This is a genomic window from Peribacillus sp. NPDC076916 (assembly GCF_050269675.1).
Taxonomy (GTDB): Bacteria; Bacillota; Bacilli; order Bacillales; family DSM-1321; genus Peribacillus; species Peribacillus aracenensis.
This window is the reverse complement of record NZ_JBNNIU010000008.1, coordinates 120932-167676: the sequence shown is the minus strand read 5'-3', so window position 1 is coordinate 167676 and position 46745 is coordinate 120932. Positions and strand designations below refer to the sequence as shown.

Genomic DNA, 46745 nt, shown 5'->3' with positions numbered 1-46745 from the left:
GCTACTCTGCCAATTCTGGCAGCTCCTGCTGTATGTGAGCTTGAAGGTCCAATCATGACGGGACCGATTATATCGAATGCAGATCTGTATTTCATTGTGTAATGCCCCTTTTCTGGCAAAAGTTTTGTTTAACCGTCTTCATTATGCCGCTTTTTGTTCTTCATTCACCCTTATTTCCGAAACGGTCCTGATCTTATAATTCTTGAATACGATCGAACCAAGGAAACCTACCGTTGCCCCAACAACTGCACATATCCCAGCAGTGATCGTCACTTTTACTGGATCATTGAAACCGTACATAACTGCCAACCCTGCGATCGGTGTTGCCGTCCCTGTTGCATTATTCACTAAACCAAACATGGCCACAACCACTCCAGCAGCCGCTCCGCCAATGAAATTGGTGGAATACACCGGAATGGGATTGGCAGATATGATATCCGCTTGTGTCAATGGTTCAATCGCAACCGCAATTGTAGTACTTCTGTCTCCAAATTTCAAGCGATCGAACAAAACAAAGTTCATGAAAGATGATCCGAATACTGCAAGTGCCCCAATTGCCATAGGAAGTCCTGTCAATCCAAGCATTGCTGTCAAAGCCATCGAGCTTAATGGTGCAGTGGCGACGACCGTTATGACCCCTCCAAGAATGATTCCCATCAAGATTGGATTACTGTTTGCCGTTTCCTTAATGATTCCACCGATATTCAAAAGCGTTGCATTGACCAAAGGCGTTAAATTCTCACCAATAAACCGAACGAGCGGTGCTGCAATGATGATTGTAACGATTAAATCCAATCCAGCAGGAACTTTTTTCTCGATCACTTTCACAAGGAAAGCCACAAGATACCCTGCGAAAAATCCAGGCAACAAACCTAAACCTGCACATGAAACACCAAGTAATAGAGCATATACGGGAGAAACCCCTAGTGCTAATGCAACAAGTGAAGCCGCTGCAACGCCTCCCATGCTTCCTGCCGCATCCCCTACTTCCCCAAGGAATTTAATATTGAATAAATCCCCTCCGACATACCGCTGAAATGCTTCCACTAGAAAAGCGGCAACCGCTGCATTGGCAAGAGCACCCATTGCTTTCATCCCTTTTGGGGCTTTAAAACTGAATAATGAAAATAAACCAAGTACCAATAATAATAAGGCCGTTCCTTTTAAAATTTCCATTAACGCATCTCTCCTCTTAGTGATTAGTAAGTATACTTTGACCTAATATTTAAATCGAACTACTAATTCATCTGCAATTTTCCGATAAAAGAACACTCATCGGTCCTTTGTTTTTGTTTCGTAGTTGGCTGTGTCTAGTTCTTCAATCAATTAAGAATCTCTTACGAAAAATAAGGAATAGAATTAAATTCACTATTATTATTTTAAGATAGTTTTATTTCATCTAACAATGTAAACCCTTTCATTTATTTTCTCATATTAACATATATCAGTACGCATACATACAAATATTTTAAATTTTTAAAGCAGAATTAATGTTTGATTTTTCAGTATATTACAATAATTAATAAAATTACTTACAACAATTAAAAATAAAAAAAGCAGCCATTAGGCTGCTTTCTCTTCTATCTCCGATTTCAACTCGCCTTTTTCTCATCGATGGATTTAGCGGCACCCCAAATTTCGGATGCCCATTCAGGATGGTCGATGAATGGATTGCGGTTATTTTGCCAGTCATGAATGACGTCATTGCGATGGCTTTCGAAATCGTCGACAGGATCGAGTTCATTCCATTTCAAAAGTGTCGATAACTTTCCATGAAGCGGCTTCGGATACGTATTGACTGTATCGGATAATTCAAGATCCAGCTCGCCGTTTCCTTCATATCGGACGGCCATGTAAAATAACATCCTTGCTATATCGCCTTTAACATGATCTGGCGGCTCCCATGAATCTGAATCAAACTTACATTCACATCCACCATATGTTTGACCGCCCTCGTCGAAATCAAGGTGTCCCCGTTTACCATTCACTGTCACATCAGCGGGACGGAGGTGATGGAGGTCTGTCCCGGGACCTTTGCTTGTCCCAAAGTCACCGTGGGACTTTGCCCAAACATGTTCACGGTTCCATTGTCCGGCATTGCCCCCATTCGCGTTCTTCGAGATGGATTTTCCGGAGTAAAGCAAGATGACATTCTGTTTGTTCACCGGATCTTCATCCGTTTCTTTAAGAGCATTCCACACTTGATCATAAGATAACATCGTATGACCCTTAATGATTGAGTGCAGAACCGCTTTCAATTCCGTTCCCGTTTTTCCTGCCGCCGTTTCGTAATAAGCTTCAAGCGGCATATCATTCGATACGGTCAACGTAAAACGGGCAACCACTTCCGATTGCTGGTCCTCAGCCTTGACTGCGACAAGGTATGTTCCAGCTTCATTTGCAGGAAGCGTTAATGTCTGGCCTGTGACTGTACCGATAGTGGATGAAAAGGTAAGTTCATCTCCATCTGGATCTGAGAAGTGCTCACTCAAATCGATGGTGACCTTGGAACCTGCTTTCACTTCTAGATTATCCAGTTTTTTCGTTACGACTGGCGCATGATTTTCTTTAGGGTCGAAAGGGGAAGCAATCGCTTCCCCCTTCGAATCAACAAACTTGATATTCGATGTGTCGACACCTTCTGTTACCGACCATTTCTGTACGTTTTCAGCGCCCCTGATTTCTTTTACATTGGCGTTATCGATGATGACTTCCTTCACCGCCATGCCTCCAAAATCAATGATTGCGCCTTCCTTATCAGGTTTTATCGTCACAGCAGCATTCTTCAGCCCAAGGCCTTTGAGTACAGCATATGAACCTTTTAACCAGATACCTTCTTCGATGTTGGATGTTTCGTCAAGATCGATCAAAACACTAGGTGAAGCAATCGTAAGTCTTTTTGTTTTAACGTTTGTTACATTATACGTTTTTTCCGGAGCAGGAGTTTCGACTCCGCCTGATCCAGATAAAGAGGTTGAGATCAGTACAGGATCATGATCGCTGGCCCTTCCATGAGCTTCCATGAAGGATGAGTTAATATGGACAATATCGACTTTTGTCGCCGAGGCCATATTATTCGATACAAGGATATGGTCCAGTACTTGTGAATTGCCTTGATATGTGTAAGAATAACGTTTTTCAAAAGGGACTTTCTCGATCATATTGGTTAAATCATTGCCCTTTAATGTTTTAAGCGGTGCCGAAAATTCAAAATCATTAAAGTCTCCAAGCAAGACGACATTCGCTTTGGCATCCTGTGACTTGATATCACTGACAAACCGATTGACGATGGAGGCAATTTGAAGCCTTTGCGTTTCACTTGATAGGACAGGAGGCTGGTTTTTGCCGAATATAGGCTGGTCACCGCCCTTGGAATTAAAATGATTGGCCACAACCACTACGCTTTCGCCTTTAAATTCGAATTGAGCGGCTAAAGGCTTTCTGCTTGAAGTGAAGGCGGGATTGGCAGGCTCGATTCGACCAGGGTTCAAGGTAAGTTTTCCATCTTTGAAGGCAACGGACTGTGTTGCCGTTCCTTTCGTTCCTTCAGTCAATTTGACACGGTCGGCATTATATAAAAAGCCTACACGGATATTCCCGCCGGGTGCCCCGCCATCAAGTTTATCTTCTGGAGCAATATCGATGTATTGATATTGCGGTCCGCCCAGCTCTTTTATTTTGTCGGTTAACTTCTTGGCACTTTGAGCAGAATCCGTTGTCCCGCTATCCGTTGCCCCATCATTATCTTGCATTTCCGTTACGCCGATGATATCGGGTTTTTTAAGATTGGTAATGATGGATGTTGCGATCGTTTCGACTTTAGAGTTAGCTGTTTGAGTGGAAAAATTCTCGATATTATAGGAAGCGATCGATAGCTTATCAGCATCCTTTTCTAAGGATGTCACTTCCCGGGCCGTACCGCCATCCTTTAACGCTGGCAGCTTGGCTTTATCCGTCACTACCCTATAGTTGCTATATCCATAGCTGATGACACCCGTGACCGATCCATCAAAGAAATCACCCGTTTTCGCTGCAAATGATTCATCATTGATATCCAGGGTAATTCTTTCAGGATTGAAATCCGTTTCCGTTATTTTGACGCCCCCAACCGCAGTCGTCGTTTCCATATTCCCTGGAATCACGACCAATTCACCATAGTCTTGAGGAGCGACCACTTTCGGGTTATATACTTGGACGAGCATTCCTTCCAGACTCTCGTAGAAATCGATGCCGTCTTCGCTCGGATTAAAATCTGTCAATCTATCATCATCGATGTTCTCGGACGGCGGAATGACATCTTTCCCAATGATGATCGGTTCTGGCATAGCTGCAGTGCCAAGCTTTTCAATCGTCGTATTGGTCAATTCAGTTGTCGGCAGATCCGTCGTTTTCATTTCAGCGTATCCTTCGATATACCACTCGGCGACTTTACCTGCCACTTTGACATGATCTCCCGCTTTCAGACCATGTGCTTTGTTGTACACAAGTATTCCCTCGGAAGTCGTTAAGTCCTTATCCGGGTTGGGATCTTGCATATAAAAATTATTCGCATCCTTTACAGAAGTGACGACACCTTCCACACCTGAGACGAGTTGATTTTCATATGATGAAAAATGATTCATCCCCTGAATGTCACGGATCTTCACTTCATTGGTTTTGGTAACGGTATAGGCAAAAGTGAAAACTTCCGATGTCTTATCGTTGACAGCGATTGCCTTGATGACAGTATCTTTCGTTAAAATGATCGGCTCTGTGTACAAAGCACTTGAAGACGTCGGTGCGGATCCATCAAGCGTATAATGGATTTTCGCTTCTTTCCAGCCAGATTCAAGTGATATTTTTGTATTTTCACTAACCATACCAGGGAAAATATCCGTGTAAACGGCTGGTTTGTTCACCAATTCATAATCTTCGATGCCACGCGGCTTCAACTGATACGTGTCATTGAACCTCGACCCGATCCCGGTTACGGAAATGACATCCCCCACTTTAAAGTTCCTCACGAAATCTTCATAAGTCGAACCGGTCCGGTTATCATGGCGAACGATAATAGATTTCCCTTCAGTATCTTCCGCCTTGAATTCGAATGTTCCGTATGTTCCAGATGGCGCCAATTCTGTAATGGTCGCTTTTTCAATGGTGACCAGCTCACCTTGTGTTTCCTCATTGACGCCAGATGCATCAATTTTTTGGATTTCAGGAAGTTCATTTCCGGAAGAAACCACTTTAAGGGAGGTTGGTTGGATTTGCAATTCCTTATTATAAGCGGATACTTTCCCGATTAAAGTAACCTTATCTCCTTGCTTTACATCTGCAGACCACGAAGAACCATAAACATATAGGCCACCCGTTTCATCTTGGATATAAAAGCCTTTTCCTCCCCAATAACCAAGACCGGTGGTGACCACTCCATCGACCTGCACTACATCTTCAGTATTCGTGCGCGCCTCGGCAATGGAATCCAGAACCTTCACATCAGGCTGTTCAGGAGTTGTTCCTCCATCAGTGATGATCGTGTAATCCGTTGCGGATTTCAGGCCGGGAACTGAAAAGTACTTTTCAAGCTTCCCCGTAATCGTCACCTGCGCTTTAAGTAATTCCGGATGTTCGACCAAATTCAAAGCCGTTCTGATATTTCCGGCTGGAAGCTGGACAGGCATGATTTTCTTAACATCTTTTTCATCCGGACTATCCGCAATACCTATGTTCGTACTTTCAGTAAAAGGCGATGTTTGCTGATAGCTTGTACCGCTTTTAGCTGTACCGACGATATATCCCTTCACCGTCGCTGTTCCGCTGTTATTATTAATCGCTTCCATTACCGATATTGTTCCTTCTGCTTTTGCAGCGGCTGCATTTGGCAAAACCGTTGACAGCACGATCAGCATGGCAAAGAAAAGCTTACTTATCCCGTTCCTCTTCAAGATCTCAACCCCTCCAACTTTTTTTCACAGGCTCAGGAATCATTTGAATGCCGCTTAAAAAATGGTTTCGCCATTCACCGTGACACCGCTCATGCTCACGGTCTTACCGTTAAGTCCCGATAAGTCCAAATTACCCTCGACTGTAACCTGTGAAAAAGTAAAGTTATCCGGAGGAGTTCCTGTTAATGTAAGATTCCCTTTAACGACTGCATTTTCCAATGAAGCGATATCCGTGATGTCTACAACTACATGACCTTCATGCGTTTTTGGGGCATCAGCCGTTCCGCCAAAGTCTTTGGCCAATACGACAGTCGGGTCTGTATTGCTTCCGGCAACATCTTTAATGCGTCCTTCAATGCTTGGATCGACAGTTTTCAGCCCGCTTACATAATCCCGTAAATTCTCCCAATCAGCGAGTCCGATATCCGTCACCCTTCCTTCTTCATAAGCCTTCTTGAAGACGGTGAATCCATCTCCGCCCTTGGCTGTAAAAGCATTGGTCGCCACGACATATTCCTTCGTTGCATCCAATTCGGAATATGTGCCATCTTGTCCGAGAACTTCAACCTTTGTGACACGACTGCCTGCTTCCTTAGAACTGTCGTAGCTGAATTTCATTCCGGAAACATGCAGGAAGCCGCCATTTTCCTTAGGTGCGAGGCTTACACTATGCTCTAATGCTTCATTGATTTCTGCTCCCGTAAGCTTCATCGTCGCTAACGTATTCCCAAACGGTAAAACGGTCAGGATTTCGCCTAAAGTGATATCGCCTTGATCGATGCCAGCGCGGATGCCACCGCCATTTTGGAAGGCTATGACCGTATCCTTATTGAATTCTTTCGCTTTACTTAGCATTCCATCCGTAATTAAATTGCCCAGTTCCGTTTCATTTTTACGAACACTCGGCTTCGTTTCATCCCCTGCATCACGCGGCGATTCCAAGGCTTTCACAGCTGTTGCACCAGTCTTCGTTTCCTTCAGCTCCTTAATCTTCGAGGAGTAAGTTTCGAGCAATTTTGCCGCTTCGGCATCATCCTGTTTTTCAGAAAGCTTAATCAGCTTACCGGCTTGTCCGACAATCTTGCCATCCTTATCGAAATTCACATCGATCGTTCCTAAATAGTCGCTATACTGATATCCTTGAACGATGACAGTCGGCTCTTTCGTTTTCCCTTTATCATCTTTGTCAACAACAACGGGGGCGTCTAACTGCGTATGGCTATGTCCGCCCACGATCACGTCGATGCCCTTGACCTTGGCAGCCAATGTTAAATCATTGTCATAAGCCGCATTGTCATCGTAGCCGATATGGGACACAGCAACTATCTTATTGACTCCCATGCCTTTGAACGCCTTGACCGCTTTTTCGGCTTCTTCAAGATAGTTTTCGAATTCTATACTTCCAGGACTTGAAATATCTTTCGTCTCTTCAGTTGTAAGCCCGAAGAACCCTACCTTTTGGCCATCCACTTGTTTTACGATTCCATTGTATATCTTCCCTTGCTCTGGCTTACTTGAAATCAAGTCCGAGAATAGCCCCTTGAACTTATCATCTTTGGAGAAGTCCACATTCGAGCTGACAAATGGGAACTTTGCCCCTTTAATGAAGTCAGCCAAAGCTTGATGCCCTTCGGCGCTTGATCCCAAATCAAATTCATGATTCCCGAACGTCATGACGTCATATTTCATTAAATTCATGAAGCGAAGATCGGCTTGCCCTTTGAATTCATTGAAATAGAGAGTTCCCGAGAATACGTCACCAGCATCCACCAAAAGAGCTTGCGGCTTACTCTTGCGCACTTCCTTGACAGCCGTCACCCTTTTTGCCACATTGTCCAAGTGGGCATGCGTATCATTCGTATGCATCAAGGAAAGGGTGATCGCCTTCGCTGGATTTTTCAAGGCTTCTTCGGCTGCAGCGACTTTCTTATCCGCCAAAGCCATTTTCGAAAGGAATTCCTTTCGGTCCGACTCCTTGATTCCATTTAAATTAATGGCTGCTTTCGCCTTTTTAGCAGCGTTTATCTGTTCTTTCGTTTTAAGTTCCCCATTGGCAAGAGCTACATAGGCATTGACCCGCTTTGCCACTTCTTTTTTCTTTTCAGCATAGACCGCTTCATCATACTTACCTTTCACTTCTTTAACATAGGCGTGTATGGCTTTTCCGAGCTTGGATGTTTTGCTGACCTTTTTCAACTGCGAAGAAACGGTTTGCATCCGCTTGTCCGCAGTCTTTAAATCACCCTGCTTCACCAAGTAGGCAGCCTTTTCATAGTAGTACGGAACTTTCAGGTCGCCGTTCAAAGCTGTTTTGGTCGATTTGGTGAATTTATCGTATAAGAGCTTTTCGATTTTCGCACCGTAAACAGTATCTTTAATATCTTTATCTGCCTTTTTCACGGCTTTATCCAGTGCCTCGTATTGAGTTCTGATATCAATTGATTTCTTGGCAAGGATTGCATTCGTAAGGGCGCCAATCGATTTACCATGTGCAGCTTTTGCTTTCTCAGCCGCTTTAAATCCTTTTACATATCCTTCAGAACGAGTGATGTACTTATCATAAGCTTCGATTTCTTTATATTTGGCATCTTTTTCTTTTTTGCTTAACATTGATTTTTTAATGGTAGTATTGATGTCTTTTTTTGCTTGTTTTGCAGATTTGATTTGTTTTTCAACAGTGGACACTGAAGCGAGTTTAGAAGTGTAGAAATAGGTATCGAATGGTTTTTTGATGGCTGCCTTGGCCGTTTTGATTTTACTATTCAGGCTAGTGGCAGCATCAGAAGGTGCCGGCGCTACCGCTACGATCGTTGTCGCAGCCATTATGGTAGCGGATGCAATTTTTACGATTTTCTTTTTCCCCATTATAGTTAATCCCCCCATAAGTTATATACTGACATAACTTTCTGCTAACTTATCCATATAATTTACACACTTTTCCAAAAAATGAATCCCGACATATTTACTTATCCATACACAAATCCACCCTACTTTTTTCCTCTAAAGATCCGTGTATCTCCTATATTACAACAATATAATCCAGTTTTAAAACAAATTTACAATACTACACGGAATATTAACAGAATATTATCATTGCATTCACCCTAAAATACCCATTATTCGATAGATGATATATCAAAAAAATGTTTTAATGGTAAAATAGTTCTATTTTATCTAGTGACCACTCATGGCCTTTATATCTGTTTTGTCGAAAAGCAAAAAAAAGAGAGAGATTTAAATCTCTCCCAGACTGTAGGGGTCTCGGCTAGCCAGTTTAATCGGCAGGAGTGTCTCAAATTTCTAAGCAGAGGCAACGTTACCCCTTTTTTTAGGTTGGATAGTATAAGATCATGCTTAGTCGAGTTATTGTTTCCCCTGAATTATGGTAGGCATGCGGTCTGTCAGCCTTGAATCTGATAGAATCACCATTCCTTACTGTATATTCTTCGTTATTTACACGTACAGTCAGTTCCCCTTCAAAAACAGTTATGTACTCTTCCGTTCCTTCCCTATGCGAATCGGAACTTAAGAATCCACCTTTTTCTATCTCGACTGAATATACTTCAAAGCGCTTCTCATCTTCAAAGGGGAAGTGGGGATAAACTCGATATTTGCCGTTATCTTCAGATAAAGTTTGAATTTCACTTTTTAAAACGATTTTTGTATCCGGCTGCGGGCTATTTATTAATGAAGAAAATGAAATCTTCAATCCATTGGCTATTTTCCAAATGGTTGTAATCGTAGGGCTCGATCCTCCCCTTTCTATTTGTCCGATCATCGTTTTACTTACTCCAGTTAATTCTGCAACCTTTTCAAGACTTAATTTCTTACTTTCCCTGATGGCTTTTAAATTGTTAGCAATAATAAAATTTATTTCTTCCATAAAAATGCTCCTTATTTACAATATAACGCCGGCATTGTACAATAAAAAGAAGTCGTTATAATGTCACTTTCGGTCATTATAGCATACAAAGGAGAGTCAACCATGCATTTACTATCTTTTTTGTTATTTGTTTTCGTTACAAGTTTCACTCCAGGTCCAAATAACATCATGGCAATGTTATTTGCAAACAAGTACGGGTTAAACAAGACGATTAAATTTTGTTTTGGGGTAGGTGCCGGTTTTTTTGTAATCATGTTATTGTGCAGTTATTTTAATGTGTTGCTTGAAAATTTCATCCCGAAAATTGAACTTATCATGACTATCCTAGGTGCAATCTATATGCTATATCTGGCCATAAAAATCATTTCAAGTTCAAATAAAGTTAAGGACGATAATGATGACAAGAACAACAGTTTTATAGCGGGCATGCTTTTACAATTCATAAATCCAAAAGGCATTCTTTATGGCATCACGGCAATATCGACCTTCATCCTGCCTTACCACTCTTCAAATTTCAGCTTACTATTCTTTTCATTATTTCTAGCTTTTGTCGGTTTTATGAGTACGTTCTGTTGGAGTATGTTCGGTTCGGTTTTCCAAACGTTTTTATCAAAGTATAGAAGTCAGTTTAATGTTGTCATGGCTTTGTTATTAGTGTATAGTGCCATTTCGATACTTGTACACTAATTAAGAAGGAGCGCCGAGTTGTAGCCAAAAGAGATTCCATCTAAATCTTGAAACTAAGGTGATTGGAATGGAAGGTATGAGACTCCTGCGGGGAAAACGCGTCCAGGGGAGGCCCCGCGCATGCGCAAAGGCTAGCCAAGTTATTCGGCAGGAGTGTCTCAAATTTCTTCAATCCATTGAGGGTTGACAGTTGAAGGGATCGGTAGTTTTTTCATGCCTCCCCCTGCATTAAATGTTTAAGCTCCCTTCGAATATTGTCACGGCATGGCCGGAAAGTTTAACTGTGTCTTCCTTTACTTCAACCTTCAATCTTCCTCCTCTTTCCGATGCTTGATAGGCCGTGAAAATACTTTTGTCCAGTTTTCTTTTCCAATATGGTCCTAGGCAACAATGGGCCGAGCCCGTTACATGATCTTCGTCAAGGCCTTGGGCAGGGGAAAAGAAACGTGAAACGAAATCATATTCACCGCTATCCGATTGACTCGTTACAATGACACCCCGAATCGGCAATTGGGCAATGGAATCTATATCCGGCTTTATATTCCTTACGATTTCCTCTGATTGAACTTCGACTAGATAATCCCATTTGTTTTGTCCAACATACGCAGGCACAACCCCTAAAGCTTTTATCAGCAATTCAGGGGCAGCGGTCTCCTGCTCGATTAATGACGGGAACTCCAATTGAACCATTCCATCAACGAACCTTGCAGTGAGAAGCCCGCTTTTCGTCTGATAGACAATTGGTCGATCTCTTGGCACGTATCCTTTCCCCCACAAAAAGAAAGAACTTGCCAGCGTCCCATGTCCACAAATCGGGATTTCAATGGAAGGTGTGAACCAACGCAACTGCCATTCAGCTTTATGAAGGTGAATGAACGCAGTGACAGGCATATTAATCTCTTTAGCCATTCGCTGCATCCACTCGTTGTCAGTTTCCCCGGTAAGAAGGCAGACAGCAGCAGGGTTTCCTTTAAAAGGTTGATCTGTAAACGTGTTAATGATGGTTAATTCCATTAAATGTGCCTCCAGTAAGTAATATTCTAGTTTCCTAATTCCACAATGATGAGCCCATTTCCTTTAGGGAATTACCATTCCCTTGTTTTTAAAGAGTTCTCTTTATCTCATTAAAATGAAAAAGACCACCATTTGGCAGCCTTTTGGATTCTATCATTCATAAGTTTCAATTTGGCGCTCTCGATTAAACCCCTTTATCGACTCAGATTCCAAATTATTTTTATCGTTGTTATAAAAAAACCACCCCTCACTATATTAATTATGTGTAATCCACCTTGCTGTAAAAAAACATCCTACCGTTTCCGGACAATAAATGTATCCCCAAGCAGTTCCCAATTCTGGGGAAAAGGATAACCAAGTACCCAATAACTGAGACCCCTTGACCTGTAAATCTTCACCAGATCGAATTTTGCTTTAGCACTGCGTGCGTCCTCAAACCAAACTTCATGTGTGCGTCCCTGATTATCTTTGTACCTATAATAAGGTGATTGGGCTGTCTCGTCATATTTTATTTCTACATTATATTGGACGGCGCGTCTGATAGCTTCCTGCATGTCGAAAGTCTCTGCTTCCTGCCCCTCTTCATGAGGAATAAGCCAGTCCCGTGCATAAATCTGAAATCCTATGAAGATTTTATTTGTTGGTATAGCCGTTACGGCATAGTCAAGGACACGCTTTATTTCATTAATGGGAGAGATTGCCTGTGGCGGCCCTTTTCGGTAACCCCATTCATATGTCATCAGCACTACGAAGTCGAGCAGCCGTCCGTGAACTGGATAATCATGTGCCTCCACTAATAATCCCTTTTGATTGGCGCCAGTTTTTGGGGCAAGGGAGGATGACACAAAGTAGCCCTCAGGATGCAATCGATCCACTGCTCTTTGGAGAAAGCGATTATAGAAATCACGGTCCTCTGGTGCCACACTTTCAAAATCGATATTCAATCCACGGTACCCTTTATTTTTCATCTTTTTTATGACGTTGGTTAATAATTTTTCCACTAAACCTGAATCGGAAAGTATCGTATGCGCAAGCTGTGTTCCCGCTTCCGTGGCGGAAAAATTCGTTATGCACATCATGGGTATGACGCCAGTTGCCTGTGCCGCCCGTATCGTCGGGGTGTCATCTATGACTTCTAAGCTGCCATCTTTCCTCATTCTATAACCAAATGGACTTACGTAGGTCAAATCGTAGGCTACATCACGTACCTGCTCCGCCCCGGCTTGCCCGTAAACGTTTGTAAAACCATTTACCTCAATGATGGGCTTTGGTTTTTGGGGAATCCTTATTATCCGTCCGATATGAATATTGGACGGATCTGTAATCCGATTCATCTGCATAATGGCTTGAACGGTCGTTCCATAATGTCTTGCTATATCATAAAGAGTATCCCGTTCCCTTACGGTATGATAAATAACCGGAATGGTTAGTCTCTGCCCTGGATAGATAGCAGAAGGGTTTGTGATGCGATTCGATTGCATGATTTCCTGTACCGCAGTTCCAAACTGATTTGCGATTTCATTTAGAGTATCCCCTTGCTGAACCCTGTACTGCAGATAAGGTTCAGGAATCAAAAGTGCTAGGCCAATCACCAGCTTATCTGGATTTTCAAGGCCATTGACCCGAACAATCCGGTTGGTACTGACACCATATTGCCGGGAGATTCCCCACAAAGAATCCCCCCTATTCACCACATGGATTTTCACATGCACTGCCCCCCTTTCCTTCAAAATATTCCCTTCATTTTATTCCCTGGATAGCCCTAATATGTTTTTTGCGTTCAACATTCCAGTATTCTTAGTTTTTTCGCTCTTATTGCGTATCATTTTTGTTCCCCATTGTGGCCCGGATTCTTTATCTAAGAAAACAAGGGAGTACTTCAATAGAGGAAAAGAGGTAAACAAATCCCCAAAGACAGGGACATTGCATCAGTCCGACAAAGAGATGTTACATGCAAAACTGGTGATCATTGACTAAGGATAATCTAGTCTGGTTTTTAAAGAGTTCTCTTTCTCATTAAAATGAAAAAGACCACCATATGGCAGTCTTTCTTATTTCAGTGGTTTGCCATTCACCCAACATTCCTTGTCCATATTTATTTCTTTATGAACTCTGATTCCAAACGATTGTTTACGTTTTTATAAAAGTCCGGTAGTTCTTGTAGTGCATTCCGAAAAGTTAATAGGATATTATCGATTCCGATCGCTTGAAGTTCCTGGATTTTGATTGCAACCGATTCGTAACTGCCGATTAGCCCTGTCCTGAACCCAGTAACAAACAATCCTTTGTTACCTCTATTAAACCGTTAGAAAACCCTCACATCAAAATAAATCAACATCTCAAAATACACACCCTCTTTTACAGCCTTATAACTAGCTCCTAAGCTACAAAATAAGAGGTGTGTACCTCTCCATTGAAGAGTATGATAAACGCACCACAAAGGGAAACCACAGCCTGAAATACCCCCTTTTAAAACAATGATCCACCAAACCAAAAGCCAATTGGTATGGTATAATTACAGAAGGGTGAATTTTTGTTTCAGGAGGTTACATAATGACGATCAGCAGCATCATATTGGTGGTTGGTGCAGTCTTTATCGGCGCCTTGATGCGGACGATGTTCGGGTTCGGTGAAGCTATAGTCAGCATGCCCCTGCTTGCCTTACTTCACATTCCGCTTAATACTTCGGTTTCCCTGATTGGGTTGGCAGGTCTTACCGTTGCCTCACTAACCGTCGTTAGCGGATGGCGTCATATCGAACGTTCGGTATTAATCAGGCTCGCGCTTGCAACGGTCATCGGCATACCAGCCGGCCTCGCTTTGCTCCATTACGCACCTTCGATGATCATTACTTCTGCACTCGGTGTTTTTTTGATGGCATATGGAGGATACTCCCTTCTTAAGCAAAAACTTTTCCGGGCTGTGGATAAACCGTTACTCACCTCGAAAGGTTGGGTATGGCCGTTCGGTTTCGCGTCGGGAGTCCTTGGCAGCGCCTATAACTTTAATGGAGTGCCGGTCGTCGTCTATGGAACTTTAAGAAGATGGAGTCCGGATCGATTCCGCGGAACATTGCAAGCCCATTTTCTTATATCCGGAATCCTTGTCGTGACGGGGCATGCGCTAGGAGGACTGTGGACAGCCGATTCATTAATTCTCTACGTTTATTCCATTCCTGCCATATTACTGGCGACAGGTCTCGGAATCTTCACGAATAAGCGGATTCCTGCGAAGAAATTCGAAAGCTATCTATTCTTTATCATCATTGCGCTAGGTGTACTATTATTGCTGCCCAATGGCTGAAAACCAATAAAAGCCTGATTTCTCATTGAAACATCGAGAAATCAGGCCTTTTGCAGGATTAATAGACTCATGGTTGAATCGTCAACCCCGGATGTCCCGTTTGTTATATCCGATAATGCCAACAGTCAATAATACGATGGCCATGATGGTAAGTATGGACACTTTCATGAAGTCCAAATCTTCAATAGGAAGTTTCGGAATATGGCCAAATGGTGTTAGTTTACCCATCCATTCCGGAAATTGTAGCATTCCCCCTAAATAAACGACTAAGATTGAGTATGTCAAGTAAAGCCAAGTCAAGCCAGATAATTTCGGTGCAAAGCCAATAAACAGCACACCGAGACCAATCATGATCCACATTGCAGGCAGGTAGACCATTGCTGCGCTATATAAAGTCCCGAAAGCAATCCCTTCATCCATCACCAAATTCCCGACTGCCCAAAGACCGATTGCAGCAAGCGTAATCATGAGAAAACCGGCCAGGATGGAGATGATAAGATAGCTGCCCATAAGCCTTGTACGTGATACAGCGCGACTCAGTAAAAGTTCAGTATGATTCTTTTTTTCTTCCCCTTTAAGCTTTAACATCGCCATTAAAGGCGGAATGGTGCAAATCATGGAGATGACTGACATCAACATCGTCAAAAATTGTTCTGTCAGCGAATAGCCTTCAACAGGCGTCAATAGTTCGGCCATCATTTCATTTTTTGCAAAAAAGGATTCCAAATCACCTAAAACGGAACCGTAAGATGCTCCCAAAACGAACATCCCGGCTGCCCACGCAATTAATCCTATACGCTGAAGCCTTAGCGCAAGGCCAAGCGGACTTTTTAAAAACGATGAAGCATATTTCCTGCCTGGCTTAGCCGGTATGAATCCAGCTTCCAAATCCCTGATGGCATTTAAATATAGAGATAGGGCAACCAAAGTGATTGCCGCACCGATCGTAAGGATGATGGGCCACCAATAATTTTTCACATATACTTCTGAACCTAGAACCCAACCCAATGGAGAAAACCAGGAAAGAGTTTCATTGCTAACGTCCCCAATCGCCCGAATAAGATAGGAGAGAAGCAATACAGTGATGGAATAACCAATCGTACCTCGCGCACTCTCCGTAAGCTGGGCAAATAATGCCGTTATCGCCGAGAAGAAAATACCTGTTGCCCCTAAAGCTGCTCCATACATAAGGGAACCTTCCAAATCCATGCTTTCAATTCCCAGAGCATACAAACCGAAACCCATTATTATCGCGATCAATGCATTCGTTCCAAACGATACGGAAATGGTTGCATATAAATTGGCCAACCGGCCAGCCGGCAAAGAACGGATCATTTCGATACGGCCATCCTCTTCATCTGTGCGTGTATGGCGCGTAACAAGGAAAATACTCATTATCCCCACGGCCATAGCGGTTAACAGTAACATTTGATGCGCCATCATCGCTCCGTTTGTATAGTCATCCAGGCCGTAACCTTTCCCCACCATCGCAGTCATTGCAGAGTTCTTCATCGTTTCTGCAATGGTTTGCCTTTCTAGCCCAGTCGGATACAGATCGGTGAAAGCCATCGCAACCATAAATGAAAGGACGGATAAGGAAATTATCCAAACAGGGATCCGAATCCGATCTTGCCGAACGATGAATCGGGAGAGTCTTCCTGTATTATGATAGGACTGGTTCGCCATTATAACGCACCTCCCGCCCCAGAATCAGAAGTCTTCCTTTCACCTTCATAATGGCTCATGAATAGGTCCTCCAATGTAGGCGGCGCGCTTTCCAATTTCACAATCCCAAACTGGCTTACATACTTCATGACATTATCCAATTCATTTATATCCACTTGGAATGAAAGTGCCTGATCTTTCTTCACGATATCCCGAACACCGATTACATTCCCTAAAGCAGGGATAGGTTGCTTCGTTTCGACAAGCAAGCTTGTTCTCGTTAAATGACGTAACTCATCCAATGATCCCGTTTCAATTATTTGTCCTTGCCGAATGATACCCACTTTATCGCATAATCTTTCCACTTCAGAAAGAATGTGACTGGAAAGTAATATGCTTTTTCCTTCATTTTTCGCATCCATCACACATTCCTGAAAAACCCTTTCCATCAATGGATCTAAACCTGATGTTGGTTCATCCAATATATAAAGGTCGGTATCAGATGAGAAAGCAGCAATCAAAGCAACCTTTTGCCTGTTCCCTTTTGAATATGTCCCGCATTTCTTGGAAGGATCCAAATCGAATTTTTTTATAAGTTCTTCTCGTCTGCTTTTATTGTTTGCCCCGCGTAATTCAACAAATAGGTCAATAACTTCCCCGCCTGTTAAATTGGGCCATAGGTTCACATCTCCTGGAACATACGCGATCCGCTTGTGAATTTCAACGGCATCTTTCCATGCATCCATGCCAAAAATCTTCGCTTCCCCATCCGTTGCTTTTAAAATCCCGAGCAAAACACGGATCGTTGTTGATTTTCCAGCACCATTAGGACCGATAAATCCAAACACCTCGCCTTTATTCACTTCAATGTTCACCCCATTTAAAGCGGTAAACTTTCCAAACTTTTTCGTTAAATCCGTTGTTTTCAACACTGACATTCCTCATCCACCTCTTCCTCATTGGATTAAATACGAAAGAAATTATGAAATATTTTAAATGATTTAGTTCATAATATATAAAATAAGAATTCCTGACAATAGTTTATGAACTTATTTTATTGTTCTATTACATATTTTTAATTAAACTAAAGTTGAGGTGAAATAAATGGACGGGTTTCAACGCCGCAGGGAACAAAAAAAACTGAATATACTAGAGGCTGCCTTAGCTTTATTCATGGAGTATGGCGTCCAAAAGATTTCTATTGGGGAAATAGCAAAAAAAGCAAATGTATCTCAAGTAACGATATATAATTACTTCGAAAGTAAGCATAACTTGATTCATGAGGTTTTTATTCATTATACAAATAAGGCCTTGGATGAATTTGAACAAATACTGGCCAGCAACATTGCTTTCCCTGAAAAAATAAAGCAGCTGATGTTCACGAAGAATGAAACTGCGAAACACATTCATGAAGATTTTTATCAATATTTAATGAGGGAATATACTTCCGGAGTCAATTATATGGAAAAAATATATACAGAAAAGGCTCTGCCACGCTTCATTGATCTGTTTAACCAAGGGAAGGAACAAGGATATGTCGACCGGAATTTATCCAATGAAGCGATTTTATTTTATATAAAATCGCTGAATGAATACATCCAACGGGAAGAGGTTTATCAAAGCATCCTGCCTTTGACTGAAGATATCATGAAGATTTTGTTTTATGGGATAGTTGGAAAAAATGAAAAATGAACCATAACCGCGGAATTAAAGAGGTGGTGTGAATCGATAACTCCAATTCACACCACCTTTTTAAGTCAATGTTAACAGTTTGGCAGTAGTATAATTATACTTCTCGATTGATAAATCAAAAACGGCTCCCGCTTTTAAAAAGACCGTACTTTCAACGATTAAAGTCGGATCTCCTGGCTGCAAGTCCAAAAGCTTGGCATCATCCTCATTTAGTTTTTCACACGAAATGATTTTATCTGCAAACCCGATATTCAACTTCAAATCCTCGACAATATATTCATAAATGGAACCATTTGCGATTTCTTTATTTAAGATGGGGATGATGTCTTTATTGAAAAAGGACTCTTCTATTACAATGGGTGCACCATTTAAGTATCTAACCCGTTTGAGGTTATAGATTTTCGTTTTTACCTGGCATTTCATTTGTTTGGCCAATTTTTCATCAGCTTCTATCAGTTCTAACTTTAACACTTTACTTTTCATTTCATCATTCGGAAACACTTTGGTTAAGCCACTCATATCCCTCATCGAAATGCAGCCCGGTCTGGTAAATTCCCTTAGGAATATGCCGCTTCCTTGCACTTGATAGATATAGCCCTGCTCAACCAATATATTGATCGCTTTTCTAATGGTATTCCTGCTGACATCGAACCTCTTCATCAACTCTTCTTCAGTAGGTAACTTAGTATTTAATGTATATTTTCCTTCTACTATTTCTTTCTCCATTTGTTCTACGACCATTCTATACTTTACATCCATATTTCCATATACCTTCCTCTATACATAATGATTTAGAACAATACTTTAGATTGAATGATAGGTTTTCTTTACAATAGTTTATTTTATAACGATTGTAAAGAAACCTCTGTTTCTTTCAGACTGTACTTAGCCTGCATGTTTTTTATTTAACGTTCCGATTGATTTTCAGAAATCCGCTCCCTTTCCGCCGGCTGGCTGCCAGGCCTCATCAAAGCAAGCGCCTGTGGGGTCTCGGCTAGCCAGTTATTCGGCAGGAGTGTCGAAAATTTCTTCAATCCAATAAGATTTACAGTAAAAAAACATCAAGGATAAACTAGTCTAAAACTTGGTTCGGAATAGACCAGCCTACGGTTTTTTCTAGAAAACGTTCCAGTTGATTTTCAGAAATCCGCTCCCTTTCCATCGACTGTCTGACAAGCCTCATCAAAGCAAGCGCCTGTGGGGTCTCGACTAGCCAGTTATTCGGCAGGAGTGTCGCAAATTTCTTCAATCCTTTGAGGGTTACAGTAAAAAAACATCAAGGATAAACTAGTCTTAAATATAATTCGGGATGAGACCAGCCTACGGTTTTTTCTAGAAAACGTTCCAGTTGATTTTCAGAAATTCGCTCCCTTTCCATCGACTGGCTGCCAGGCCCCCTCGGCGCAAGCGCCTGTGGGGTCTCGACTAGCCTGTTATTCGCAGGAGTGTCGCAAATTTCTTCAATCCAATAAGGATTACAGTAAAAAAACTTAAGAATGATTATTCTTAAAATCATGGGCGGTCCGGGAGTGCCTGGAGAGGAAATCAACGGTTTATTCTTTATATCAACTAAAAAAAGACATCCAATCAATTAAAGATAGGATGTCTCTAAATCTATTGAATTCAACTGTCTCCAGCCATGCAGTTGTTTATAAATCCTTCATTCTCTTTAATGTGTAAACAAAGTATTCCCAGTTGTTTATGGTCGACGGGATGCTTAAGTGTTCTTCAGGTGTATGTACGGAAAACATATCCGGCCCGATTGAAACAGTATCCAACCCTGGTATCTTATCTATGAATACACCACACTCGATCCCTGCATGCACAGCGATGATTTCAATATCTTCCTGATATTTTTCTTTGTATGTCTCTTCAAATAATTTCTTGAGTTTCGAATCAGGATTATAGGGCCACTCGGGATAATCCGCGTCAACCAATAGTTCGCACCCAAGCATGTCGGCAATTGCCTTTGCTTGCGTGACCATATTATATTTGATGCTTTTGACCGAACTCCTGATTTCACTTTCGAATATCATTTCCGCTTCATTTGTTGTAACGACCCCTAGATTCGTCGAACTTTCCACTAATCCTTCTATTCCCATGCTCATTCCTTGAACGCCATGCGGGATTACCAGTAAGGAGGAAATGGCTTTAGTCAACGTCTCTTCGGAAAAAACATTTGAAGAAACCGTTTCGATCTTTTCAAACCTGATCAATACCTCAGGGTCGGAAGATTGCAGTTCATTTTTAAAAGTATTTTCCCATTGTTGAAGTCTCTCCGTTATCTCCTGAACATCTTCTGCATGAATCAGTACAGTCGCCTCTGCTTCACGAGGAATGGCATTCCCTTTCAGCCCCCCGTTCATTTGCTGTATGTAGCAAGGGAAATCTGCCGTAAGTTCATGTAATACTCTGCCCAAAAGTTTATTGGAGTTCCCTCTTTCCTTATGGATGGACATACCGGAGTGTCCGCCCTTCAACCCTTTAATCCTGATGTTATAAGATACAGCATCAACAATGGAAGCTGATTCCCATCCGATTGGCAGGACCTGCCGCACGCGTATTCCTCCCGCAGAGCTGACCAGCAGCTTTCCATCTTCCTCCGAATCGATATTGATCATCATTTTCCCTTTGAAGTGAGCCGGATCCACGGCAAGTGCACCGTTCATTGTCGTTTCTTCTTCAGTAGTTATGACTATTTCAAGAGAGGGATGCGGAATATCATTTGCATCCAATAATGCTAAAGCATACGCAACAGCCACTCCATTATCCGCCCCCAATGTTGTATCCGTCGCATACAACATGTCTCCCACAATCCTTAATTGAAGCGGATCTTTCTCGAAATCATGAAGCGTACCCTTGTTCTTTTCGCAAACCATATCCATATGCCCCTGGATAATGACGGTAGGTGCACTTTCATATCCAAATGTGGCAGGCTTTTTGATAATCACATTCAGCGCTTCATCCTGGATCACCTCCAGGTTCCTATCCTTAGCGAAGTGAACCAGATAGTCACTGATCGCTTTTTCATTAGCCGATCCTCTCGGGATTTCGGATATCGCTGCAAAATAATGAAACACCGGATGGCTCGATAATTCTTCTAACGTGCTATACATGAAAAAACATCCTTTCATTTAAAATATTTGTACTGCCTCTCATCCCTTTACTTTTCCAGGACGGAACACGGCCACTCTTGTGAACAATGGATACAGAACGTACCCCAGATAAACACCAACCATATTCAAGATAAGGTCATCGACATCCAAACTTCCGCGCCGAAAAACAAACTGACAGATTTCGATGGCCGAAATCGAAAGTAATGGATAAAGAAATTTCCTTTTTGCGGAGGGCTCCTTCCCTTCCCTCGACAACAAATACAGCCCAAATGGAATGAACAGCCCCACATTGGCGCTAAGGTTATAAAATGACACAAGCCCGTTCATATCGTTCGATAAATATAAAAGAATCGTAGAAAAAGGGACCAAATTATACGAATATACCTGCCCTTCTGGTCGAAAGAACAGCAAAACCAATAATGATAAACTGTAGCCAAAGAATGCGGCCTGCCACAAAAGGCGCGAAATTCGGACCGTTTCACCTCGAAAAAAAAGAACCGCAAACGAAACGAAAAGAAGTATACAAAACCAGACAACGATGATCACCAAAGGATTCAAATATAATCGGAGCTGAAGGAAAAAAGGCAAACCGCACAAAAACAATGCTTGCGACAGCAAAAGGGAAAGCATGACCGATTTTAGGGACATATAACTCCCCCCTTCTATTTCTTACCAATCCTTGCATGTCCTTATATCCTAGGACAACTTTAAGAACCCGTCAACAAACTGCAGAATATAAACCTGTCACTTAGAAAACTGCCAGTATGTTCGTCAAGAGGCAGCTTTTCAAGGCTAATGGATTGCTTGGAATGATTCATTCGCATGTTTTAGTTCTCGCCCAAACTATGTGATTCTCTCCCCAGCCTCATTCCACTTCAACCATGATTTGCGTCAGGTAATTTTCATACCCCTTTACCGCGACTTCATCCAAGATGTATTCTTCGTATGCAAACGACTTGAGGTTCAAGTTTTCACTCGCCATGAATTGTAAGATTCTTTCGTACGTTTCGGAGATATTTTTATAACTGCCTTTATGATAGGCAACAACATAGAATCCCTTCGGTTTTGAATAGAATTTGGGGGCTGGGTGCCTTTCCATGACTTTCGTGTACAAAAATGAATAGTCATCATGATTCCCGTCGATGATGTTTTCTTTACTAATCATGGCCCCGATAGGGAATCCTGTGTAAAATTCATTTTCATTACAGAAATCAATGAAGTCAGAAGTAGATTTTAAGAATTCGGCATCAGAAGAGTTCAGGATGGATTCACTAAGGAAGAGCTGTTCTTCCTCCTGAAGTTTCAAGGTGATTTGAGAGTCATCCATACAAATCGCTTTTTCAGTGAGGTATATTTTCGTTTCAATGATCTTCTGCACTCTGTGAAGGTTCTTTATCTTTTTTTCCAATTCTATGGTCTTTTCTTTGAAAAGTTCAATTAGTTCCATAGGTGACCTGTTAGTAAGAAACCATTTGATCTCTTTCAAAGGCATATTGAATTCTTTTAAAAGCGTGATGACCGAAAAAACTTCGAATTGTTGATAAGAGTAATACCGATAGCCCTTTTCGTTTTTTAAATCAGGAGTAAGAAGCCCAATCTCATCATAATGAATGAGCGTTTGTTTTTTTACATTGCATAATTTGGCGAATTCGCCAGTCGTAAAATATTTGCCTACATTTCCATCGGACATCACGATCTCTCCTCTTGACTATATGGTAACCATATACCTTAGTGTATTAATATATCATGATAACAAAACGGATAACCAGGTGCGAAATGAGGAAGGAAAATAAATGATGAAGACCACTATACATGAAGTCTCGAACGAAAATGTAACGGATATTTTGAAATTGCAAATAAACGAAAAGCAAAAGGCTTACATCGAAACGACTGAACAATGTTTAAAAGACGCGAAGGAATGTAAATACTACAGACCAGTTGGGCTTTATTCGGATGATATCTTGGTTGGTTTTGCGATGTATGGCTTTTTCCCTGGGGAAGGCGAAAATGGCAGAGTGTGGTTAGACCGCTTTTTCATTGACGCTGAACATCAGGGTTTCGGGCTTGGCAGTATCTTATTGGAGGCTTTAATAAAAAGATTAATAGAAGAATATGATTGTCCTGAAATTTATTTAAGCATAGTTGAAGATAATCAGGCCGCCCTTCATTTGTATAAGAAATACGGCTTTGCATTCAATGGCGAATCAGATTATAACAATGAAAAGGTCATGGTCAAAAAAGTATAGGTATGATAATAGCTAGTCCTTTTCAACTCAAAAGTATGTCCAGCAATACAGAAAAAGCCGGTTCCCCTTGTTCCAGGAATCCGGCTTTTTTTAAGATGGTTCATTTTAAAGTGAACGGTACTTTTTTAAACTAATAATATTGATGGTGATAAAGACGGCTGCAAATGCAAGGAGAATGAGGAGATCCAGTAATACCTCATTGAACGTGAAGCCTTTGTACATAATGCCGTTCATGGCATCCGATGCGTAATAGAGAGGCATGATCTTGCCGATTTTTTGCAGCCAGTCCGACATGCCATCCAATGGGAAAATCCCTGTAAAGAAGACTTGCGGCACGATGACGAGCGGAATGAATTGTACCATTTGGAATTCGGATGCCGCGAAACTCGATAGTAATGTACCAAGCGATAATGCAACGAGCGCGACCAGTATATTCGTCAGCAAAACGAGCCAAATGGAGCCAACAAGGACGATATCCAATACATTGACAGCATATAGGACGACAATTATGGTTTGAACTAGAGCAAATAAGCCATATCCGATCACATAGCCCGCTACGATTTCGTATCTTTTAATCGGGGTGGCAAGCAGCCGTTCCAGCGTACCACTTGTACGCTCTTTCAAAAGCGCGATTCCCGCTATTAAAAATACAAAGAAGAAAACGAAAAAGCTGACGAGCATCGGACTGAAAGTATCAAAACCCTTTGTGTCTGCATCCCCGTATACATATTGCTCCTCAATTGAAGGCGTGTTTTTTTCATTCCCTTGCAAAGCATGCATCATTTGCATTTGAACGGCCTTTGCACGGGACGGTTCGTCGTTCAATAGTGTCAGTTTCATTTTTCCATTTTCAACATGCAGCCAGCCATCCGTATCATTTTCTATCATTTTTTCCTGAGAAAATTCCTCAGCAGCCGATACTTGAAAATCCGCTTGTTTCAATGCTTTGACCACGGTTTCATCACTGCCTGTAACAACGAGCTTCAAAACACTTGCTTCTGTATCGAAAATAAAATACATGAGCGTTAAAATGAGCAATGGAGCCAGGAAAAATAAAGCGAGTGTCCTTCGATCCCGGCGCAGCTGCTGGGTAATTCGAGTAACTAGAGAGGCCATTCTCATTTTAGGCCACCTCCAATCCTTAAAAAAACATCATCAAGCGTTTCCGCGGCAAATTGTGTTTTTAAAGCTGCCGGGGTTCCTGCCGCGATGATTTCACCTTCACGCAGCATCGCCAGTTTATCGCATCGTTCCGCTTCATCCATCACATGCGTCGTGATGATGATCGTCTTATGATCTTCGTTTCTTAAACGCTCAAGTTCCTGCCAAATCGATTGTTTCAGCAAAGGGTCTATTCCTACTGTCGGTTCATCCAAAATGAGAATCTCCGGATTTTGGATGAGTGCCGCCGCCAGTGACAGACGGCGTTTCATTCCCCCGGAATAATGCGCAACCCGAACATTCAAATCGCTCGTCAACTGTACGATTTCAGCTGCATATCGAATGCGTTCCCTTCGTTCCTTTTTCGAAAAACGGTATAGCTTCGCAAAAAATTCGAGATTTTCAGCTCCGGTCAATTCTGTATATAAAGCATCGGACTGTGCCATATAGCCGACATCCATTAACAGCGCTCGATTTGGCACTTCATGATCCAGAACCGTGACTTTACCCGCATCGGGCTTAATCAATCCGACAATCATTTTAATCAAGGTCGTCTTTCCGCATCCGGATGGACCTAGCAAGCCAAAAATCCCGTTTTTTTCAATACTCAGGCTCAATGGCTGAATGACCTTTTTATGATGAAAACCTTTGGCAATCCCTTCAATGGAAATCGCATTTTTCAATGTACACACATCCTCCCTCTTTAATTAACACAGTGTTGAGTGTATCATCATTCTAAGGCAGCATTTGTTCTAATACAATCAACACATTTGGAAAAATGTTCAGTGAAGGAGACATTACATGGCATCGATTCATGAGGATATGGTACAAAAGACGAAGATGCAGATACAACATCATTTTATTGCACTCGTTGAAACAGAGGGGTTCTCACATGTATCAGTGAAGAAAATTGCAGAGCGCGCCAACATTAATCGGGGCACATTCTATTTGCATTACACAGATAAATATGAATTGATGGAGCACTTACAGCAGGAATTGTTAAATGAACTTCAAACCCGCATTACTGCCATTTTGCCGGAAGAGGCTTTCAGGGCTCTTCATCAACAGCAGCTTTACACGCCCTTCATAGAGATTTTTCAATTCATCAGTGAACATGCCCACGCTTTGAGGGCCATTCTAGGTGATCAGGGCGATCCTTCTTTTGCCAAAAAAATAAAGCGCGTATTCGGTGAAGTACTATTGGATCGTTTGATCAGCCAGCACCCAGCAGCTAAAAATGAAGCGTTCCGCATGTATATGCACGCCTTCCTGACATCGGCGATTTTAGGGGTGATACAGGAGTGGCTGGAGAATTGTGAAGAGCAAACGGCGGAAGAAATGGCGAAAATCCATTTTCAAATCTTGAACTTCATCAGCCAATTGCGCACATTCATACAATGAACGAATCATCAAAGGCATGTTCCATCAACATGCCTTAAAATCGGATTACATCTTTTTTCTTCGCTTTCACCTCTACATTCCCAACGCAAAAAAACTCATTTTTAAATAAATGAGTTTAAAAGCAAAACAAGATATGGATTTTTCGCTCAGCGTTCCCGGATAGTACACAGGGATTTCATAATTGAATAATACCGCTAATGATGTTGGGATTTTAGTTGATTTACCTTAGGGAAAACAATTTTAAAAACGGATTCTTTTTCTTATCCGTTATCCTTAACTCATCCATGATGATTTGATCCTCATGATCGGCTATCCATTTCCTTAGTGCATCTTTATCCTGGCATTGTGTTAAATATGTCTGGCCACCCTTGCCTGTAGCATTAATAACATATCTATTGAACGTTTTCTCCATAATTGCCCGCCTTTTTAGTAAAATGTCTTGAATCTTTAAATACGAATGCAATGCTTTTTCCTTTATCATTTACAAAAGAAACATAAAAATATATATATTAGAAATTTTGATTGGCAATAGCTTGTTCGCTTGAATGTATTGAATAAAGTACCTCGAGCTGGTTATCATAATTGGATTAATCGAACCTATCATAATGTGCTAACTAATATTTGTCAATACGTTTTTTCAATGTAAATGAAACGTAAATTTTCAGTCTTGTTAAAGAAATATTTTTTTACGATTTAGGGGTTTACAACTGATAAATGATGGGAGTAGAATACGTTTATCAATTTAATGCATTTCGGCCTAAACTCAAGGGAATTGAGTACGGAGGACCCAATCAATTGGGGTTAATTCTGCCTTGCAGAAGGGATGAGATCAGCTCTTTCGCCATCCTACCCGTCAGCTAACTTCGTCGGCTAAAGCGAGGGAGGTCATAAGACCGCCTATTTCGGGAGTTTTTTTCACGCTTTTTGTGGCAAAATAACTGTTCGAAGTTTTTGCTGGTCTTTTTATTATGCCTTTAAAAAGATTCTGAAAGCAGATTGATGATTAAAGCATCATACAGTTTTACACAATTTTTTTATAGGTAGGGATGATTTATTTGAGAATGACAAAAAGTTTATTGGATCCGCCAAAAATACTTGTACTCGGCTTTGCCATCCTGATACTTATTGGGGCCTATTTATTAACCCTGCCGATTTCCACTGAAAATGGCATTGGTCTTCCTTTTCTGGATGCTTTATTCACCGCAACTTCCGCTACATGTGTAACAGGATTGGTCGTAGTGGATACGGGATCGACCTTCACCACTTTTGGTGAGTTGGTCATCTTAACACTGATTCAGATAGGCGGTTTAGGGTTCATGTCATTTGCGACATTTTTCTTTTTCCTTTTAGGCAAAAAGATTTCTTTAAAAGGCAGGTTACTCTTGCAGGAGTCATTAAATAATCTATCCATGGCAGGTGTAGTCAGGTTAGTAAAACGGCTTTTAATTTTCACGGCCATCATTGAGGGCATGGGTGCCCTTATTTTATCGATTCGCTTTTCTTTTGACATGCCAATCGGAAAGGCAATCTATTACGGGGTTTTTCATTCCATATCGAATTTCAATAATGCCGGCTTTGATTTAATGGGGGAATTCAAGAGTTTGACCCCTTATGTATCGGATCCATTCGTAACCCTTACGGTCGTCTTCCTCATCACGTTTGGCGGAATAGGTTTTATCGTGATGAATGAACTATACGAATACCGTGATACCCATCGTTTATCCATACATACGAAGGTTGTTCTGACGACTAGCTTGGCACTTACGATTGTCGGCGCAATTTTAATCTTTTTATTCGAGTTTGGTAATGCCAAGACATTGCAGCCTTTATCTTTCATGGGTAAAACGCTGTCCTCATTATTTCAATCGGTTACACCTAGGACGGCAGGATCCAATACGTTGAATATCCCTGATTTAACTCAGCCTACATTACTGCTCATCATTTTCTTGATGTTCGTCGGGGCTTCGCCCGGATCGACTGGCGGCGGAATTAAAACAACCACATTAGCAACGCTTGTCGGAACGGTTTGGTCACAGATTAAAGGAAAGGGTGATGTGGTATTATTCCGTCACCGCATTGTGAGTGAAACGATCTTTAAAGCATTATCCGTTACATTCATTGGCGTATTCATGGTTTCAATCATCTCCATATTGCTGACCATCACTGAAAGCGGAACTGATTTCTTGATGATTTTGTTTGAAGCCACTTCAGCATTCGCCACCGTGGGACTTTCAATGGGGTTGACCCCCGAATTATCACCGGTTGGCCGGATGCTCATCATTTTCACGATGTTTGCAGGCCGTGTGGGTCCTTTGACTTTGGCCTTTGCCATCGCTATGAGGCGCAAACCAGATCCGTTCCGACGTCCAAAAGGGAAAATCATGATTGGTTAAACATAAATGAAGGAGTGTAAAAGATGGGAAAACGACAATATGCCGTGATCGGTTTAGGCAGGTTCGGAACCAGTGTGGCCCATAGATTATATACGGCTGGCCAAGAGGTATTGGGTGTTGATGTCAACGAGGAAAGAGTAGAAAATGCGGAACTGAGCGTTACCCATGCGATCATGGCGGATACGACGGAAGAAGAGACTTTGAAGTCAATCGGAATCCGTAATTTCGATTGTGTCATCGTAGCCATCGGAAATGACATGCAATCGAGCATTTTAACTACCTTGCTTTTAAAAGAGCTTGGGGTCGATAAGGTCATTGCCAAAGCACTTAATAAAAATCACGGTCAGGTGCTCACTAAAGTCGGAGCTGACTGGGTCATCTATCCTGAGAGGGATATGGGGGAACGGGTCGCGAATCAGCTCCTGTCCCCTAACATGCTGAACTATATAGAGCTCTCTAAAGAATACAATATCGAGGAAATCATCCTGCCCATGAGCATGAAGGGAAAAAGCCTCAGGGAGCTTGATCTACGGGCAAAATATAATATCAGCGTCATTGCCATAGTGAGTAATGGAGAAATCATCATAGCCCCCTCACCAGATCAGGATATCCATGAAAATGATATGCTTTTAGTGGTTGGCAATAAAAAAGATCTAGCCGTCTTTGCCAATATTGAATAATCCAACAGGTTCCGGCTTTTGCTTTTTGGGCCCTGTATCTAGTTTGAATGCAGCATCACTTATACATGCCAGAAGACCCCCATATGGAGGTCTTCTCGATGAAGTTTATAACGAGCATTCCATTCCCTGGATATGTATGTATTATTTCATCGTACTGATTGCCTGGGCAAGAGTGGACTTTATCGTCACTTTATCAAAAGGAAGTTGAAGCTTAACGGCAGTCATGGCTATTTCCGGCAGAAGTCCTGAAAGGGTTGTTTCAATTCCGATCAAATGTAAGGATTCAATCAATTGCGACAGCTGGTGGGCGGATGCACCATCTATTGAATGAACGCCCGATAGGTCAATGAAAAGCCTTGTGACATTTTTTTCAACGCATTTTTGTAAGGTGTTTTCAAGCAAGGTCATGCCCCTTGTCGTGTCAATATTGCCTATCAAGGGAAGCAACGCCATGTTATCTTTAAGGGAAATGATGGGCGTGCTCAATTCATCGATCGTTGCCTGTTGGGCTTTCATGATTTTATTGGCATATCTATGATTCGCTTCAGTAAACCTCTCCATCACTTCACTGAACACCTTCACCACTATCCGGTACCAGGAATTTATTTCTTCCTGTGGATATTGGTCACCATGCAATTCCACAAACCTGTCAATATAATCAAGGTATTGATCTTGCGTTCTAAAAAACTCCCTCAATATAAAATAGATGGGTGTATTTAAATGCTGCTCATCCTTACCGATATCTTCAATCCAATCATCAAGCCTCTTAAAGAATTCCCTCTCCCCTGTATCGAAGACCTGAAAGAAACGCAAATGGAATTCATTATTTTGCTGCTTAAGTTTTTTAATCACTTTGGGATCGGATGAGCTATAAACACCCGCTTTACCGCTTTTATTCAATGTTGCGTACCAATCATCAGTCAATTGTGCTGCCGCGCCCACTAAAAAGGAATATAATTCTTTATTTCTATGCATAAGTTTCTCCACCTATTTTTTATAAAATAGCATTCCAATTGGTCTCAGTAATCAATAAATCGAATGCACTACATACAGAAATCAGCATTGTCAGGCATTTAAAGTTAAACGTTTCATCAGCTAAGGAAAAGCATCGAAGATAACCTCTTCAATACATGGATTGTCATGACCTGATGCCCAATGGTCCCCTCTTTCCATATACCTTCCCAGCTGTTTTTGAAACCATGCAACCACTGTTTTTCAAAAAAAAATTTGCAGGAACCTACATCTATCATTCTGGTGAATCTGCGTTCCCCCAAAAAGCATTTTATTATTAAAGTTTACCATTTTTATATTTTGTTAACAAATCCCTCCTTTTCCTCATAAAAAAAGGACCTGTTCCCAGATCCTCCGTTTAAAACCATCGCATCACCATTTCACCTTACTTTTTCATAAATAAGGCTGTCCATAAGCCTTGCACCCCAAACGTTTCATCCGATTGTTCCATTTTCCTCATTTTACGTATTTCCACCACTTCAAATTCCTTGAAAATCATTCTGAGTTTTTCTTCAGTAAAACCTAATCCGCCTTTAAGGCTCCTTTGCCTGTATACCTCCCAATCTGAAAGATCTGCACCACCCAATATGCCGCCTTCGACAAAACAAGTAATTGAATACAATCCCTCAGGCCTTAGCGCCTTTTTCACCATCTCCAAATAATTGATCCTTCGATGTGGGGCAATATGGTGAAAACAACCTGAATCATACACGAAGTCATATTGCCCTTCCTCAATATCCAAATCAAATATATTCCTTTGAATGAAGTTCACGTGCACTTTCTTTTCTGCCGCTCGTTCTTTTCCCCATTCCAGTCCTGCCTTCGAAAGATCAACCGCATCAACGGAACAGCCCTTTTGAGCAAGGTAAACGGCATTTCTCCCAGGTCCGCACCCAAGCTCAAGAACCTTTCCTGGCCCAATTGCCCCTCCATCAAAATATGTAACCAAATTCTCATCAGGGAAATTTTCGAAAAAGGGAACCCCCTTTTCACGGTCTTCATAAAAATCATTCCAGAATGCAGTTGGCTCACGCAATAACGAGTCCAGCATATTCAATAGATCTTCATAGGTTATAATCGTCTCCGACAATACCATCACCTCTTCCCATCGTATCCCGCCATTTAATTATACTGGTTTCAGCCAGATGCCCCTATTCTTACTCATCGCTACTTTGACCATCTCTTCTATAATGTCGACACCGTAACTTTTGCCAAGAATGTTCAGTTGAGCCAATTTGGATAATGTGGCGTCCATTCCATTAAAACTTCCAGAATGGTATCATTTCCATTACTATTCAATTGGGATAGGGGTCCTTTCTGATTTTCCATAGACTCCCAAACCAATCTATCAAATCCGCTTACTGATGATTATCTTCCTATACATTCCATTCAGCATGATCGGTCGATCCTCTTCAATTTTCATATACTTATCATGTCTACTGAACAAGACTTCAAACCGCAAGCCAATATCCGTTCCTAAAAATCTAATGATGGGCCGCAGAAGCTTTTTGGGTAGCGATAGCCGTTCATCTTTAGAAATAAACTTATCGAATAGTATGATTTTCCCCTCGCCTTTTAAAACCCTGATCATTTCCCGAAGGCATTCATCGGCATCAGGTACGACGGAAAGAACCAAACTTCCCACTATGTAGTCAAACGATTCATTATCGAATTCCATATGCTGTGCATCCATCTCGAGAAAATTGATCGAAGTATTATCAAATTTCTCCATCGCTTTATTTAGCATATCGGCTGACAGGTCTATCGCCGTTATCTCCAGATCAAGGTTCTTGATCAACTCCAAATCGGCCCCGGTACCTACGCCCACAAACAGAACCTTTGCATGATCTTGGAAATGCATCTCATCAAATATTCTTTTCCTGGCATCTAAAAAGAGATGAGAATTGAATATTTTGTCATAAATCGGCGACCAAACCTTATAAATCACTTTATTCCACGAATTATTCAACATCCCCACCCCCTTGCTTACTTTTTCTATAAAGCATTAAAAATCCCTTCCAAGCTGATATCATATCTGGATAATTAGTAAGAATAATCTCCATGCGACGCTTAAATGCAGACATTACACCTGCGCGATTCATTTTAAATATATTACATTGACTGTCATAGTAATATATCTTAAGATATACCAAAGGAGGTGAGGATTTGGTTCAACGACAACTATCCTCTGACTTGCTTCGAGGACATGTAGATACGATGATTCTAAAACTCCTGCAAAGTGGCGATAAATATGGTTATGAAATCAGCAAACTGATATATATGGATTCGGATGAGCAATATGAAATTAAGGAAGCGACGATGTATTCCAGCTTAAAGCGACTGGAAAAGGACGGATGCATCATTTCTTATTGGGGAGATGCCACACAAGGCGGGAGAAGGAAATATTACAAAATCACCCCGATTGGGGAAGACACATATATCCAAAATAAAAAAGACTGGGAGCAGGCCAAGCGAATACTTGAGCGCCTCTTGTAAGAAAGGAAGATGAAATGTGATTGAAAAATTGAATACACATGTTCATAACATTTTTGCTCCGTACAAAAGTGCAAAAACAGCAAATGAATTGGAAGAAGAACTGCTGCAAAACTTACTGGAAAAATACAATGACCATAGAAGGAATGGTACGAGCGAGCAGGAAGCGTTTAAGCTGACTGTGGATTCGATTGGGGAAGTATCAGAGCTCATGGAATCGCTCAATCTGCAATACAATGTGCTTGAGCAGGCGATAAGCATGGACTATTCCAGGCAACGCTTATTGGATTCCGACTTCCGCTCGGTTTCGGTGCATGATGGAAAATTTAATTCCTGCGATTTAAGCCGTTCTGATTTCAGCCATTCCGATCTGACGAACAGCACATTTAAAAGCACTAACTTAAATAATTGCATCTTTGAAAACGCCAATTTAACCAGTACCTTATTTAAAAGCGCAAATTTAAAAGGAGTTACTTTCAAGAACTGCCTTTATAATAAAACCCATTTTAAAGGCTGTAATTTATCTGGTCTTATTTTTGATAAGGAAACATTCAAACAAACCATTTTCGAGGGTTCTTCATTGAAAAAGGCATCATTTCGCGATGCCACACTCATCAATGTTCAATTTCGGATGTCCGATTTAAAGAAAATCGACTTTACTGGAGCTTCGATGGATAAACTCACTTACAACTTTTTACATGGAGCTAAGGTTGATCTTAGCGGCGTGACCATCATCTAAAGGAGGATTTTACAATGACTTTACCAATAGCGATTGTCGTATCCACCTCAATCATTTGCGTGACCGTGTTTCTGACTGCGGTCGTTTTAAAAGGAATGAGCATGGGAGAATGATTCAACAAAACCCCTGTGCTAAGACATGAAAAGTCTTAGCACAGGGGTCTTATATGCTTATCATCCAACCGCCCATCCTACTCTGCATGAACCTTTAGACCTCCACTTCAAATTCTTTAACGTAGACAGCATTCCCGGTGATTTCAATATCGTATGTATCATGGTTTTTGGCAGCCGTAACGCGGACTCTGCCATCCTTCCCGATTTCATGTCCCTGTTCGATTAATAGGTGTACCTCATCTTCAAGACCATCCTTTATGTATTTTGCATAATAAGCGCCCATTACACCTGAAGCCGTTCCTGTTACAGGGTCTTCAATCGTACCTGAAAATGGCGAGGAAAAATGCCGGGCATGCATATGTGCATCACTATCATACGTTTCCAGGCAAAAGGGATGAACTGAAGCTCTTGGCATTTCCTTTAATAATTGCGGAAACAGTCTATTGTTCGCCTTCATCCTTTTGAATGAATCACGTTCCTTTACCGGAACCAGTAAAGTCCATAAACCTGTACTTCCATAAACGATAGGTAATTCATTTTCAAGATCATCTATGTCAAGTCCGAGGGAACTGGCCAAGCTACCCTTATCTCCGTTAAACGCTACAAACTGAGGCGCGGCCTGCTTCATCGTGATGTAAATCTCTTGATCCGCGGTCGTATGGATCTTGATTGGCAATATTCCCGCTCCTGTTTCAATCATCAGCTCATCCTTATCCAGCAATCCCCTTGTCTTCAGCGCATGGATGGTGGCCATTGTCGCGTGACCGCAGAGATTCATTTCATGTCCTGGTGTAAAATAACGGATTCTAAGATCCGCAATATCGGACTCCATGGGAAAAGAGGTCTCATTGAACCCCACCTTCAGCGCTATATCCTGCATTTCATTTTCCGTCAGTCCATCCGCATCTAAAACCACGCCCGCCGGATTTCCTTTATTTGGTCTACTACTGAACGCATCGTAATGAAAAACCCTTACCATCTTCAAATCTAACATCTCCTATTAAATGAATGGTGCTTCTCTTTTAATAGTAATTCTATATCTCCATCAAAATCCCTTTTTCGTCCTATACTTCAGTGAAACGACCATTGATTTTATCATTTCCCTCCGGAAGACTCCCTCTTCAAGCGTGTGAAGGGCTAGATGAATGGCAGTTGGCCTAAGCCAAAGTATTCTTTTGAGTAGGCTGGTCTCATCCCGAATTATGTTTAAGACCCATTTATGTATGGAAGAGATTTGCGACACTCCTGCCGAATGACTGGCAGCCGGGACCCCACAGACGCTTGCTTTGATGAGGCTTTGCAGACAGCCGGCGGAAAGGGAGCGGATTTTGAAATCAGCTGGAATTTTTTCAACTAAAAAACTGCAGGCCAACTCGTATTTCTTAGAGTTTGCCTGCAGTCTGAAAAACGACTATCGAGTCCCAAGGGACCATTAATTCATTTGAGATTTATGCCATTTCCACGCACTTTCAATGATTTCTTCCAAATCTATCGATGCTTTCCAACCAAGCTCTTCATATATCTTATTGGCCGAAGCAACCAGGCGGGCGGGATCTCCAGGGCGACGGTCTGCATACTCGATGGTCGGTTTCACTCCCGTGACTTTTTCACAAGTGTCGATTACATCCTTAACCGAATATCCTTTTCCATTCCCAAGATTGTAGGTGGCCGTATCCTTCTTCCCGGATAATAGGGCTTGAAGCGCGATTATATGAGCTTGGGCTAAATCCGTTACATGGATATAATCACGGATGCAAGTGCCATCTTCTGTGTCATAGTCCGTACCAAACACGGAAATCTTCTCACGTTGCCCTAATAAATGCTGTAAAATGATCGGAATCAAGTGTGTTTCCGGGTCATGGCTTTCACCGATTTTTGCTGATGCATGTGCTCCGGCCGCATTAAAGTAACGCAAGACGACATAATGAAGTCCATATGCTTTTGCGAAGTCTCCTAAGATCTGCTCTACCATCAATTTCGAGCGGCCATATGGATTAATCGGATTGGTTGGCTGATCCTCATCAATCATATCAACATTCGGTATCCCGTATGTAGCTGCCGTTGAAGAAAAAATGAAATTCTTAACATCATGCTTGAGCATGGTATTCAACAATGTAAGAGTTGCACCTACATTATTTTCATAGTATTTATAAGGATCTTGGACAGACTCCCCAACCAAGCTATTTGCAGCAAAGTGCATAACTGCTTTAATGGGATACTTAAGGAAAATATCATTCAAGACCGCTTCGTCCCCTAAATTCCCTTCCACCAAGATGGCCTTCGAATCGACCAACGAACGAAAACCGGTTGATAGATTATCCAGAATGACAACCTCTTCAGTATTCACTAACTCTTTTACAAGATGACTTCCAATATATCCTGCACCGCCAACGACCAAAATCATATAGAATTTCCCCTTTTACTTTAAGCTTTAATGAATTCTTGCCAATTTTCCCAAGCCATTAGTGAGAGGTCTAATTATAACCTCCCACATTTTATAAGCATTTATTGAAGGTTTCCATGGCCAATCCATTATATTGGGTGTAATCAAACTTCGCTAGTTTAGGATTATCATTACTAACCATGGTAGATAAGCCCTTTTCCAGCCCATCTATGCTATTTTCGACAAGTAAACCATATTTGCCGTTTTCCAAAACGGTTCGGTTAGCCACTATATCAGTAGCCATGATTTTCATTCCTAAAGTCATCGCCTCCAATAAAACCATAGGCTGCCCTTCATAATGTGAGGAAAGAACGAAGCAGTCACATTTTTCCATGAACGAAAATGGATTTTCAAGCTGGCCCAAAAGATGAATGGAATGATTTAAGTCCAGCTCATCAATGATTGCCTGCAAATCTTCCTTTAAAAGGCCTTGTCCTAAAATATACAGTTTACTATTTTTGTGTTTTTCATGAAAGCCTGCGAAAGCACGAATCAAATTATCTTGACCTTTTTCAGGGGATAATCTACCCATATTGACAAAGTTAAAATCATTTTTATCAGGATATGGAATGAATTGATTATTCACTTCCAATCCATGGACATCTTGCACGCATAACGCCTGTTTATCGATCCAGCCTATAGATATCCCATCCAATGATATATGGGCATAAGTACCAAGTTGGGTAACCGCTTCTTTATCGAATTCCACGATCCGGCCATTGAAGCTTGGCCCATTTTCCAAGACCATGGCATCTTGCAGCCCATAAGGCTTATCCCAAATATTATAATCGCCCAAGTTAATTTCGGCAGTGCCGCGAACTTCCCGCTCTTTTAACAGGATTGGCTCTTCTATCACTTCAAATGCTCTTGTATTTAACCAGCCTATTTTCTTATTATCGATTTCGAAAAGATAATAGCCGCCTTTGTTTGTTCTGTTATACATTATGATCCTGACGATTTGCCCTTCAAAATCGATTGCCCTGCTCACTCTTTTGGCCTTGTAGTTCGGATAAGCCTTCGTCCAGATTGTATGGTCCTCCGGATTGGTTATTTTCCCGTACTTCTGATTACCCGTGTTTATTTCCTTCAACGTCCTATTTTCAATCTTATCAATGAACTTTTTATTGTTTTTATAGTTTCTGGATATTATATACTTTCTTTTCATCATGATTTGCAGCTTGTCATTAAAGCTCATGTCTTCATTGATTGTACAATGTTCAAGCATGGATAAAGCCGAATTATCTATCCAGCCTATTATCTTATCTTTTACAGATATTCTGCTATAAATCGAATGCTGGGTTTTTGCTTCCTTATCGACGTTTACAATGATCCCTTTAAAATCCTGACTGCCAGAGATTTTGTACGTGCCTTCAACCTTATACGGCAACGACCAAATATAGTTCGATCGAGGTCTTACTAACCTTGCAATCTTATCCACTTCTTTTTCATAAATGATGCTGTCTGGCAACAGCTCCACAGCTTCTTCACTAATCCAGCCAATGATTTGATTGTTATGGCTGAATTTATAAAAAGTGTTCTGATTAGCATAGGCCTTTCTCGAAATCACGATTTCAGCACCTTCAAATCGTTCTTCCAATGGAAATTGAGTGGCATTCGAAATTCCCGGAAGGGCATTCCAAACATGATTATCCTTAACATCCCTTAATATCGCCCTTGCTTTGAAGTTTTCTGTGATCAATGCCTTTTCATCATTTTCGATAACTTCAGATTCATTTGGCTCGATTTGAAGGATTTTATCCGGGTTGATAGAATTCATTACATAATCAAATTTATCGTAGTCTGCATACTCCAATAGATTCTTTCGGTTTAATTCCATCGTTCCCTCAGAAACACTTACAAGCTTATCAAATCGATTATATACGGAAAATAGTCCCCTTAGATTGATACGGTGAGGTCTCTTTCCATTAAAAGTTTTCTCACTTTCGGAAAGCAAATCATTATGCATATAACAAACTTTCTTTTTTGCATCTGCCGCCAGAAGATATTTAGCCCAATAATGGCTATAACCGCTAAAATCGATCACAAAATCAAACTTCGTTTTACCGAATAAACGTGCATGCTCTCTAATATAGGCATCTTCCGGGTAAAGCTTCTTCCCTAAGAATCCTCTTTCCCCTCTGTTATGGATGAATTTATCTTTGTAGACTTCCAAAATTTTATACACAGGCAAGCCAGGTTTGAATAAAAAACGCACATTCTTATTCACCTTGCCAAGATTCTTTAGGGCTTCATGAGAATGAGGAGTGGCAGTAAAACAGCTGACATCATATTTATCGTAATCAATATTATTCATTAAGTTAAGGAAAGAGGAAGTAATTCCGTTATCCCTCATTCCGCCAGGATAAATCAATATTTTTTCCTTTGCGGAATCGAGGCCAGTAATTGTGTTCAGTTGTTTCGTAGATTTATTGAAAATATTATGGACTATTCTCTCTGTTACTTTTCCATCCTCATGGTTCGTGAATTTTTCCTGCATTTTTTTATATTTATCGGAATATCCCAATTTCACATTTTTAATATCTTTAATGGCCAGTGCCAATTCTTTTGAGTTAAAAAGCATCGGTCCCGGGAGTTCATCATTTTGGAGATATTGACCCCTTTGCTCAGCATAAACGTCCGTATCCCATGTGTAGAACAGAATGGGCTTATCGGTAACAAGGTAATCAAAGAAGATGCTGGAATAGTCTGTGATAAGCAAATCGACTGCAGCAAGCAATTCATTTGTATCCACATGATCAGGTATTAGTCGATCCTTAATTTCCGAATGCTTAGTGGCTTCTTTATAAAGATAAGGGTGCACCTTAATCAATATATTATATTGTTCACCGACTTGACTTTGTAGATCATTCATATCTGCAATAATTTGCAAAAGATCGTTATCCACTTTAGCCAGATTCGTCCCCTTCCAAGTCGGGGCATATAAAATACTTTCCTTGGCATCGCTGATTTTCAAACCTAGATTTCTTAGATAATCCTTATACTCCCCCGGATTCGTGTTCAGCGTCAAATCGATCCTCGGATATCCTTCTTCTATAATTTCACCTTTATACAAACCATTCAGTTTATAGCTTTTTGTAAACATATTAGTAGTATGGGCATTAGGGCTCAAGATGAAATCCGCACTCAAGAAGTTCCTGACAACGTTTTGAGAATGTGAAGGGTTACCGGGTATATCAAAGCCCATATTCTTAAGAGGCGTTCCATGCCAGGTATTGATGTAAATTTGCTCGCTTTTAGGGATGAAGAAAGACTGGAATGTGGAGTTATTGATTAAATACTCACTTGTTGCCAGCCATTTTAAATATTCCTTTGAATTGCGTTGAACGAATTGAACATTCGGCATATCCTTATACTTCGCCATTACACCTGAAAGGACATTGAAATCCTGGATGGACCAAATGTGCATGAAATCTTGATAGTCCTGATTTTCCAGCATATATTTAAACATCGCGTATGGACTGTCAGTCATACTGTTTCCATCACGACTCTCATATAGAATGGTGTTTTTTTGCACGCTTAATTTCTCATAATACTTTGCATATTTATTTACACGCTGATGATTTTCCTTTAATAAGAAATTGGCGATAGGCTGTTTAAGGAAATCTACTTTTCTTTTTATTACCTTCTTATTCACTGAATAGGCATCCCCTTTTATAGATTTATTCACCATTCAAAATTATGTTTGCCGTTCATTAACCCAAAATAACAACTATGAATGATCAATAGTTGGAGATTTTTTAAAATGATTACTCTATTAAATTAAAAGTGTATGAATGGGCAGTAAAAGTTTATTTGTCCACTGCCTTATGCAGGTCGAGGATATTTTCCATTATTTTTATGATATCATCCCTTAAATCAGGACGTTGCAGGGCAAATTCAATGGTCGTTTTCACAAAACCATCAACAACACCGACATCAAAGCGTTTTCCATCAAAATCGTAAGCGAAGACTTTTTGGATTTCATTCAGTTTTTGGATGGCATCCGTTAATTGGATTTCACCGCCAGCTCCTGTTTCCTGCTTGGCCAGGAAATCGAATATTTCCGGAGTCAGGATGTATCTTCCCATGATGGCTAAATTGGATGGTGCCGTTCCTTGTTTTGGTTTTTCGACGAAACGGTTCACTTCGTATCTTCTGCCTTCTTGCGTAAGCGGGTCAATGATGCCGTATCTATGTGTTTCGTTCTCATTTACCGGCTGCACTCCAATGATCGACGAACCTGTCGCATCATATTCGTTGATTAATTGACGTATGGAGGGCACATCGCTTTCCACGATATCATCGCCTAAAAGGACGGCAAAAGGCTCATCACCAATAAAATTACGCGCACACCAAACAGCATGTCCGAGGCCTCTCGGTTCTTTTTGCCTAATGTAGTGGATATTAGCTAAATTGGATGGGTATCTCACCTTCTCCAATAAATCGAATTTCCCTTTTTCACTCAAGTTATTCTCAAGTTCATATGCATGATCAAAATGGTCTTCTATCGCTCGCTTATTCTTTCCTGTGACGATGATTATATCTTCAATTCCCGCTTTCACGGCTTCTTCTATAATATATTGAATAGTTGGTTTATCGACTATTGGCAGCATTTCTTTAGGCATTGCCTTCGTTGCAGGCAAAAATCTAGTTCCCAATCCCGCTGCAGGAATAATCGCCTTTTTAACTTTTTTCATACTTTGTAACTCCTTCACATTAAGATAAATCTACAAAAAACACCATTTTTTTCTGAATCATCCTTTTTATAGTAACATAGACTCGTATATTGTAAATATATTAACAAAAAAAATACCCTTCTTTTGTAAAAGTAACCATAATTTCAACTACCATTCCATGCAATATCCCGCTAAAAAATAAGGCCATTCCTCGATATTTCAGGAAAAGGCCTTATTTTTTTCACTATATGACTAATAGGTCCGAGGACCTGATTATTTAGTTCCATTTATCAATTCATTCGTTTTTAACAAGTCGGCTGCATCCGGATCTGTTGCAATCAACAGCCTGCCATAATTCATCCATTTCAACGCAAAGAAAATGGACGTCACCACAAGGGGCGACGTCCACTAAATTATTCAGCTTCGGCAACAACGGTAAAGCGTTGGTTGAGGTGCTGCGGGTTTTCAATTTCATCAAGTACCGCAAGGGCAAAATCGGCATAACTTACATAGCTTTCACCCTTTGAGTTTACAAGAAGGTTGTCTTTACCCAATGTATACCCACCTGTTCTATTTCCTTGCGGATCAAAGAAAGCGGAAGGACTGATGAACGTCCATTGGATGCCAGTGGCATTTTGTAAATCGCCAAGGTTCTTGGATTGATTATAGGCTGTTGCATAGTACTCTTTAGGGAACTCAGGCGTATCCAATACGCGGATCGTTTTTGCCTCGTCAACGAAAAGACTTCCAGCTCCGCCAACAACGATCAGTTTAGTTTGAGGAGCCCCTTTCATGGCCTCAATCAAGATTTGTCCTGCCTCGACATGCAGATGTTCTTTCCCTGGAGCAGCGCCAAATGCATTCACTACCACATCGAATCCATTAATATCATCAGCTTTCAGATCGAATACGTCTTTTTCCAGTACGGATGCTCCTTGAATTTGGACTTTAGCTTCATCCCTGACAATGGCCGTAACATCATGTCCCCTAGTCAATGCTTCCTTTAAAATCAGACTTCCAGCTTTTCCGCTCGCACCAATAATACCGATTTTCATTTTAAATTCCTCCTATATATTGTTTTTGGAACTTTAATTGTAACTTTATTGATTACATGTAATAATATAAGTTACAAGTTGCTGTTTTGTCAACTTTATTATTTAGAGGAGTTCGGAGATATATTCAGTTTCGGAGATATATCGCAGATTTCGGAGATCTATCACGGTTTTCCTCGATATTTTGCAGATTCCCAAGATCTATCCTGATTTTTCGTCGAGATATTTCAGTTTTCGGACATATATCCTAATTTTTCGTCGATATTTTGCAGGTTCCGGAGATCTATCCTGGTTTTTCGTCGATATATCGCAGATTTCGGAGATCTATCACGGTTTTCCTCGATATTTTGCAGATTCCCAAGATCTATCCTGATTTTTCGTCGATATATTTCAGGTTCCGGAGATCTATCCTGATTTTTCGTCGATATATATAAAAAAGCACCATTCCTTTTGGAATGGTGCGCTTAAATTAGCTGTTTTTCTTTTTCATTAGCAGTCCCATGCAGATAGTGATTAGAGTAAACGCGATAAAGGCCAAAAACGGGATCGTGATGAATCCTAACCAATTTATATATTCACCTGAGCAGGGAACACCGCTTTGACACATTTCGAACTGCTTTAATGCTGGGATTTTTTGCAGACTAAAGTGATATCCTGACACCAACATGCCCAAAATCGATAATGGGAGGATGTATCGGTAAATTTTTAGGTCTTGCTCATAAAAGGCACGTCCCAATAAAATAATGAGCGGGTACATCAAGATCCTTTGATACCAACAAAAGGTACAGGGTACATAATGGAGAATCTCACTAAAGTAGAGACTTCCAGCAGTGGCGATGATCGATAGGATCCAAGAAAATAATAGTGGCTTGTTCATCACTATTTCTCCTTCGCTGCATCATCAACCATTTTCTCTAAATCATCAATTGTATTTCCTTCAAACTTCTTGCCATTTACAAATAAGGAAGGAGTTCCGGAAACGCCTAATTCGTCGGCCAAATCCATATCCTTTTTCCATTGGTCCTCGGAATTGCCTGCTTTAAAAGAGGAAACGACTTTTTTCACATCTTTGGCATTTGCGATTTCTTTCAATGTTTCTTCTAGGAATTTGTCCGTAAACACATCTTCCTTTTCATATTTCAGGTCCTCTGGCTGCTTATCGTACAGAAGCTCATGGAATTTCCAAAAGGTATCATTTCCTAATTCCTGATAAACACTTTCCGCAAATTTAGCGGATCTGGTTGAATCGACGTTAATGAACGAATAATTCATGAAATAAAATTGCGCTTTTCCTGTATCAATCAATTCGCTTTGTATGGAAGGAAAGAATTGCTCCTCGAATGTCTTACATACTGGACATTTATAGTCACCAAATTCGACTATTTGGACAGGTGCTGATTTTTCACCCAAATAAGGCTGTGATTTATAATCGATTTCTTTAACGGCTGTATCTTCGTCCTTCCCATTTGCCAAAAATATAAAGCCAATAATGATTACAGCAATTAACCCTATCATCCAAAACGTGAATGCAGAAGATTGTTTTTGATTACCCTTTTTTTTATTAGCCATCATATACCTCCATCACTTGTAGTTGTGTCGATATTCCTTCTCCAGCCATAGCGGCCGATTCCGGTTCCCCCCTCCTGTTGCTTTCACCTGTAACTGATTCATTTACACGTTATAATATAAGTTTCACCATGCTGGTTTGTCAATTACACATACTTTTTATTTTTGCCTTTGCAGAAACGGCGTTACTTGACAAGGATACGGTTAATGGATAAATATTATTCTTGCAGGCCATTATAACTTGTAACCACTTGAATTACATGTTAAATAATTTATACTATATAAGAATAGAGATTTTAAAGGAGAGAAAAAAGAGATGTCCATCAGTACCCGCTTTTCCGTAGGAATCCATATATTATCTCTTTTAGAAATAAACAAAGAAGGCGTTAACACTTCTGATTTTATTGCAAAAAGTGTAAACACCAACCCAGCCTTAATCAGAAAAATCACCGGCATGCTGAAGAATGCAGGTTTAGTGAACGTTCGTCCGGGTATCGCCGGAGCAACTTTGGCCAAGGAATTATCGGATATCACTTTGCTTGATGTTTATCAGGCTGTCAACGTTGCCTCGGATAAAGAATTATTTGGAATCCATGAAAATCCTAATCCAGCATGCACTGTTGGAAGAAATATACAAAAGACAATAGAACCCATCTTTTCAGTTGCGGAGCTTGCCTTGGAAAAGGCATTGGGAGTGGTAACGATCGAGGATGTCGTTAGGGGTATTCTGGAAAAGGATAAAATCAAATAGCAAAAAAACACATGAGTCGGACTCATGTGTTTTTTACCATTATTATTTATACTTAGGAACTTCAATGGTCAATTTATAGGAATCTAGTAAACTATACAAATTATAAATCTGTTTCACTTGTTTTGTTGCCCATCCAATATCAGTCGCATACTGGTGTGAAGCATATCCATATTTCTCTGCAGCCGTAGGATTCCATCTCATTTTGTAAAGCGTGTCCTGTCCAGCAGAGATATATCCTTTGGCGATGAATTCGGCACCGCCTATGATGGCCGCCTCCGGAGTGAACCAGCCAGCATTATAGGCGTATTGAGCGCCGCTGCTTAGCGCCGTTCCGTCAAATGCTCCCACTCCATACATATTATAGACCGTTTTCCCGTTAACCTTTACGCCAGTCGCTAACGGTGATGTGCCATTCCCGGTCTCCAGCAAAGCATGTGAAATCAGGTAGATTTCATTGACCCCATATTTCTCCCCTGCCGCAGTAAAGGTTGCAGCTTGGCCTTGCAGAATCCCTTTACCTGAAAGGATTCTATTATTCACTTCAGAAACGTCCATGTTGGTGACTTGGGAGAGCTTGACGAATTGGAATGATTTGATTGGATCATCCACAAAATTATTGGGGTTAAGATTATATTCTATATCTTCCGGGCTGGCATTTACCCATGTCTTGTTATAGTCCACCTCATACCAATAGTATCCGTCAGAGCCCTTTACTTTTGATTTAATATTCAATGATTGATTATTGCTGACAGGACCGACTACCCAATAGTTAGATCCAGCTCCGCCCCTGACACGCCAACCGGTTCCTTTAACCGTACCTTTTGTAGAATTGATTAAAGTTAATCCATCTTCTCGTATGTAGGTTTTATAATTTTTATCCGTTTGACCATTTACGGCCATTTGAATTTCAACCATTTTTTCCATCGTAAGATCATATTCTTTATCGATCCTGATTATCGATCCATTCGAACTTCCTGGACCTTCCGGTGCTTTGACCGTTAAATATTGCGTACTGACATATCCCGTTTTTCCATTGGCCGTGACTCTTGACCAGCCATCGGATTCTGAATACACCGTTACGGCCGTATTGTTTACAAGCTTGGTTATAATTGAAGCGGAAGCTGATGCTTGTGACCGCATATTCAGACTGGAGCCATCATTCACATTTACATATTTAACTAACGTGTTTTCTTCTCCGTCCGGATTCTGCCCCGGTAAAGAACCAGGCTTCGTTGCTGATAGATATTGCGAATTGACATAACCTTCTCCGCCATACGCTTTAACTTTTGACCAGCCATTTGATTCCGAGATGACTTCTACCTCTACACCCCTTGCCAATTTCACAATGACGGAAGCACTTTCTGACGGCTTATTCCGCATATTCAGTGAACCCGAGCTGACATTTACATATTTCGTTGTCGTTTTTTCAGGTATGGTTGGTTTGGAGTCCATTTCAGGTTTTGTCGTTGAAAGAAAGTCAGTACTGACATACCCCTCAATCCCATTGGCCTTGATCTTCGCCCAACCTTTGGATTCCGAATAGACCGTCACTTCCGTTCCTTTTGACAGCTTTGCGACAATACTCGCGCTTTCCGACCCACTTTTTCTCATATTGAGCGTTCCAGAGCTTACGTTTACATATTTCGTCGTCGTTTTTTCAGGCGTTACTGCCGTTGATCCCGATCCTGGTTTTGTTGTCGATAGATATTTGGCACTGACGTGGCCGTCTTTTCCATTTGCTTTGACTTTGGCCCAACCTTTGGATTCCGAATAGACCGTCACTTTCGTTCCTTTTGAAAGCTTTGCGACTATGTTCGCACTTTCCGATCCGCTTTTTCTCATATTGAGCGTTCCAGAGCTTACGTTTACATATTTCGTCGTCGTTTTTTCAGGCGTTACTGTCGTTGATCCCGTTTCTGGCTTTGCCGTCGATAGATATTTGGTGCTGACATATCCGTCCTTTCCATTGGCTTTGACTTTCGCCCAGCCATTGGATTCCGAATACACCGTCACTTTCGTTCCTTTTGAAAGGATGGCGACTATGCTTGCGGTAGCTTTTCCACTATTTCGCATATTGAGGGAACCCGTGACATATTTCGTCGTCGTTTTTTCAGGCGTTACTGTCGTTGATCCCGTTCCTGGCTTTGCCGTCGATAGATATTTGGTGCTGACATATCCGTCCTTTCCATTGGCTTTGACTTTCGCCCAGCCATTAGCTTCCGAATAGACCGTCACTTTCGTCCCTTTTGAAAGGATGGCGACAACGCTTGCGGTAGCTTTTCCACTTTTTCGCATATTGAGGGAACCCGTGCTCACATTCACATATTTCGTTGCCGCTTTAGCCGTTACCTCAGCTTTGGTTACCGTTCCTGGCTTCGTTGATGATAGATACTTCGCGCTGACATATCCTTCTTTTCCATTGGCTTTGATCTTCGCCCAGCCATTAGCTTCTGAATAGACCGTCACTTTCGTCCCTTTTGAAAGGATGGCGACAACACTTGCGGTAGCTTTTCCACTTTTCCGCATATTCAGTGAACCTGTGCTTACATTCACATATTTCGTTGCCGTTTTAGCCGTTACCTCAGCTTTGGTCACCGTTCCTGGTTTCGTTGATGATAGATACTTCGCGCTGACATATCCTTCTTTTCCATTGGCTTTGATCTTCGCCCAGCCTTTGGACTCCGAATACACCGTTACCTGTGTGCCTCTTGTCAGCTTTGCGACTATGCTGGCACT

General features: G+C 41.1%; 38 protein-coding genes, 1 pseudogene and 1 riboswitch. Of the genes and pseudogenes, 10 read left to right on the top strand and 29 right to left on the bottom strand.

Translation table 11 applies throughout. From position 1 onward, the window contains the following. From ACQKFG_RS20865 to ACQKFG_RS20845, 5 genes and pseudogenes are all read right to left on the bottom strand, one after another. Window positions 1-95: pseudogene (locus ACQKFG_RS20865) on the bottom strand (L-serine ammonia-lyase, iron-sulfur-dependent subunit beta); the annotation flags it as partial. 46 nt (window positions 96-141) lie between these two features. Continuing rightward, on the bottom strand, window positions 142-1176 hold the full coding sequence (locus tag ACQKFG_RS20860) for a PTS sugar transporter subunit IIC (protein ID WP_192206704.1): 1035 nt from the start codon (window positions 1174-1176) through the stop codon (window positions 142-144). A gap of 416 nt (window positions 1177-1592) precedes the next feature. Beyond that, the gene (locus ACQKFG_RS20855; protein ID WP_427562370.1) at window positions 1593-5924 is read right to left on the bottom strand and encodes an endonuclease; all 4332 of its coding nucleotides are present in this window, start codon (window positions 5922-5924) and stop codon (window positions 1593-1595) included. Between the two features lie 54 nt (window positions 5925-5978). After that, window positions 5979-8789: a bifunctional metallophosphatase/5'-nucleotidase gene (locus ACQKFG_RS20850; RefSeq protein WP_427562367.1), complete on the bottom strand. Its 2811-nt coding sequence runs from the start codon at window positions 8787-8789 to the stop codon at window positions 5979-5981. A 463-nt stretch (window positions 8790-9252) separates the two neighbouring features. Then, window positions 9253-9807: a helix-turn-helix domain-containing protein gene (locus ACQKFG_RS20845; protein ID WP_214793534.1), complete on the bottom strand. Its 555-nt coding sequence runs from the start codon at window positions 9805-9807 to the stop codon at window positions 9253-9255. A 102-nt stretch (window positions 9808-9909) separates the two neighbouring features. On the opposite strand from ACQKFG_RS20845, the gene ACQKFG_RS20840 reads away from it, so the two are divergent. Beyond that, window positions 9910-10494 carry a LysE family transporter gene (locus ACQKFG_RS20840; protein ID WP_427562365.1) on the top strand — a complete coding sequence of 195 codons (585 nt, stop codon included), beginning with the start codon at window positions 9910-9912 and terminating at the stop codon, window positions 10492-10494. Between the two features lie 228 nt (window positions 10495-10722). Here ACQKFG_RS20840 and ACQKFG_RS20835 read toward each other — a convergent pair whose 3' ends face one another. The 3 genes from ACQKFG_RS20835 to ACQKFG_RS20825 all read right to left on the bottom strand — a co-directional run bounded on the left by ACQKFG_RS20835 (window position 10723) and on the right by ACQKFG_RS20825 (window position 13789). After that, a complete protein-coding gene (locus tag ACQKFG_RS20835) occupies window positions 10723-11508 on the bottom strand; it encodes a PhzF family phenazine biosynthesis protein (protein ID WP_427562362.1) in 786 nt (261 codons plus the stop codon). 293 nt (window positions 11509-11801) lie between these two features. Next, window positions 11802-13214, bottom strand: a complete 1413-nt coding sequence (locus ACQKFG_RS20830) for a LysM peptidoglycan-binding domain-containing protein (RefSeq protein ID WP_427562359.1) — start codon at window positions 13212-13214, stop codon at window positions 11802-11804. Window positions 13215-13603: 389 nt separating this feature from the next. Beyond that, window positions 13604-13789, bottom strand: coding sequence for a hypothetical protein (locus tag ACQKFG_RS20825; protein ID WP_427562356.1), 186 nt, complete (start codon window positions 13787-13789; stop codon window positions 13604-13606). A 272-nt stretch (window positions 13790-14061) separates the two neighbouring features. Between ACQKFG_RS20825 and ACQKFG_RS20820 the strand changes: the two genes are divergently transcribed. Continuing rightward, the gene (locus ACQKFG_RS20820; protein ID WP_427562354.1) at window positions 14062-14811 is read left to right on the top strand and encodes a sulfite exporter TauE/SafE family protein; all 750 of its coding nucleotides are present in this window, start codon (window positions 14062-14064) and stop codon (window positions 14809-14811) included. An 81-nt stretch (window positions 14812-14892) separates the two neighbouring features. Here ACQKFG_RS20820 and ACQKFG_RS20815 read toward each other — a convergent pair whose 3' ends face one another. Further along, a complete protein-coding gene (locus ACQKFG_RS20815; protein WP_427562351.1) occupies window positions 14893-16497 on the bottom strand; it encodes an ABC transporter permease in 1605 nt (534 codons plus the stop codon). Continuing rightward, window positions 16497-17414, bottom strand: coding sequence for an ATP-binding cassette domain-containing protein (locus ACQKFG_RS20810; protein ID WP_427562348.1), 918 nt, complete (start codon window positions 17412-17414; stop codon window positions 16497-16499). Before ACQKFG_RS20810 ends, ACQKFG_RS20815 begins: the two co-directional genes overlap by 1 nt. A 166-nt stretch (window positions 17415-17580) precedes the next feature. Between ACQKFG_RS20810 and ACQKFG_RS20805 the strand changes: the two genes are divergently transcribed. Beyond that, entirely contained in the window at window positions 17581-18168 is a 588-nt protein-coding gene (locus ACQKFG_RS20805; protein ID WP_427562345.1) for a TetR/AcrR family transcriptional regulator, read from the top strand. 60 nt (window positions 18169-18228) lie between these two features. Here the strand turns inward: ACQKFG_RS20805 and ACQKFG_RS20800 are convergent, their stop codons facing one another. From ACQKFG_RS20800 to ACQKFG_RS20785, 4 genes are all read right to left on the bottom strand, one after another. Continuing rightward, window positions 18229-18927 carry a GntR family transcriptional regulator gene (locus ACQKFG_RS20800; RefSeq protein WP_427562342.1) on the bottom strand — a complete coding sequence of 233 codons (699 nt, stop codon included), beginning with the start codon at window positions 18925-18927 and terminating at the stop codon, window positions 18229-18231. Window positions 18928-19817: 890 nt separating this feature from the next. Then, window positions 19818-21284, bottom strand: a complete 1467-nt coding sequence (locus ACQKFG_RS20795; RefSeq protein WP_427562339.1) for an aminoacyl-histidine dipeptidase — start codon at window positions 21282-21284, stop codon at window positions 19818-19820. 39 nt (window positions 21285-21323) lie between these two features. Continuing rightward, window positions 21324-21932, bottom strand: a complete 609-nt coding sequence (locus ACQKFG_RS20790) for a VanZ family protein (RefSeq protein ID WP_427562336.1) — start codon at window positions 21930-21932, stop codon at window positions 21324-21326. 217 nt (window positions 21933-22149) lie between these two features. Then, a complete protein-coding gene (locus ACQKFG_RS20785) occupies window positions 22150-22974 on the bottom strand; it encodes a MerR family transcriptional regulator (RefSeq protein ID WP_427562333.1) in 825 nt (274 codons plus the stop codon). 106 nt (window positions 22975-23080) lie between these two features. Between ACQKFG_RS20785 and ACQKFG_RS20780 the strand changes: the two genes are divergently transcribed. After that, window positions 23081-23530, top strand: a complete 450-nt coding sequence (locus tag ACQKFG_RS20780) for a GNAT family N-acetyltransferase (protein ID WP_192208052.1) — start codon at window positions 23081-23083, stop codon at window positions 23528-23530. A 105-nt stretch (window positions 23531-23635) separates the two neighbouring features. On the opposite strand, the gene ACQKFG_RS20775 is transcribed toward ACQKFG_RS20780, so the two are convergent. Both ACQKFG_RS20775 and ACQKFG_RS20770 read right to left on the bottom strand, forming a co-directional pair. After that, window positions 23636-24652 carry an ABC transporter permease gene (locus ACQKFG_RS20775; RefSeq protein ID WP_427562330.1) on the bottom strand — a complete coding sequence of 339 codons (1017 nt, stop codon included), beginning with the start codon at window positions 24650-24652 and terminating at the stop codon, window positions 23636-23638. Beyond that, the gene (locus ACQKFG_RS20770; protein WP_427562327.1) at window positions 24649-25374 is read right to left on the bottom strand and encodes an ABC transporter ATP-binding protein; all 726 of its coding nucleotides are present in this window, start codon (window positions 25372-25374) and stop codon (window positions 24649-24651) included. The genes ACQKFG_RS20775 and ACQKFG_RS20770 overlap by 4 nt, the downstream gene beginning before the upstream one ends. A 118-nt stretch (window positions 25375-25492) precedes the next feature. On the opposite strand from ACQKFG_RS20770, the gene ACQKFG_RS20765 reads away from it, so the two are divergent. Beyond that, window positions 25493-26092 (top strand): TetR/AcrR family transcriptional regulator, encoded by a 600-nt coding sequence (locus ACQKFG_RS20765; protein ID WP_427562324.1) that lies wholly within the window; start codon window positions 25493-25495, stop codon window positions 26090-26092. Between the two features lie 220 nt (window positions 26093-26312). Here ACQKFG_RS20765 and ACQKFG_RS20760 read toward each other — a convergent pair whose 3' ends face one another. Then, entirely contained in the window at window positions 26313-26504 is a 192-nt protein-coding gene (locus ACQKFG_RS20760) for a hypothetical protein (protein WP_076370632.1), read from the bottom strand. A 332-nt stretch (window positions 26505-26836) separates the two neighbouring features. Next, window positions 26837-26979, top strand: a riboswitch (cyclic di-AMP (ydaO/yuaA leader). A gap of 174 nt (window positions 26980-27153) precedes the next feature. On the opposite strand from ACQKFG_RS20760, the gene ACQKFG_RS20755 reads away from it, so the two are divergent. Together ACQKFG_RS20755 and ACQKFG_RS20750 are read left to right on the top strand one after the other, a co-directional pair. Next, the gene (locus tag ACQKFG_RS20755) at window positions 27154-28485 is read left to right on the top strand and encodes a TrkH family potassium uptake protein (RefSeq protein WP_353872839.1); all 1332 of its coding nucleotides are present in this window, start codon (window positions 27154-27156) and stop codon (window positions 28483-28485) included. A gap of 23 nt (window positions 28486-28508) precedes the next feature. Continuing rightward, window positions 28509-29165: a potassium channel family protein gene (locus ACQKFG_RS20750; RefSeq protein WP_342614666.1), complete on the top strand. Its 657-nt coding sequence runs from the start codon at window positions 28509-28511 to the stop codon at window positions 29163-29165. A gap of 141 nt (window positions 29166-29306) precedes the next feature. On the opposite strand, the gene ACQKFG_RS20745 is transcribed toward ACQKFG_RS20750, so the two are convergent. From ACQKFG_RS20745 to ACQKFG_RS20730, 4 genes are all read right to left on the bottom strand, one after another. Next, on the bottom strand, window positions 29307-30140 hold the full coding sequence (locus ACQKFG_RS20745; RefSeq protein ID WP_427562319.1) for an STAS domain-containing protein: 834 nt from the start codon (window positions 30138-30140) through the stop codon (window positions 29307-29309). 421 nt (window positions 30141-30561) lie between these two features. Then, entirely contained in the window at window positions 30562-31266 is a 705-nt protein-coding gene (locus ACQKFG_RS20740) for a class I SAM-dependent methyltransferase (RefSeq protein WP_427562316.1), read from the bottom strand. A gap of 36 nt (window positions 31267-31302) precedes the next feature. Next, the gene (locus ACQKFG_RS20735) at window positions 31303-31431 is read right to left on the bottom strand and encodes a hypothetical protein (protein WP_286182377.1); all 129 of its coding nucleotides are present in this window, start codon (window positions 31429-31431) and stop codon (window positions 31303-31305) included. Between the two features lie 93 nt (window positions 31432-31524). After that, window positions 31525-32145 carry a class I SAM-dependent methyltransferase gene (locus ACQKFG_RS20730; protein WP_349729835.1) on the bottom strand — a complete coding sequence of 207 codons (621 nt, stop codon included), beginning with the start codon at window positions 32143-32145 and terminating at the stop codon, window positions 31525-31527. Between the two features lie 248 nt (window positions 32146-32393). Between ACQKFG_RS20730 and ACQKFG_RS20725 the strand changes: the two genes are divergently transcribed. Then, window positions 32394-32672, top strand: a complete 279-nt coding sequence (locus ACQKFG_RS20725) for a PadR family transcriptional regulator (protein ID WP_427562383.1) — start codon at window positions 32394-32396, stop codon at window positions 32670-32672. A gap of 16 nt (window positions 32673-32688) precedes the next feature. Next, a complete protein-coding gene (locus ACQKFG_RS20720) occupies window positions 32689-33408 on the top strand; it encodes a pentapeptide repeat-containing protein (RefSeq protein WP_427562312.1) in 720 nt (239 codons plus the stop codon). A gap of 207 nt (window positions 33409-33615) precedes the next feature. On the opposite strand, the gene ACQKFG_RS20715 is transcribed toward ACQKFG_RS20720, so the two are convergent. From ACQKFG_RS20715 to ACQKFG_RS20685, 7 genes are all read right to left on the bottom strand, one after another. After that, window positions 33616-34506, bottom strand: coding sequence for a PhzF family phenazine biosynthesis protein (locus ACQKFG_RS20715; RefSeq protein ID WP_427562309.1), 891 nt, complete (start codon window positions 34504-34506; stop codon window positions 33616-33618). A 447-nt stretch (window positions 34507-34953) separates the two neighbouring features. Continuing rightward, complete coding sequence (gene galE / locus ACQKFG_RS20710; protein WP_427562306.1) at window positions 34954-35925, bottom strand: UDP-glucose 4-epimerase GalE; 972 nt, start codon at window positions 35923-35925, stop codon at window positions 34954-34956. Between the two features lie 91 nt (window positions 35926-36016). Next, window positions 36017-39619, bottom strand: a complete 3603-nt coding sequence (locus ACQKFG_RS20705; RefSeq protein ID WP_427562304.1) for a CDP-glycerol glycerophosphotransferase family protein — start codon at window positions 39617-39619, stop codon at window positions 36017-36019. 154 nt (window positions 39620-39773) lie between these two features. Then, entirely contained in the window at window positions 39774-40661 is an 888-nt protein-coding gene (galU, locus tag ACQKFG_RS20700) for a UTP--glucose-1-phosphate uridylyltransferase GalU (protein ID WP_260285161.1), read from the bottom strand. Between the two features lie 392 nt (window positions 40662-41053). Then, the gene (locus tag ACQKFG_RS20695) at window positions 41054-41695 is read right to left on the bottom strand and encodes an NAD(P)-dependent oxidoreductase (RefSeq protein ID WP_427562300.1); all 642 of its coding nucleotides are present in this window, start codon (window positions 41693-41695) and stop codon (window positions 41054-41056) included. A 466-nt stretch (window positions 41696-42161) separates the two neighbouring features. Then, a complete protein-coding gene (locus ACQKFG_RS20690; RefSeq protein WP_427562297.1) occupies window positions 42162-42569 on the bottom strand; it encodes a disulfide oxidoreductase in 408 nt (135 codons plus the stop codon). Window positions 42570-42571: 2 nt separating this feature from the next. Continuing rightward, window positions 42572-43261 carry a DsbA family protein gene (locus ACQKFG_RS20685; protein WP_192206734.1) on the bottom strand — a complete coding sequence of 230 codons (690 nt, stop codon included), beginning with the start codon at window positions 43259-43261 and terminating at the stop codon, window positions 42572-42574. 313 nt (window positions 43262-43574) lie between these two features. On the opposite strand from ACQKFG_RS20685, the gene ACQKFG_RS20680 reads away from it, so the two are divergent. After that, a complete protein-coding gene (locus ACQKFG_RS20680) occupies window positions 43575-44009 on the top strand; it encodes an Rrf2 family transcriptional regulator (protein WP_192206735.1) in 435 nt (144 codons plus the stop codon). 42 nt (window positions 44010-44051) lie between these two features. On the opposite strand, the gene ACQKFG_RS20675 is transcribed toward ACQKFG_RS20680, so the two are convergent. Beyond that, the coding region (locus ACQKFG_RS20675; protein WP_427562292.1) for an SH3 domain-containing protein at window positions 44052-46745 on the bottom strand (2694 nt) is incomplete at its 5' end.

Bases quoted from the DNA above. Each gene is read 5' to 3' on its own strand.
- ACQKFG_RS20850 (WP_427562367.1), bottom strand. From the start codon at position 8,789: ATGGGGAAAAAGAAAATCGTAAAAATTGCATCCGCTACCATAATGGCT.
- ACQKFG_RS20780 (WP_192208052.1), top strand. From the start codon at position 23,081: ATGAAGACCACTATACATGAAGTCTCGAACGAAAATGTAACGGATATT.
- ACQKFG_RS20820 (WP_427562354.1), top strand. From the start codon at position 14,062: ATGACGATCAGCAGCATCATATTGGTGGTTGGTGCAGTCTTTATCGGC.
- ACQKFG_RS20690 (WP_427562297.1), bottom strand. From the start codon at position 42,569: ATGAACAAGCCACTATTATTTTCTTGGATCCTATCGATCATCGCCACT.
- ACQKFG_RS20845 (WP_214793534.1), bottom strand. From the start codon at position 9,807: ATGGAAGAAATAAATTTTATTATTGCTAACAATTTAAAAGCCATCAGG.
- ACQKFG_RS20785 (WP_427562333.1), bottom strand. From the start codon at position 22,974: ATGTCCGATGGAAATGTAGGCAAATATTTTACGACTGGCGAATTCGCC.
- ACQKFG_RS20810 (WP_427562348.1), bottom strand. From the start codon at position 17,414: ATGTCAGTGTTGAAAACAACGGATTTAACGAAAAAGTTTGGAAAGTTT.
- ACQKFG_RS20725 (WP_427562383.1), top strand. From the start codon at position 32,394: ATGATTCTAAAACTCCTGCAAAGTGGCGATAAATATGGTTATGAAATC.
- ACQKFG_RS20835 (WP_427562362.1), bottom strand. From the start codon at position 11,508: ATGGAATTAACCATCATTAACACGTTTACAGATCAACCTTTTAAAGGA.
- ACQKFG_RS20860 (WP_192206704.1), bottom strand. From the start codon at position 1,176: ATGGAAATTTTAAAAGGAACGGCCTTATTATTATTGGTACTTGGTTTA.
- ACQKFG_RS20765 (WP_427562324.1), top strand. From the start codon at position 25,493: ATGGCATCGATTCATGAGGATATGGTACAAAAGACGAAGATGCAGATA.
- galU (WP_260285161.1), bottom strand. From the start codon at position 40,661: ATGAAAAAAGTTAAAAAGGCGATTATTCCTGCAGCGGGATTGGGAACT.
- ACQKFG_RS20695 (WP_427562300.1), bottom strand. From the start codon at position 41,695: ATGAAAATCGGTATTATTGGTGCGAGCGGAAAAGCTGGAAGTCTGATT.
- ACQKFG_RS20760 (WP_076370632.1), bottom strand. From the start codon at position 26,504: ATGGAGAAAACGTTCAATAGATATGTTATTAATGCTACAGGCAAGGGT.
- ACQKFG_RS20775 (WP_427562330.1), bottom strand. From the start codon at position 24,652: ATGAGAATGGCCTCTCTAGTTACTCGAATTACCCAGCAGCTGCGCCGG.
- ACQKFG_RS20680 (WP_192206735.1), top strand. From the start codon at position 43,575: ATGTCCATCAGTACCCGCTTTTCCGTAGGAATCCATATATTATCTCTT.
- ACQKFG_RS20800 (WP_427562342.1), bottom strand. From the start codon at position 18,927: ATGGATGTAAAGTATAGAATGGTCGTAGAACAAATGGAGAAAGAAATA.
- ACQKFG_RS20745 (WP_427562319.1), bottom strand. From the start codon at position 30,140: ATGCATAGAAATAAAGAATTATATTCCTTTTTAGTGGGCGCGGCAGCA.
- ACQKFG_RS20795 (WP_427562339.1), bottom strand. From the start codon at position 21,284: ATGTATAGCACGTTAGAAGAATTATCGAGCCATCCGGTGTTTCATTAT.
- ACQKFG_RS20685 (WP_192206734.1), bottom strand. From the start codon at position 43,261: ATGGCTAATAAAAAAAAGGGTAATCAAAAACAATCTTCTGCATTCACG.
- ACQKFG_RS20755 (WP_353872839.1), top strand. From the start codon at position 27,154: ATGACAAAAAGTTTATTGGATCCGCCAAAAATACTTGTACTCGGCTTT.
- galE (WP_427562306.1), bottom strand. From the start codon at position 35,925: ATGATTTTGGTCGTTGGCGGTGCAGGATATATTGGAAGTCATCTTGTA.
- ACQKFG_RS20805 (WP_427562345.1), top strand. From the start codon at position 17,581: ATGGACGGGTTTCAACGCCGCAGGGAACAAAAAAAACTGAATATACTA.
- ACQKFG_RS20735 (WP_286182377.1), bottom strand. From the start codon at position 31,431: ATGGACGCCACATTATCCAAATTGGCTCAACTGAACATTCTTGGCAAA.
- ACQKFG_RS20790 (WP_427562336.1), bottom strand. From the start codon at position 21,932: ATGTCCCTAAAATCGGTCATGCTTTCCCTTTTGCTGTCGCAAGCATTG.
- ACQKFG_RS20815 (WP_427562351.1), bottom strand. From the start codon at position 16,497: ATGGCGAACCAGTCCTATCATAATACAGGAAGACTCTCCCGATTCATC.
- ACQKFG_RS20750 (WP_342614666.1), top strand. From the start codon at position 28,509: ATGGGAAAACGACAATATGCCGTGATCGGTTTAGGCAGGTTCGGAACC.
- ACQKFG_RS20840 (WP_427562365.1), top strand. From the start codon at position 9,910: ATGCATTTACTATCTTTTTTGTTATTTGTTTTCGTTACAAGTTTCACT.